Origin of the sequence: Alienimonas chondri (assembly GCF_013036045.1) — a bacterium.
GTDB classification, from domain to species: Bacteria; Planctomycetota; Planctomycetia; order Planctomycetales; family Planctomycetaceae; genus Alienimonas; species Alienimonas chondri.
Map to the genome: position 1 here is coordinate 1 of NZ_WTPX01000005.1, position 57,671 is coordinate 57,671.

Consider the following 57,671-nt stretch of genomic DNA (forward strand, 5'->3'; position numbering starts at 1 on the left):
AGCGCGTCGTACCCCACAGAACCCAATCGAACCCCCGCCCCCGCCCTCCAGCACGCGCACGGCGGGGCGCGGCGTCTTGACGGGCGTTCCTCCGCGTCGAAGATCAGGTGTCGGCAGTTTGCGTTCGTCCCCGCCCCCGTCCTGGTCTCCCGCACCCGTCCCCATGGCAGTACAAGGCAAATCCACAGGCCTGACCGTCGGGTTGATTATCGCGGTGGTGATCGCGTTGATCGCCACGGTCGCGGCGTTCCTGTTCTATCGGAACTACACCCAGAACGAGACCCGCTACCAGACGATTCAGACCGAGAAGGACAACGTCCAACGGGTGAACGAAACCCTGCGGGCCGAGCGCGACGCGATCAAGACGTCTCTCGGTATCACCGCGTCGGACACCGGTTTGCAGGACGAAGGCGCCGGCACCGTGCTGGGCGAGGCGAAAGCCAAGATCGCGGCCCTGAACACCGGGCAGGGGGAAACGAACATCGTCTCGGTCGCCGAGAATCTCTCCGCTCTGTTGGAGCAGGAACGCATCAAGACCGGCTCGCAAGCCCTCGATATCGCGGAGCTTCGCCGGCAGATCAATGCGTTGGAGAGCAAGTACAGCCAAGAAGCCCAGCAGTACAACGCCGCCCGCATGAATGCGTTGGCGGACAAAAACGACGTGCAGACCAGCGCCGACGAACGTGTTCAAGCCGAGCAGGCCCGCCGTCAGGAGATCGAGGATCAGCTCGCCGCCACCAAAGCGGAGCTGGAGGAGACGAAGGAGCAGATGGCGAACCAGACCGACGCTCTGAACGAGCAGATCACGGAATATCGTCTCACCAACACCCGCTTGATCCGCAAACTGGCGGAGATCGAGACTCGCTCCTTCACCAGCCCGGACGGCAAGATCGTCAACCTGCAACGCAGCACCGACACGGTCTATCTGAACATCGGCAGCGCCCAGAACCTGCGGCCCGGCGTGACCTTCAGCGTTTACGATAAGGATCTCGTCGGCCCGACCGGCGGCGACGCCAGCGCTTTGAAGGGTTCGATCGAAGTTCTGAGCGTGGATGAGCAGATCTCCGAGGCTCGCATCACCGAAGTCACGACGTTGGAACCGCTCTCCGTCGGCGACCTGATCTTCAGCCCCGCCTGGTCGCCGGGCCGCAAGAGCACGTTTGCCTTCGTGGGGATGATCGATCTCGACGGCGACGGCAACACCGCCGGCGAACGCGACCGCCTGCGTCGCATCCTAAATGACGCCGGCGCCGAGATCAGCGTGTACGTCGATGACGAAGGCAACTGGGTCGACGGCGACGGCGACCCGGACACCAATCAGCCGTTGGATGTGAACACGGAAATGCTGGTTCTCGGCACGATCCCCGATCCCTCCGAAGTCTCCGACCCGGCTCGCAAAGCCGCCTACACGCGGATGCGTTTGGCTCGTGAAGAGATCCGGTCGCAAGCGGAGCGGAACGGCATCGCGGTCAAGACCCTCAAGACGTTCCTCGACACGATGGGCGTCTCGACCACCCGTCGCCGGTTCGTCCCGGGCGACGACCCGGACTTCAATCTCCGCGGCGATCGCAACCGGCAGATCGATCCGGATCCGGGGTCCGGCACCAGCGGCCTGTTCAGTCCGAACCGCGGCCGACTGGGCAGCGAAATCGATCCGCAGCCCAGCACCCGCTTCAACCCCCAGCGTTAAACGACAAAGCGGCGTTCCGCGTCCGACGCCCCGTCCGCATCAGGCGGCCGGGGCGTTTTCATGGGCGGCGTCGGAAGGTGGTCGCTTGGCGCCCGCTCCGGCGACTGTGGTTCCCGCCAACCGATTGCGGGCGTCGCCGGCTTCCCCCGCGAGGCGATGGAGCCGATCGGCTCCGGCTGCCGCGCGATTGACCGCGGCGTCGAGCTTCGGAAACAGTCCCGCGGCCCCGTAGCCGCGGGCGCTGCGGCCGGCGGAGATGCTGCGGGCCAACTCGTTGACTTCGCGGTCCAAGCCGCGTCGCAGGCGCCGGCTGAACAGCATCACCAGCAGCCCCGCCCAGAGGCTGGCGAAGACGGCGCCCGCGAGCCAGTAATCGCCGCCGTAGAGCGCAGGATCTGCGGCGTCGCTCGCCTCGGCGTCGCCGAAGAGCAGCGGATACAGGAACGTGTCCCAGAAGAAGTTCTTCGCCGCGCGCAGCAGGATTACCGCCGGCAGGCTCATCAGCAGGACCTCGTACCAGATCCGCACGACGGTGCGACTGTTCTTCGCCGCGAGCGACTTGATCAGCCCGTCGACCCGTCCGCGTACCCCTTCGAGGAACCGACCCTCCGCGGCGACCCCCTGATCGCGGATCTGTTCGTCGGTGAGCGTCAGCAATTCGCTCGGCAGACCGGCGTCCGAGGTGAATCCCTGGAGTCGGAAGCGGGCGTCACGTAATAAGCCGTCGTCCTGCCCGAACGCCCCGAGCTGATCGAGGCCGGCGTCCGCGGCGTTGCCGGCGTGGTACTCACGCAGCTTCTGCCCGGCCATCGTGGCGCCGACCAGCGCCACCGCGGCGGCGTTCCTCGCTCGAAATAAGCTGGACGAGGTGATGTACCCGCCGATGCCGTTGTAGAACCGCAGGGCGATGCTGAACGGGCTGACGCCCCAATCGGTCGCCACCGCGTCGGCCAGTCGCCGCTCCCACACGCCGGGGTTGCCGAGCAGTTCCTCCCGCAAGCGACTCGTCATCGCGGTGGTGAGGGCTTCGCGTTCTTCCGTCAGCTTCTCGCCGACGCGATCCAACGCCGGGCGCCGGGCGCGGACGTTGGCGTCGGCCCGCTCCAACGCTCCGTGCAGCAGGTCGAGCAGGTTGGCCCGCCGCACCGCAACCCGGGCGTGCTCGGAGAGTTCGGTCCGCAGCGTTTCCTGGAGACGGGCGAACTCGCCGGTGGGCAGCCGGCCGGCGTCGCGTTCCGCCTTCGCTCGGACGGAATCGACGAAGTAGAGATCCTCCGGCGACAGCTCGAATCGCTCGCCGAGCACCCGTCGCCAGTCCTCGCGGATATCGCCGTCTTCGGCGGCGTGCGTTTGCACGAACAGCAGCCGGCAACCGCGGGCCGCGTGGGCCAATTCATCCGCGACACGGGCGTTGCGGTATTTCTGCTGCGTGCTGACCACCAGCAGCACGTCGCAGTGCGGCAGCAGTTCGCGGAGCCGACCGAGGTTCGTCGCGGCGCCCTCGCCCTCGGCCTGGACCTCAGTGGTATCCGGGTCCGGGCAGTCGATAAGGATGAACTCCCGCAGCGCCCCGGCGTCGGCCCGCTTCACTCGCACGCGGTCCAGCGGGAGACCGAGCGGTTCGAGATCGGTGTCCGGGTGGGCGACGAGCGTCGGGGTGGTGGTGGTCGGACGCTGCTTACCCGGCCGGGCGACCTCCTCGCCGACCAGCGCGTTCACCAAGGTGCTCTTGCCGGTGCCGGTGCCGCCGAAGGTGGCGACGACCAGCGGCGCCTCCAATCGCACCCGGACCGCTTCCGCCCGCGACAACACCCGCCGCAGCAGCCCGCGGGCGTCCGCCAACGGTTCCCAACTCGCTGCGTCTCGTTCGGCGCCGGCCGCGTCCACCGGCTCCTCCGCCCACTCGCGGACACGGCGGAGCAGCCCGTCGATGCGGGCCAACTGATCGAGGCGGTCGAGGTCGGGAGACATGGGGCGATCCAAATGGCGAACGGGCGGGCGTCAGCCCCCGATGCGTGCGGGCGCGGAAGTCGACTCGACGGTCTGCGGCTCGCCGCTGGTCGCCTGCAACTCCTCGAGCGCGTCGCCGACGGCCGCGAACGCTGCGGAGTCGGGCAGCCCCGCCGCGTGCGTGACGTCGGTGACCAGCGGCCCCAGCAGCGCGTCCCGGACCCAGCGTTCGAGCCAGGCCCGGCGGCTCTCCGCGAAACGGCGTTCGATCCGCGCGACCTTTGCATTGACCTTCATGGTCAATGTCCCGGCGCCCGCCCCCGCCGCCTCGCCCGCCGCGACCGCCGCTCCGCCCACGAGCGTGTCGGCCACCACGGTGATCCCCGCGGCGGCCATCTCTGTCCCGATCACCCCGGTTCCGAGCAATCCGACCGTCAACGCCGGGCGGCCCATCACCGCGGCGGCGTCCAGCGTTCGCAACCAGCGGCCCGCCCGAGGGTTGTTAACGAGCATCGCGTCCATCTCTTTCTGCACTAACTCCGCCAGTTCGCCGTGCAGATCGCAGGCGGCGTGATCGGTGCGGAGCCGCTCCAGCAGCTCCGCCCGCGGCGAACCGCCCAAGACCTTGGCGAGGCGGGGGGCGAGAATCGGATCGGTTTCGCGAAGGCTTTCGAGTTGCGTGAATAATCGCTCGACGGCGCGGCGAAACAGCGCGAACTCATCCTTCGCATAGTTCTCCAGCGGGGGCTGAGCCGGGCCGCGGACCTGCCGGTTCAATGCCCGGAACGGTTGGGCGAGCAATCCGCCGACGGCGCCGTAGGCGTCCGCGACGGTTTTCGTCATCCCGGTGCGACGGCCGCGCCACCAGTCGCGAACTTCTTCGACCATCACCGACGCCGGCACCGGCGGCCACTTCGCCTTGCTGTCGGTCAATTCGCCCATCAGGTGCTCGCCGGCGGCGGCGAAGCGACTCGCGGCGTCACGGACCTCCGCCAGCCACGCCGGCACGCCGTCGGAGGGACTCGCCAGGCGATCGACGGCACCCGACAACGTCCGCAGCTTCACCTCGTCGAAGTGCAACTCGGAGAGCGCCGTCCGCAGGCTCTCGCCGCCTCGTTCCTCGCCCAAGCCGGACGCATGCGTCCGGCTTGGATCAGCGTCGTCCGCCGGCGGCCACGGTCGTTCCTGGAAGGAAAGTCGCAGGTCCGCGGCGGCGGCGGCATCGTGCGGAGCGAGAAACAGCAGGTCCGGCTCGATCCCCGTGCGTTCCGCGAACGTACCGACCCACGTCGGCCAGTATTCCTCGTCGCCGGGTAGGTGGACCTGATTGAACACGACGACGACCGCCGCGTCCGCCCCGTGCACGGCCGCGCCGCCGGCCTCTCTGAAGAACCGCACGACGGCGGCGTCGTTATATTTCTGCTCGGTCAGCACGGCCAGCAGCACGTCCGCGGCGGTGCGGATCTTCGCGGCCCGCGCCCAGTTCACGGGGGCGTCGCTGTCCACGTCCGGGGTGTCGAGCAGCAGCAGATTCGTCGGCACCACGTCGCTCTCCGCCCAGAAGAGCAGATCGCGGTCGTCCGCCCGCAGCGCCGCATCCGCGTCGTCGGCGTCGATGCGCACCGGGACGAAGCCGGGAAAGACCTCTTCGAGCCGATGAGTCTCGCTGAACCCCGTGGGGACTAGGCAGGTCGGATGCTTCGTCCCGCTGGCGAACTTGCTGCTCGAACTGGCCGCGTAACCGGCGAGGTGATTGAAAATCAGCGACTTGCCGAGGTTCGTCCCGCCCACGACGGCCACCACCAGAAACGCTCCGCCGCCGCCCGGGCCGGGGAGTTGAGGCAGCAGCTTGCCGTGCAGCGTGTCGTACCACGCCCGCTCCGTGGTCGGCGGGACTTCCAGGACGCGGGCCTGCCGATCGAGTTCCGCGACGGAATCGGCCAAACGACGGGCTGCGGCGGCGAACTCCGCAAGATCGGCCATGGAGGACAGTGGAAGGGGAGGAAGTCGGCGGGAGCGGGAAGGTACGACGAAGGGCAGCGTCTGTCGAAGCGAGCGCGTTTCAGGTGAAAGGTTGAAGGTGGGGCGAGCGGCGAGTGCGGAGGGCACTTCAGAGTCGCGTCCCTTTCAACCTTCTTTCCTTCCACTTGAAACCATTCTCAAGCCCATTGGCGCTTCAACTCCTCCAGCTCCTCGGTCCGGCCGGTCTCCTCCAGCAACGGCATGACCCGCTGATACGCCGGGGCGTAGTTCGAACAGTCGGACAGGCTGGCAAGAAAGGCGTCGGCCGCGCGGTTCAGATCGCCCTCGCCGGCCAGCGCCATTCCCAGGTTGTACTTCACCCCGGCGCCGGCCCCGAGTCGTTCGAGGATCGCGCGGTACTTGGCGATCGCTGCATCGAACTTCCCGGCTCGGGCCGCTTTGTTGCCGGCATCCAACCCCGCGTACGGGCCGCCCGTGAGGCCGCTGCCGTAGGTGCGAGCGAGTTGGGTGAGGGCGACCGGCACGCCCAGCACAAAGGGCGTATTGAGGACCAGCATTTTCCAGGCGTCCCCCCGCATACAAGCCGGGCAGCGCCAGGTGGTCCGGGTTCGCCAACCGTAAACCACCAGCAGGAAGTAGAAGTAGAAGACGGTGAATTTCCGCGGCGCCGCATAGTAGCCGCAGTCGTCGCAGACCTTGTGGGCTTTCTCCCAGCCGGGCGGGTCGGCGGCGGTCCGTTCGTTCCACAGCGTGTCGCAGAACGAACAGAAGACCTGCGGCGACTTCGGCATATCGGACAGCACCACCGTTGCATCGCAGTGGGGACACCGAGCGGTACGAAACGCGGCCCCGCGTCCCTCTTTCTCCAACTCTTTCCGGTGCCCCTCCGCCCAGACGCCGCTGCGGGCGATATCCACGGCGGCCTTCAACGACTTCGCCGTCGCTCCGCCGGAGACCGTCAGGCCGAGCGTCGCCAGCTGGATACCCCCGTCGGCCGCCGGTTCGTCGAACTCGTCGTCCTGCTCATCCCCGCTCGGCCCCGTCGCCTCCGGGATCGCGAGGAAGAGCAATTTTTCACGCGCCTGCACGTCGAGCAACGCCGGCGCCGGCAGAACGAGATCGTCCAGCGTGAGCGTCTCCCCGTCCCACGAACCTTTCTTTCGGAAGATCCCGGTGGGCTGCCCCTGCTCGTTCAGAAACTGAAATTTGAACCGGAGCGGTTCGGCGGGGGAGGGCGGCACGGCACAATCCAGCGACGAGCGAAATGGAACGTTCTGCAAAGTATCGCCCCTGCCGCAGACGTTCGAGGCGGCCCGGAGCGTCGGTGGGGGCGCCGCCCGGGGCGAGGCCGGCGAGGCGGGGCTTAAAGCAGATCGCTGGCGAGTTCAGCCAGTTCGCTGCGTTCGCCTTTCTCCAGCGTGACGTGGGCGTACAGGGGTTGGCCCGTCATCCGGTGAATCAGGTGCGACAGGCCGTTGGAGAGACCGTCGAGGTAGGGGTGGTCGATCTGCTTCACGTCGCCGGTGAGGACGATTTTCGTGCCTTCGCCGGCCCGGGTGACGATCGTTTTCACCTCGTGCGGCGTGAGGTTCTGCGCTTCGTCGATGATGAAATAAATCCGCGGCAGGCTGCGTCCGCGGATATAAGCCAGCGGGCTGATCTCCAGCTTGCCGGACTCCAGCATCAACGGAATACGCTTGGCCTCCTCGCTCTCGTCGCCCAGGGCATGGCGGATGACGGAGAGGTTGTCGTGCAGCGGCTGCATATACGGGTCGAGCTTCGCCCCGATATCGCCCGGTAGAAAACCCAGGTCGCGGTTCGACAGCGGTACGACCGGCCGGGCTAAGAGAATTTGCCGATATTTCGTCCGCTGGGCGAGCGCCGCGGCCAACGCCAGCAACGTTTTGCCGCTGCCGGCCTTGCCGGTGAGAGTCACCAGCCGCACGTCGTCATCCAATAGGGCCCGGATTGCGAAGCTCTGCTCCGCGTTGCGGGGGGTGATGCCGGAGGCCGACGCCTTCTCCACCCGATGAAACTCGCGCGGGCCGGGGAGATAGGTCGCGAGAGCGGACTTCGACCCATTGCGGAGGATGAAGTTTTCGTTGGGAATCGGATCGACGACCTCCGGCAGTTCGTCGATCGGCACGCTGCCGGCGCCGGTATAGAAGCGATCCACCGTCGCCGTCGGCATGTGCTGGACGATTCGCTTCCCCGTATAGAGCGCCTCGTGGCTCTCCACCTTGTCGGCCTCCCAATCCTGAGCGATCAGGCCCAGCGCCTTGGCCTTCATGCGGAGGTTCGTGTCTTTGGTGACGAGCACGACGATCCGACGGCTGCCCTCGGCCCGATGCACGGCCATCGCCGCCGCGAGGATGCGGTGATCCGGCGTGTCTTCGGAGAACACGCCCTTGATCGCGGGGTCGTCCCGCCGCCCCATCACCACCCGCACCCGTCCCAACGGCGAGCCGTCGCCGGCGGTTCCCAGCCTGATGCCGGCCGTCGACAGCAGTTCGCCGGTCAATCCATCGAGTTCACGCAGGAACCGACGGGCGTGGAAGTGCTTTTCCTCGGCCCCCTTTTTGAACCGATCGAGCTCCTCCAGCACCGTCATGGGCACGGCGACGTCATGCTCCGCGAAGCTCCGCAGGCACTGCGAATCGTGCAGGACGACATTGGTATCGAGCACGAACGTTTTCGGCACCGGCCCGGTGTCCGGCTGACGGACGTCGTCCTGATCGCCGGTCCGTGGCTGAACCGGAGCATGGGCGCCCGGTGGCTGGGGGGAAGAGGAACCGGAGTCGCCGTCGCCGCTCTCCAAGCCCTCTCCGAAGTCCAAAGACGGTAACGGCCGGTCCTCGGCGACGAGGCGATCCGATGGGATCGCGGCATCCGGGGCGACCGGCGAGGGAGGGGCGGCCAGAACGGACATGGACGGCATCCGGGAATCGGGCGTCGGGGGAGACGAACGTCGGCGAGGCGAACCCTAGCTTTTCGCGAGACGACCACCGACCCCGTTTCGCGATCACGCGTTGTCAGGAAGCGATGAAGAAGGGACGGATCGCCGTGGCAAAATCCGCACGAACGGTCCGCTCGCACGTTGCCCAACTGCAACGTCCCCATCCTCTCCGGCGCCGTCCGCTCGACCGATCGGCGTGACCTAGGTTCTCAAACCGGCCCCTCCCCTTTCGCCGGTGTCGCCGCTTCCCCGATCTCCCGCGCTGCTATGTCCGCCGCCCGCACCGCCGCCCGCCCCGGCCGCACCCCGACCGGCCGCCCCGGCGAGCAGATGGATTTCGAGGATCTGAAACGTCTAATCCATGGCAAGCTGGTCGATAAACTCGACCTGTCCCGCCTGGGCGATCTCGAAGGGGACACGCTTCGCCGCGAGATTCGTCTCGTCGTTGAGCACCTCTGCGACACCGAGAACCCGCTGCTGAACCGCGGAGAGCGGGAACGCCTGGTCGAAGAGGTTCTCGACGAGACCTTCGGGTTTGGTCCGCTCGAGATCCTCCTCAAGGAAGAGGGGATCGCGGACATCATGATCAACGGCCCGAAGTGTATTTATATTGAGAAGGACGGGCGCATCCTCAAAAGCCCGGTCACCTTCCGGGACAACGACCATTTGTTGCAGATCCTCGATCGGATCGTCTCCAAGGTCGGCCGTCGGATCGACGAAACCAGCCCGATGTGCGACGCCCGCCTGCCGGACGGCTCTCGCGTCAACGCGATTATCGCGCCGCTCGCGCTCGACGGGGCGGCCATCACGATTCGGCGGTTCGGTTCCAACCCGCTGACGCTGGAAGACTTGCTGCGATTCGGCGCCTTTACGCCGGAGATGGTCATGTTGCTCGAAGGAGCGATGAAGGCCCGGCTCAACGTGCTCGTCTCGGGAGGAACCGGCTCCGGTAAAACGACGCTGCTCAATACGTTGTCCAGCTTTATTCAGCCGGACCAACGAATTATCACGATCGAAGACGCCGCGGAACTTCAGCTTCAGCAACCGCATACCCTGCGGTTGGAAACGCGTCCGCCGAACATCGAGGGGAAGGGGGCCGTCACGGCGACCGACCTCGTGAAGAACGCCCTGCGAATGCGACCGGACCGAATCATTATCGGCGAGTGTCGCGGCCCGGAAGCCCTCGACATGCTGCAAGCGATGAACACCGGTCACGAAGGCTCGCTGACCACCATTCACGCCAACACCCCCCGGGACGCCGTCAGCCGACTCGAGACGATGATCTCCATGGGCGGGATCGAACTGCCCATCCGGGCGCTGCGCAATCAATTCGCCAGTGCCGTCGACCTGATTATTCAAGCAAACCGCCTCCAAGGCGGACCGCGTAAGGTGACGGACATCACTGAGGTGGTCGGTATGGAGGGCGACACGATCGTGATGCAGAAGATTTTTGAATTCGTGCAGGACGGAATCGGCGAGGACGGCAAAGCGTTCGGGCACTTCGAGAGTACCGGAGTCCGCCCCGCGTTTATGGATCGACTCGAATCGGCGGGCGTGAAGCTGCCGCACAACCTGTTCGCCGCACGGCGCCTCGGGTGATTCAGAAATAGAGGGCGTGGCGTCGAGGGCTGAAGCCCGCACGTCGCTCCCATCGCTCCGCGTTTCTTGCACGCCATACGCCTTTCGCCCCCCGTTCCTATGTTCGCCTCCCCGCTGGTCATCTCGCTGTTCGCCTTCGGGTTCGTCGCGCTGCTGGCGCTGGGGGCCTTGGCGACATGGCGGAACAGCGCCGCCACCGACGTTGAAGATCGTCTGGCGACGCTGGTAGGAGGGAAGAAGGCGGCTCCCAAGCTGAAGACCAGCGAATTGCTCGCCGAGGCGTCCGGCGGCATGACCGGCATCGCGGGGCGAATCGGCGGGTCTTTGACGAAGCTCGGCTTGATGCTGGAGCAGGCCGACAATCCGATGACGCCGCATACCTTCTTTATGGCCACGCTCGGCTGCGGCGGCGCAGGCTTCGCCGCGGCCGTGCTGGGCGGGGCGCCGGCGCCCCTGTACCCGGTGTCCGCGTTATTGGCCGCGTTCGGTCCGCTGCTGTACGTCATGTTCATCCGTCGGCAGCGCCATAAACGGTTCGCCGCACAGATGCCGGACGCCCTGGAACTAATCGCCCGGGCGCTCCGCAGCGGGCACAGTCTCGCCAGCGGCCTGCACGTCGTGGTCGAAGAGATGCCGCAACCGGTCAGCAAAGAGTTCAGCCTCGCCTACGAGGAACAGAACCTGGGGCTGCCGCTGGAGATCGCTCTGAAAAACATGTTGAAGCGCGTCCCCAACATGGACCTGAAATTCTTCGTCACCGCGGTCGCGATCCAACGAGCGGCGGGCGGCGATATGGCGGAAATCCTCGACAAGCTGAGCCATTTGATTCGGGAACGCTTCCAAATTATGGGACAGGTGCAGGCGCTGACCGGCGAAGGCCGCATCTCCGGGTTGGTGTTGATGGCGTTGCCCGTCGCCACCTTCCTCGCGATCTACTACATCAACCCGGGATATATCGAACCGCTGTTTGAGGATCCCCGCGGCCGCATGATGATCGGCGTGGCGACGGTGCTGCAGGTGGTGGGCGCCCTGGTCATCAAGAAGATCGTCAACATTAAAATTTAGTCGCGTTCCGTACCGCTCGGTTCACAATCCATATTCGCCCCGCTCACTGCTGATCACCATGTCTCTCGTCGAATTGCTGCCCTACGCCGTCGGCGGGGCGATCCTGCTGGGAGCGCTCGGAGTGGCGGGATTGTTCTCCGGCACGTCCAATGCCGCGGAGGGGCGACTCGATCGGCTCAAGGATCCCCGTAAGCGGGGGGATCGCGACGAACGTTCGCGCGGGTCGGGATTGAAGGACGCCGCTCGCAAGGCGGCGCCGGCGCTCTCCAAGGCGCTGACGCCCAAGACGGAGAAAGAGGTCTCCGCGTTACGCCTCCGAATGGTTAACGCGGGGTTCCATAGCCCCGCGGCGCCTCAACTGTATCTCGCGTTGAAGACGGCGGTCTCGCTCGGCGGACTGGCGGCGGGGTTCGTCTACGGGATGGCCAACTACGGGATGACGCTGAATACGGCGTTCTCCACGATCATTCTCGGCGGACTCGGCTTCTATCTTCCCGAGGGCGTCCTGTTCCTGATGGTGAAGAGCCGTAAGGAGCAGATCTTCCTCGGCCTGCCGGACGTCTTGGACCTGATGGTCGTCTGCGTGGAAGCCGGCCTGGGGCTGGACGCCGGCATGCGGCGTGTCGCGGAGGAGTTAGAGGATACACATGCGGCGGTCTGCGAAGAGATTAATATCTGCAACAAACAGTTGAACCTCGGTTCGCCGCGGCGGCAGGTGCTGCACGACCTCGGCGTGAGAACGGGCGTCGACGATATGCGGGCGCTCGCCGCGGTGCTGATTCAAGCGGATAAGTTCGGCAGCAGCATCGGCGAGGCCTTGCGGACGCAAAGCGACTCCATGCGGACCAAGCGTCGCCAGCTTGCCGAGGAGCGTGCCCAGCAGACGGCGGTCAAATTAATCTTCCCGCTGGTTCTGTTTATTTTCCCCGGCATCTTTGCGGTGCTGGTCGGCCCCGCGGCCCTGATGATTATCGACGGCGTCCTCGTTTGAATCCGCTGAGGCGCGTCGCCCTGCCACGGGAGAACCTCGGGGTCGGGATCGGGTAGACTCCGGCCCCGATCCCTGGAGCGCCCCGTGGCCCGCTATTTCAAGTACAAGACCGCCGAAGATCTCACCGCGGACGCCGCGGAGCGGGGCGTGCCGCTTGAACTGACGGACGATCTCGCGCCGTTGTTTGAGCCGCTCCAGGTTCCCGTTCCCGGCGGTCCGGTTCGCACCTTGGGCAATCGTCTGGCCGTTCAGCCGATGGAGGGCTGCGACGGCACGCCGGACGGGCGACCGGACGAATTGACCTACCGCCGATATCGCCGCTTCGGCGCCGGCGGGGCGAAATTGATCTGGGGGGAAGCGACCGCGGTCGCGGACGACGGTCGGATGAACCCCCGGCAACTCTGGATCGCGGACCACTCCGCCTCTGAAATCGCCGACATGCTGGCCGGCTGTCGCCGCGAGCACCGAAACGCTTGCGGCGGAGACGACGACCTCCTCGTCGGGCTGCAGCTGACCCATTCGGGGCGATATAGTTTTCGCGGGCCGCTGATCCCGGTTCGCGATCCGCTGCTCGATCCGCGGACGATGGATAAATCGACCGGCGCCCCGATCGGCGAGGACGTCCAGCCGCTCTCCGACGGCGACTTGCGCAGGATTCAGGACGAGTTCGTCGTCGCGGCGAAGCTCGCTCGGGAGGTCGGGTGCGACTTCGTCGATATTAAACAGTGTCACAAATATCTCCTCTGCGAACTCCTCGCCGCAACGAACCGGCCGGGAGACTATGGCGGCAGCTATGAGAATCGCACTCGTTTTATTCGCAAGCTGATCGGTCGGATTCGCGCTGAAGTTCCCGATCTGTTGATCGCCAGTCGGTTCAACGCTTACGACGGCATCCCGTTTCACAAAGGGGACGACGGATTGGGCGTACCGGACGCCCATGCCCTGCCGTTGACCAACAGTTTCGGCACCGATCCGCAGGATCACGCGAAACCGGATCTCGCCGAGCCGCAACGCCTGGCCGCCGATCTGGCGGAATGGGGCGTCAGCCTGTTGAACGTTTCCAGCGGGAACCCCTATGCCTGCCCGCATCTCGTGCGACCCGCGGAGAACCCGCCCACCGACGGCTATCACCAGCCGGAACACCCGCTCGTCGGGATTCATCGCCACTTCACTTTAACCGCGGCGGTGCAGGAGGCGGCCGTCACGCCGGATGGCGCTCGCATTCCGGTCGTCGGCAGCGGGTACAGTTGGTTACAGGATTATGCCTTCGCCGCGGCGGCCGCGAACGTGCTCGCCGGCCGGTGCGATCTGGTCGGCTACGGTCGAGGATCGCTTTCCCATCCGGACTTCGCTAACAGCCTGAAGGAGTCCGGCACGTTAAATCGCAAGCAGGTGTGCCGGACGTTCAGTTACTGCACGAATATTATGCGAACGAAAGACCACCCGCTCGGCCAGTACCCGACCGGCTGCCCGCCGTTCGACCGCGAGGCGTACGACGCGATTTATAAAGAGGTCAAAGCGAAGATGGCCGCCCCGAATTAGATCGCGGGGCGTGGACGTGGTTGGATGCACCGGGCGATTCCGTCGCCAGTGTCCCCGTCGCTTCGCCTCGAACACTTCGACTTTTTCTCACGGTCTTGACCTCAGCGGGCGGTTGCGACTTGCACAAATATGTGAGCCGAAGCCGCCCTCACTCCGCCGTCGGCTTCCAGCGAAGAATGCGGAGTCCGCCGGCGGGATCGTGGGACTCGTAGGCCCCGAGATCGTGACGACCGAAGCTCGGGCGGATGGCCCCGATGAGGTCCACGTTCACCGTTCCGGTGAGGTCCGCGCCGGCGTTGATGGCCGGGGAGCCTTTGGCGAGGCGGTAGTCTCCGCTTAGGGCGTCGAAGAATATCGGGTCGTCGAGCAGATCGTTCGGCCCGGGCACGACGCCGGCGGCGGGAACGGTCCCATACATGAGGACGGAGTCTGTATTCAACGTCCCCGCCCCTCGCCGGACGCCGTAGGCGCCGCCGACGAGCACGCTGTTGATTACTTTCGCCTCGCCCCCGTCCAAGTGCAGGCCGGTCTGAACGGCGTCGAGCGTGGCGTGCCGAAGCGTCAGCCGGCCGCCCTCTCCGACGTGCACGCCGCGCCCCACATGACGGGCGAGGAAGTTGTCGGCAAGCACTTCGATCGAACCGCTCGGAACCGGGCCGGCGCCGCCGTCGCTTACGTGCAGGCCGTCATACGGGCCGGACGAGGCGACGCACCGGTCGAGCGTGACGTCCGCGCAACGGATGCATGTAAAGCCTTCGCCCACCGTGGCCGCCCCGAACTGCTGCACCATGCAGCGGTCCAGCAAGACGGCATTGCAGTCCGACAATTGCATGCCGCTCCGGCCGACGTCGGAGGCGAGACAACCGGCGAACACGGCGTCTCCCGCGATCATCCCGAAGCCGTCCCGGCCGCACCCCAAGACCTGACAGTCGATCAGGGTCGACATCGTCCCGTTCGCGATTAGGAAGCCGTCGTTCCCCACATCCGAGACGGCGCACCGGGTGAACGTCACGGCCCCGCCCGTCGCGGCGTCCGCGGAGACGTGGAATCCGTCGAGGCCGGCGGCGCCGACGACGCAATCCGTGAGGGAACCGTCGACGGCCTCGCCCGGGGGGCCGGCCAACAGCATCGCGTCGCCGGTTTGGGAGGCGAACGTGCAGTTCGTCGCGGCGAACGGGCCGGAGGTCAGCACGCTGGCGGCAGAGTCGCGAGAGGTGAATTGACACCCCGTCAACGACACGGCGCCGGGGCCGGAGGCGATCTCGACGGCCTGATGATTCCCCGCATTCACCCAGTCGGAGATCGTCGCCCCGCCGTCCGTCACGAACAACGCGACTCCGCATTGATTGGTCTGCACGTTCATCGGGGCGGTGATGACCGCGTCCTCGCCCGCCACGAAGATCCCCTGGGAACAGCCGGAGACGGCGAGGTTCGTATGAAGGGCCGGATCTAAGGGGCATTGATCCAGCAACACGCCGATCCCGGCGCCGCCGACGAGGTAACCGTCCCCGTCCAGCGCGGCCGTCCGCAAGACCGTGACGTCGTTCAGGACGACCTCGCCGAAGCCGGGCGCCGCGTCGGCGCCACGATGATATCCCACCCCGGTGAGGCAGTCGGTCGCGGTGAACCCGTTCAATACGACCGGCCGGGGGACTGTCTGGCCCGAATCTCGCTCAATATATAGACCGTATTGCGAGCAGCCGACCGCTTCGCAGTTCTCGATCACGACGTCGACGGGCGTGCGGCTTTCCAATCCCACGCCCGCGTCGTTCACCGTCACGTTCCGCCAGGTGACGACGCCGGCCACGTCCGTCAGCCCCCGACTGTCCGGGGCGCCGGCCGGGCCGAGGATCGCCACCCCGGCGACCCCGCCGTCGACCGTCCAGTTCGAATCGACGGCGGACACCGCGATCTGATTTCGCGCGAACGTGAGAGCGTCCGAGGCGCCCCAGTTCCACACGCAGTTTTGAAGCCCCAAAGCAGCGCGGCCGCAGTCGCGAAAGGTGCAGTTGCGGATGTCCGAGGTCGTGACGTCCACGAGCCTCAACCCGTCGTCGCCGCGGTCGAACGAGCAGCCGGTGACCGACACGTTCGGCGCTTGCATCACAGCGCCGACGCCGTCGTTCGCCGCGGCGTCGTGATCGAGAAAGGCGCTGTCTCGCAGGGTGACGGTTGCGGCGTTCGTGACTCTCAGACCCGCGTCGCCGTTCGTCAATCCGACGTCGCGGACGTCGACCGTCTCGATGTTGTCCGTTTCAATATGGAAGCGATTGTCGTTCCAGGTTTGCAGGCTCACCGTCAGGGTCTGCGAGACGTTCGCGTCTCCGTCCCAGGCGATTCCGAAGGCGTTGTCGGAGGCGGACACCGTGTCCAAGGCGTCAAGCTGGAAGGCCGGCGTGGATGTCGCCACCCGGAGGGCGGCGTCGGCGTGCCCGGTGATCGAAACCGACCGCATCGTCAAGCTGGGGCGCCCCGTCCAAATCCCGACGGTCCCGTCGGCGATCGTGCTTTCCCGCACCTCCGGCGGCGGACCGGCGCCGGAGGGCAGGTACAGACCGATCGCACAAAGGAGCAGGTCGCAGCGGAGGAGGACCGCATTCTCGCCGGACAGCACGCAGCCGAAGACGGCGTCCATCACGGTGCAGTCGGTGAGGCTTGCGCCGGGGCCGCTTTCATAACGAACGCCTTGCTGCCCGCCGACCACGCCGCAGTCGGCGAGCGTTAATTGCGAATCACTGGCGAAGAACCCGGAGTGAACTTCATCGCCGATCGCGATCTTGCATCTGGATGCCTCGAGGGCCGAGAACTCGAAACAGTACACGCCGTCGCCGGCCCCGCTGTATCGACAGTCGGTCAGGACGGCGGCCGTTCGATGAAGGACGAATCCCCATCGTCCGCCGTCGCAGGCGCAGTCCTCCAGGTAGACGCCGTTGCTGTTCGACAGGATCACCGCGGAATCCGTGGCGACGCCGGCGGCGTGCGGTTTGAACGCGAATCCGCGGAATGTGTGCCCCGAGGAACCGCTGACGTAGAGCGCCGGCGACCCGGCGACTTTCGCCTCGACCGTCACCGAGCCGGCCGTTTCGGCGGTCCAGAGCGCGGGCTGCCCCCAGCAATTCGAGCCGGACACCGTCACGTTCTCGACGTACACGCCGGGTCCGACGAACACGCGATCGCCCGGAAGCAGGGCCGAGCCTGCTCGTCCGAGCGTGAGAAAAGGCAGGATACTCGTCCCCAGCCCCAGCAGGTCGTTCCCGGACTTCCGTACGTAGATATCTCTCGACTCCGCCGTGCCGGCAAAGAGCAGCGAAGCGACGGCGGTCAGGATGACCGGGAAGCCTGCGGCTCGACGGCGATCGGCGATCGTCTCGGACACTTCGAGGGGCGGGGGGACGCAGGTCGGTGGGCGGAGGCCTGTCAGTTACCGCTGCAGGGGCAGAGGCAGCGGTGGAGGCGGAAGGGGCAACGGCGGCAGCGTTCGCGGCGACGGCGGTGCGGAGTCGAGTCGACTTGGGGGCGGGGCGCCGGCCGGCTCCCGACCGGTGCGCCTCGGGTCGGGACGCCGCGTTCCCGCGCGTGGCGAAGCCGCGTAGCGATACCGCCGAGGGCGGACGTCGCTGGGGAAAGGCTGCGGGGGCACGATCAATTGCGGCGTGGACTCCTCGACCGGCTTCGACAGTCGCACCACGCTGCGCTCGTCGTCGTCGCCGAGCGCAAGCACGACGAAGTCCGCGCCGGCTTCGAGCGCCGTCACGCCGCCGCGACTCTCGCCGAGGGGGACCAACAGCATCTCGCCCGCCTGATCGGCTTGACGGACCCACAACTGGGCGACTCGCTCCCCGTCGATCTCCCAGAACCCTCGGAGGAAGATCTCCCTCGATTCGCCGTCGGGTTTCTCCTCTTCTTCAACGGGCTTGGGCAGGCTGAAGAAGTCCCAATCAACGACCTTCGGGAGGGGCGCGACGGCGTCTGAAGCAGCCGTCTCCGTCGGGGGAGCCTGTGGACCGATCGACGAACCGTCCTCGGCGATCGCTCCGAGCCGCGATGGGGAATCGACGACGCCGGGAGCCACAGGCCCAATTCCGTCGCACCCTCCTAAGCAGGTACTACTTAAGACGCACATCATCGAGATCATCTGCGTCGGGATCAGTCGGCCCACAGGGCAGTCAGGCTTGGGGGGAGGTCGACAGTGCCGATCCTTCTCGTCACTTACTCCGGAGGCCGTTCATGGGAACGGGGCGGCATGGCGGGAATCCGTCGCCCAAAACCCTTAGAAATGTAGGTTCGCGAGTGACTCCACAGTGGAGTTCGTTCGTTTCCCAAGTTTCGCTCTCCAGTTTCGCTTCAAGAAAACGGACTGATCAGTCCTGGGGCGGCTGAGAGCGACTCCGCATGGAACTGCCTCTGGCTCACGGAGAACTTGGATCAGTGAGAACCATGGCCGCTGGACGCGGCGCTAGGGGCTTGCCGTACTCCGGTCTCGGCGGTCCGCCGCGCGATCGTCGACGCTGATTCGGGACGGCTTCGTTCGGGAGGGCGGCGAGATGCCCCGCGATTTTGACGTGTTCGGATGGACACACATTCTGCAGCGGGTACGCTCACGAGCGTACACCATATGTTGTCCCTCTTCGCCCCCGCCGACCTCTCCCCCGTTCCCCCTGAGGAGCCGCGCAACCGGCTTCGTCGGGAGCGGGCAGCGAGTGTGGCGAAATCGTTACGGGGCGTGACGTTCTGCGGGACCGCCGACCGTGCGCAGTCGACGACCAACGAGAGCGCCGGGGCGTTGCCGCCCTCGATCGGCGGGACGGCGAGCCTCGTGGAGCTGGTCGCCGCGGACGGGGCGCCGCCCCCGTGGGGGTTCGCCGCCGCCTGTGTCGCGGGGGCGTTGAGAAACGCGGCGCCGGAAAGGAATCGATGCGCGATCGTCGTGATCGGCGACGGCGGGCTGCCGGCGGCGTGGGCAGCGCTGGGGGCGGGCCGGCGGGCGCTGGTTCGTCCGTCGTCTCTACGCGATCGGCTGTGGGCGCTCGAACGCTGTCTGAGGTGCCCCGGGCTGGCGGCGACGGTCGCGTTTCTGCCGGCGGGGAACGATCCGGTCGCGGGCCGGCGCCTGGCGTTGGCGGCGGAGACCGGCGCCGACGCCGGAGCGGGGATCGGCGTGCTACTCCGGCCGGCGGCGGCGCTCTCCGAAGCCTGCTGGGCGGATGTGCGACTGGAAGTCGCTCCCGCACCCGGTCCGGGCGTGCGGGAGCAGGACACCCTCTACCCACGCTGGCGCGTCCGCGTGCTGCGGCGGCGAGGAGCGTTTCGTCCCGAGGATTCTGAACGCAGCGTAATCCTGGAACTGAACGATGACGCGCATCTTGTGCCTGTGGATGCCGGACTGGCCGGTGCAGCGAGTCCGCCGCGATCAGACGACCGAGGCGCCGACCGACGCACCGACGAACGAACCGACGAACGAACCGACCGACGAACGCACCGCCCCCTCCGAGGCCGACGCCGGGAGTTCGCCCGTGCCGGCTGACGCCGCCTCATTCTTGCCGCTCGTGCTGCATCGCCCCGGTCGGCGGGGGCGGGAGGTCGCGGCGTGCTGTCGGGAGTCTCGTCGGGCGGGGGTGCGAATCGGTATGCCGCTGGCCGAGGTGCCGCTGCACCTCCCGAACGCGACCGAGGCCGAGCACGCTCCCGCGGATGACCGGGCGGCGTTGGAGGATCTTGCCGTGCGTTTTGCCCAGCGGCTCTCGCCCCGGGTGGGGCTCGCCCAGACCGGCGACGACGCGGAACCCTGCGGCTTGGCGGCGGACGTGACCGGCTGTGCTCACTTGTTCGGCGGGGAACCGTCGTTGGTGCGGTTCGCCGTGCGGCTGGCCCGGTCCGAACGGCTCGCGGCCCGGGCGGCGATCGCCGGATGCGTGGGAGCCGCGTGGGGCCTGGCCCGGTTCGGGTCGGAGCCGGCGGCGGTTCTGTCGAGCGACGAGAAGGACGACCGGCTCGAACGCCTGCCCGCCGCGGCCCTGCGGCTGCCGGCGAAGCTGCTCCGGACGCTGCGGGAGTTGGGGGTCTGGGACGTCGGCGGCGTTCGCCGGCTGCCGCGGGCGTCGCTGCCGAGCCGGTTCGGACCGATCGTCGCCGAGCGGCTGGATCAGTTCTTCGGCGTGATGCCCGAGGCGATCGAACCGGTCCGTCCGCCGGCGCCGGTGGTCGCGGTGTGGGAAGGCGCCCCGTTCGAGGAGCAAGGCCCCCCGGCGAGTCGAGAGGCGATCGCCCAAGTCTGCGACGAACTCATCGCGGGGGCGCTGGCGCGCCTGCTGGTCGGTCGCGGCGTGCGGGAGGCGACGTTCTCGTTTCTCCCGGAGGAGCGTAGCGAGCCTCGCACCCTCCTGCTGGCGACGGCCCGGCCGACGGACGATCCCGCCCGGCTTTCCTCGCTGCTCGCCCTGAGGTTGGATCGAACCGAACTCCCCCCGCCGCGGCGGGTCACGCTGACGGTCACCGCCCATGAACGGCTGCGGGTCGCTCGCGGCACGCTGTTCGACGCCGGCGACGATGGGGAACGGGAGCTGGCCGACCTGCTCGAAACCCTTTCCGGGCGACTGGGGGCGGACCGCGTCTGCCGCGCCGAACCGACCGGCGACCCGCTGCCGGAGCGATCTTTTCGACTGACGCCGGCCTTGGGCGGGGGAGCGGGCGGCGGCGGGATCGCGGAGTACCCGGCGCCGGCCGATTGGTTGCCGGGCACGCGGCCGGCGACGCTGCTGGCTCCCCCGGAGCCGGTGCGGGTGCTCTCGCTGGTGCCCGACGGCCCGCCGTTCCGACTCACCCGCCGAGGCCATGGGACGGTCGAGATTCCGTCGGCGTGGGGACCGGAGCGGGTGCAGTCCGGATGGCGCTCCGGCCCACGGGTCGAGCGGGACTACTGGCGGGCGGAGACGGCGACCGGCGAGCGAACTTGGCTGTTCCGCGATCTGCGAACCGGCCGCTGGTTCCTCCACGGCCTGTTCACTTAAGCACTGGAGGATCGAGTGCCTGACGAACGGCGTCCGCCGTCGCGCCCGCCCATGCCGTCCGCCCAGCCTGACGGAAAGGGGACCGTCGCGTTCACCAAAGCGGGGCTGACGCCGCCGTCGGGCACGCTCTACCCAGCAGTCGCGGGCCGAGCGCCGAGAACCGACCCGCCCCCGGAATCGCCGGGCGCCGGAGCGAACTACGCGGAACTTCGTTGCCGGTCGAACTTCACTTTCCTCGAAGGCGCCAGCCATCCGGACGAACTGGTCCAGACCGCGGCGGCGCTGGGCTACGCGGCCCTCGCGGTGACGGACGTGAACACCCTCGCCGGCGTGGTGCGGGCCCACGTCGCCGCGAAGAAGGTCGGGCTGAAGTTGCTGGTCGGGGCGGAGGTCGTCTGCCGCGACGCTCCTCCCTGCGTGCTGTTGGCGGAGGACCGAGCCGGGTACGCGAACCTGTCGAAGCTGCTGACCGTCGGCCGCCGAAGGGCGGAGAAGGGGGCGTGCGACTTGCGGTTCGCCGACGTGGCCGACCACGCCGCCGGACTCACCTGCGGCGTCACCCTGACTCCCGGCCGGGAGACAAGCGGAAGGATCTTGTCTCCCTCTGACCTCCGAGGCATCTTCCCTGAGCGTTGCTGGGGGCTAGTGCAATTGAGTCGCGGGCCGGAGGATCGGCGGTCTCTGTCGCTTCAACTCGCCGCGGCGAAGGCGGCTCGGCTCCCGCCGGTCGCGGCGGGGGGCGTGCTGTATCACGAACCCGGCCGGCAGTTTCTGCATGACGTGCTGACGGCGACGCGGCTGGGGCGGCCGGTCTCGGAGCTGCTCGCCGAACTCGCTCCGAACGCGGAACGTCACCTCAAGGCTCGCGGCGATCTGCTCCGCACCTTTCACGGCCGGGCGGATTTGCTGGACGGCACGCTCGCAATCGCCGACCGCTGCCGCTTCAGCCTCGATGAACTGCGATACGAGTACCCGGAGGAGATCGTCCCGAAAGGCGAAACGCCCGTCGGCTACCTGACCCGCCTGACGTGGGCCGGAGCCGACAAACGGTATCCCGAAGGCGTGCCCGACGCGGTCAAGACGGCGCTCGGCCATGAGCTTTGGTTGATCGAGAAGCTGCGGTACGCGGCGTACTTCCTCACGGTCTACGACCTCGTGCGGTTCGCTCGATCGCGGGGGATTCTCTGTCAGGGACGCGGATCGGCGGCGAACAGCGCGGTCTGTTTCTGCCTCGGAATCACGGCGGTCGACCCGGCGGAGCATCACCTGTTCTTCGAGCGATTCCTCTCCGCTGAGAGGAACGAACCGCCGGACATCGACGTCGACTTCGAACACGAACGCCGCGAGGAGGTCATTCAGTACCTCTATCAGAAGTACGGCCGCGACCGAGCCGGCATCGCCGCGACCGTCATCACCTACCGCCCGCGCTCGGCGATTCGCGACGTGGGCAAGGCGCTGGGGCTGAGCCTCGATCGGGTGGACGCCCTCGCCAAAAGCATCGGCCGCTACGGCGAGGAGGGCACCGGCGACAAGCTGCGGGAGCGATTCCGCGAAGCCGCCTTCGACCCGGATAGCCGGCTCGCCAAGCAGCTGATCGTGCTCGTCCGGCAACTCCTCGGTTTCCCGCGGCATCTCTCGCAGCACAGCGGGGGCATGGTGATGACCCGCGGCCGGCTGGACGAACTGGTTCCCGTCGAGAACGCCTCGATGACGAACCGCACCGTCGTGCAGTGGGACAAGGACGACCTCGAAGCGTTGGGGCTGTTGAAGGTCGATGTGCTGGCTCTCGGCATGCTGACGGCGATCCAGAAGTGCTTTCGGCTGCTGGACGTTCATCGGCTCGCCCCGGAGTTGCGGCGGTCGGCCAGGGCGGCGGACGGCCGCAGCCAAGTCTTGGACCTCGCCGACATCCCCGCCGACGACCCGGCGACCTTCCGGATGATCCGGCGGGCGGAGACGGTCGGCGTCTTTCAGATCGAGAGCCGCGCCCAGCGGGCCACGCTGCCGCGGACTCGGCCCGACAAGTACTACGACCTCGTCATCGAGGTCGCGTTGATTCGCCCGGGGCCGATCCAAGGCGGGATGGTGCACCCGTTCATCCGTCGACGGCGGGGCGAGGAGGAGGTCACCTACCCGGACGAGCGGGTCAAGGAGGTGTTGGAACGCACGCTGGGGGTGCCGATCTTCCAGGAGCAGTGCATGAAGCTGGCGGAGGTGGCCGCCGGGTTCACGCCGGGCGAAGCCGATCAACTTCGCCGAGCGCTCGCGGGGTGGCGAAAGAGCGGCCGGGACATTGGCGACTTCGAACGCAAGCTGAAAGACGGTCTGCGGGCCAACGGCTACGAGCAGGAGTTCGCCGACCGGCTGTTCGCACAGATCCAAGGCTTCGGTGAGTACGGCTTCCCGGAGAGCCACGCGGCGTCCTTCGCCTGTCTCGTGATGGTCAGCTGCTATCTAAAGTGCCGGCACCCCGCGGCGTTCTTCGCGTCGATCCTGAACAGCCAGCCGATGGGGTTCTATCAGCCGGCCCAACTCGTGAAGGAGGCGAAGCGGCAGGGGGTGATCGTGCGGCCCGTGTGCGTGAACGCCTCCGACTGGGACTGCACCCTCGAAGCCCGCGACCGGGAAGGGCACGTCGCGGATTCCTCTCTCCCCGAGCGCCCCGCAATGCGGCTGGGCCTACGACAGATCGCCGGTCTGCGAGAGACCCACGCGGAGGCGATCTCGCAGGCAAGAGCCGCAGGCGGGCCGTTCACGTCGGTGGCGGACTGCGCCCGCCGGGCGGGGCTGCCGCGGACGGCGTGCGATCTGCTGGCCGGGGCGGGGGCGTTCGCGGCGCTGAACCTCACCCGCCGACAGGCCCGTTGGCACGCTCTGCCGAACCGGGGGGAAGCGCCGCTGCCGGACGCCGCCGCCGGGACCGCGGAGCCGCACGATCCGACGCCCGCTCTCCCGGACTTCACCCCGCCGCAAACCGTCGCCGACGACTACGCCCGCACGGGTCTGAGCCTCAACGGCCACCCCCTCGCCGCGGTCCGCGAGCGCTTGAACGAACAGGGCGTGCTTCCCTGTCGTCGGTTGTCGGGGTTGAAGGACGGCACGACCGCGACCGTGGCCGGGCTGGTCCTCATGCGGCAACGGCCGGGGTCGGCGAAGGGCGTCACCTTCATCACGATCGAGGACGAGTCGGCGGAGGCGAACCTCGTGCTCTGGCCGACGATCTGGGAGAAATACCACCGCCCCGCCCGCACCGCGGCGGCGTTGTTCGTCACGGGTACGGTGCAGCGGGACGACAGCCGCAAAACGTTGCACCTCGTCGTGGCCCGCCTCGCTGACCTCCGCGACGTTCTACGCACGGCCCCCGCCGGCGGCCGGCTACGAAGCCGGGATTTCCATTGAACGTTCGGGCCGACCGGAACCCGGCGCGAATCGACCGAGACGACACAGATTCGCAGCGATCGGCGGGGAGAAGCGGCCAGTAAGTGGCTGACGTTCGCTTCGGTCGCCGCGACAACCGCATCTCGACCAATGGGCAGTGAGGGACTCGAACCCTCGACCTTCTGAATGTAAATCAGACGCTCTAACCAACTGAGCTAACCGCCCGGCCTGCGGAGTTTAGCGATTTACGCGGCCGTCACACGCGTGTCGCTCGCCTCGAACGACACGCGTGCGGTCGGAACCGCTTCGACGGGCTCCGGAGCGACTCGGGCGAACCGCAGCCGCAGGGCGGTGGCCCCGCAGCGCTCCTGGAACTGCGCTCCGGTGTCGCCGGCGCCGGCTTCGACCACCTCCTCCCAGCGATCCGGGTGCTCCGCGAGGATGCGTCGCGCGAGGTGAAAGCGGCCGTCTTCGTCCAGCGGGGGGAGTTCGACGACGCGATCGATCCGTCCCGGCCGTGTGGCGGCGCGGTCGGGCGTGCCCAAAGCGGGGTCGAGGCGCTCGGGGTGGTTCGTGGTGACCGCGATCAGCAGTCCGTCGGCTCGCTGCACGCCGTCGAGGCAATTCAGCAGGCAATCGAAGGTCAATCCGCCCTCCTTCACGGCGACGTTCTCGCGGCCGTGGAAAACTGCGTCGACATCTTCGAGAAGCGCGAGGCAGGGGGCTTCGGTCAGCATCTCCGCCCATCGCTCCCGCAGTTCGTCGTTCTTCAAACTGGCAAGGTCGTAGGCGTAGACCGGCAGATCGAGATCCTCCGCGACCGCCCGAATCAGCGCTGTCTTGCCGGTGCCCGGAGGACCGTGCAGCAACCAGCCGCGACGCCAGGGCAAACCGCGATCGCGATACCACTGCTCGCCCGCTTTCCAGTCGCGGGCCTCGGCGATCAGGCCGCGGGCCTCGGCGTTCAGGGCCAACGGGGCGTACGGGTTGGCGCCCCCATTCTCGGCGCCCAATTCATCGAACCCTCGGCCCAGGGGACGGTGGGCAAGGCAGGGGCGGAGATCCGTGTGGCCCGTTCCGCCGCGGTTCCGTCGCACCTCCTTCATCACGCTGCCGCGATCGCCGGCGGTGCCGTACACGAATCGCACCGTGTGACGCCGGCCTTCGGACGCCTGATGACGTGTCTCGAAGGCGTTGAAACGCTCCGCGGCCCGCTCCATCAAAGCGTCGGGGTCGAGCGTGCCGCGAAGGAACAGCAGCGTCAGCGGCTTCTCCTCCCAGTCGCGACAGGTCAGCCCGTCGTGCATCTCCTCATCCTTCGATTCGCCCCGCCGGACCCAGACCGCGGCCCGCTTCAAGCCGCGGCCCGTCCACCAAAGCCGGCCGGCGGAGGGCGTGACCTCCATCGGCACCAGCTGCACCCGCCGGGTGGGCCGCACATGCAGCATCCAGCCGAGGTAGCTCCGCGGTCCCCACTTCGAGGTGTGGAACGAACTACGAAGTTCCAACAACAGCGCCTCGGCCTGATAGCCGCGGACCGTCACGCTGACGATCGCGATCCGGGTGAGATGGGTGAGGAACTCCCGCACCTTCCCGAACGTGGCGGCCACCAGCGTGAGGGCGGCGGCGCCCCCGGCGAACTGCCAGCCGTCGACCGCCGCAAGCGGCGGCAGGGGCAACGTGGCGAGGAGGTGCGTGGCGGGGATCACGGGGACGCCGACCCACGCCCCCCGGGAAGGGTTCGCGCGACACTGCAAAGATCGATCCAAGATCGTCGACTGACGCGCGGGGAGACTCCCCGGGGAGATCTCCCGCCTCTATGCAGAAAGATCTCCCCGTCGATCGACTGAGCAGGATGTGCAAGCTCGGTAATTCAGTCGTCAGCGGCGATCGCCGCGGCGGCGGACTCGTTCATTGATCTTCCAATAAAGGACGCCATGAGAACGCATTCACCCATTCGCACCCTCGCCGCGGGGTTCGCCCTCGCCGCAGTTGGCCTCTTCGCAGCGCCCGCCGCGGGGCAATCAGCGCAGTCTTCGGCGGAGAGCCAGGCCAACGCGGGATCGAACGCGGACCGGTCTTCAGCGACCCTGATGTTACAGGGACCGACCGGCGACGACGTATTGTCCGTCACCCGCAACCCGCCCGGCCAGGCACGCGCCGGGCAGGACGTCTCCTACACCATTGACGTGGAAAACGTCAGTGGGTTCCCGGTGCAGGGCGTGTCCATCATGGAGAGCTTCAAGGGCGGCTTTGAAGTCGTTTCCGCGAAGCAGAAGTCTTCTAAAAAGGAGGGTTCGAAGAAAAACAGCTCAAAGAAGTCCAAGCAACGGTCCGGCGATCAATCCGCCGCCCAGTCCGGGCAAATGAAGTCCGGCTCCAAAGCGAAGGGGGGGAATGCTCAATTCCGCGTCGACCTCGGCTCCCTCGACGCCGGTCAGACGAAGACCGTCGCCGTGACCGGCACGGCCCCGAAGGAAGGTCAGATCCGGGCCTGTCTGTCCGCTGATTACCGGCCGACGCTGTGCACGAGCTTCGACGTGGTCGCCCCGAATCTCAAGCTGACCCGCAAGGTTCTGATCGACGCCCGCGGCGAGCTGTCCGAGATGGGCATGAAGAACGCCGCGTACCTGTGCGACACGGTCGCTGTACGTTACACCGTGAAGAACGTCGGCTCCGGCGAGAGCCGCGGCGTGACGCTCAACGACGACCTGCCCCAAGGGCTGGTGACCGCGGATGGGTCAAAGTCCGAGATCTCGGAAGACCTCGGCGATCTCTCCGCCGGCGAAACCGTGACGAAGGAGTATCAGCTGACGCTCGCCGAGGGCCGCGAGAAGGGCGGCAAGTTCACGATGGCCGCCGCTACGGCCAAGAGCCAAACGGACACCGCCCGCAGCGGCGAGGACACGGCTCCGCTCCGTCTCCTCCAGCCGAACCTGACGCTGAACATCGACGGCCCGCAGGAGCAGTACCTCGACCGCCCGGCCGAATACACCGTCACCGTTAAGAACGACTCGAAGGACCCCGCGCTGGACACGAAGGTGCAGCTGTCGACGCCGTCGGCCGCCTCGGAGTTCAACGTGCAGAGTCAGGACGCCGTGGGTCAACTGATCAACGTCGGCACGCTGAAGGCCGGTGAAAGCCGTGACTACACCGTCACGTTGACCGCGACGGACCCGTCGACGATCAGCCTGTCCGGCGAAGCGAACGCCTACTGCACCGATGCCGCGGAAGCCTCCGCGAAGACCAAGTTCAAGGGCGTCGCCGCGATCTTGCTGGAAGTGGTCGACCAGGTCGATCCCGTGCCCGTCGATGAGACGACGACGTATGAGATCTACGTGAAGAACCAGGGCTCCGCCGCGGACTCTGAGGTCGAACTGACCGCGAGTCTGCCGGACAACCTCGAATTCGTCGAGGGGTCCGGGGACTCCAAGATCACCGCGGACGGCAACAAGCTGCGGTTCAAGAAGATCCCGACCGTCGCTCCGGGCGACATCCTCTCCTGGGAAGTGAAGACGAAGGCAACCAGCGCCGACAAGGTGCGCTTCCGCGTCGAACTGACCAGCGAGGCGAACCCCCGCGCGGTGTTCGAACTCGAACCCACCACGCTCTACTGAGAGAATGATTTGACGACGGAACGGTCGATCACCCGATCGGCCGGATTGACTGGAAACCTTCGACCCGATCGCACCCCGCGATCGGGTCGTTTTTCGTTTCGGGGTCCGGAAACGCAGACCGATCGGTCGCCGCTGCGCCTACTGCACGCCGGGCAGCCCCCAGTATCGGGCGGCCCAGTAAGCGTGCAGGTAGTCGATCCCGGCGGCCCATTTGTCGAGCACCGGGCCGGTCTGGCGGTAGGTCAAGTTGGGATTCGCCTTCCAGACGTAGCAGTCCCAAGGCCGTTGCTCCACCACCCAAACGTCCGGCCGTTCGCCGTTCTTCTCCACGATGGCCGACCGCCGGGAGAGCGGGAACCGCCGCAGGTGTTCGACGCCCTCTTCGATCTCGTGACGGGCGATCGCGAATTCCGCTTGCTGCTCGCGGGGATCGGGCAGGATGGCCGCGGCCCGCCGTCCGTCCATCAACAGCCCGCCCCAGAGGAAGGAGAGCAGACTGTTTCGTTCCCCCCGCACGCCGCGCATTGCATACAGCGGCGTGCGCCCCATTTCGTAGAGGAACTGACCGTCCGCGGCGGTATTCGCGGAGCGAGCCAACTCCCACTCCAGCAGCAGGGCCGTATACCCGGCCGTGAAGACATGGTGGCGGTCGTTCATCCCTTTCACCACGGCGCTGGCGCCGATCCGTTGCGGGCGAACGAGCTGCGTCGGCACCTCGTAGTACACATGGTGCTTCGCTCTGAGATCCTCGAACGCCTCCTTCACCCGGCGGACGGCGTTCGGGTCGATATTTGGGGCGTTGGCGCCCAAGCCCGCTCCGCCGGCGACGACGAGGTAGGCCACCTGCGCGTTGAACGGGATCGACTGCGGCCCCAGCCGCGGCGTGATGTCGCCGTATTCCGTGCGTTTGCCGTTCGCTTCGGTCAGGTGGTAATCGTGCCGGACGAGGTGGTCCGCCAGGATGAGTGAGAGCCGCTGTGCGCGGCCGAGGTCGACCGGGTCGAGCGCCGACCCGCACAACAACTGGCAGACGATCAGCCCGCCGGCGATCTGATTGACCGTGCCTTTGGCGGCGTCGGAATGGACGTAGATCACCGGTCCGTTCGCCGGCCGATACCGCATCGTCAAGCTCCCCACAGGCTTGTCGGACTGCGTGAAGCAGCGGGCCGGCAGTCCCTTCTGCCCGGTCACCTCCATGCCCAGTTCAAGACCATAGATCAGCGTGCGCACCCACTCCAACGCCGCGGGGTCGCGGGTGACCGCGTACCGGTAGCTCATCGCGGCGAGCAATGCGCCGTTCCACGTGAGCGTGTCCGGACCGGGGTTGAAGGTTCCCTCACCGCCGGGAGTCTTGGGGAGGAACGCCGTTTGGTGGACGATTCCGACTTGCGCGCCGGTCGATTTCGGGGCGAACAATTCGAGGTGATGACGCCGAATCACCCAGTCGTAGTACGCCGCCTTCTCCGCGAGCGGGATCTGTCGCGTGCCACCGAAGTACGCGGTGAGAGCCTCTTCAAACGCCGCCAGAGCCGCCGCGGAACGGTCGTCGGTGGGGGCCGCCGGGCGGGCGACCGCCAAACGGCCCGTCTCGGCGAACGGGCCGGGGTCTCCGGGCAACTGGGGGCCGGGGGGTTGAGCCGGCAAGACGGCGAGCAACAGGCAACTGATCGGACCGGTCATGCCCTTTTCTAGTCCGTCGGCCCCCCCGCGGGAAAGTCGGCGAGTTTCCCGCCCGCCGGTTTCCCTCCCGCCGGAGGGGACGGTCACCGATCGTCGCCAGCGGCCGATCCGGCCATCAGACGGCGATTGACGTTTCCGCGAGCCGTCCGCATATGCTTGGCCAGGGCGCGGTCCGTTTCGAGCTTCGATTGGGCGAGGAGGCGGTCGGCGGACTTCTCCGTCCCAATCTCTCCCAACAGCGTCGCGACGTCGGCACGAACCTTAGGATCAGGATCGGTCAACCGGTCGATCACGGCGTCTTCCGCCGCGGCGCCCAGGTCACGCAGCACGTCGACCGCGGCCTCGCCCATCCAACGCTCGTCCGCGACGGCGACCGCGGCTTCGGCCGCGGCCTTCTTCGCAGCGGGGTCGTCGACGTCGGCCAGCTTCCGCAGCAGTTTTTCCTTGTCATTGTGCCAGAGATCCGAACCTTCGATCTGCTTGCGGATCATGTCCGCATAGCCATCCGGACGCCAGGTGATCAACAGGCTTGAGAGATCGTCCCGTTCCATGCGTTCGGGCGCTCGCATGGAGAACAGCAACGCTTCCCCGACGACGGCGCGTTCCTGCTCCGTCGCCTCCTCCGGCAACGTGCGGGCGAGGTGCTTGATCGCCTCCTTCCTCGCCCAATAGTCGTCGCTGTTCCGGAGCACCCGCGCCGCCCAGATGGTCTCCGCTTCGCCGGGCGCCGGCTCCCGGTCGGACGCGACGCCGCTGGAGGATCGCATCCCCGACCCGCCGCGCGCCAGTTCCTTCACGTCCGCGGGGATCTTGGCGACCACCTGAATCACCCGGGCATTGGCGTCGAAGTCCGTCACGTCGCCGAATTCGATCCGCTCCTTGTAGGCCTCCACGTCCTCGACCGGAGCCACGGACAACGTGATCTGATCGCTGGTGGAGAGCCACCGGTGCTTGGCGACGCTCAGCAGGCGGTCGCCCTCCGGCGACATGTCCGGCGCCCCGGCCTCTTTTTTGATCCACGCCTGCCGGTCGGAGTCGCTGCCGAAACTCGTGTCGTACTTCACGACCACGCGGACCTGCTTCTCGGGCGGGTAGAGGTCGGCCAGCTTGTCCGGCTCGCCGTCGGGAAGCACCCCCGGCAACACGGACCGCAGCGTCACCGAGCGGGAGGACGAATCGACCGAGACCTGCTCCACGCCGTGGGCCGCCGCTTCGACACGGCCGAGATCGGAGACGGGAAAGAGGTAGTACACCCGCTCCTTGTCGCCGGTCGGGCCGGCGACGACGCGTGAACGACCGATCTCCGCTTCGACGATCTCATAGTTGTACCAGACCGGCCCGAAGCCGGCGCTGCCCTTCACGGCCTCCTGCTCGGCTCGTTTGCGGTTCGCTTCGGTGGCCGCGCGCGAGCCGGACGTCTGTTCGGAGTAGAATTGGCTCGCGGCTTTGCGAAGTTGCTCGTAGAGGAAAGCCGGCTCGCCCTCCGCGTAGCCGATGTCGGTTACGATCACCGTCGCGGCAAGGCGTTTTTCATTCGCGTCGAGGCTGTTTTCGAAGGCCCGTCGGCCGTTCTCAATCTCTTTCGCATACGACGATGCGCTCCGGGGAGCGTCGTCGCGGACGCGAGTCGGATTGGAAGAAAAACCGACGCCGGGATTTGCGTTCCGCGTTGCAGGCGTCGATTGGCTGTACGACGAGTTGCTGGAAGCGACCGGCGCCCCCTGCGGGGTCTCGCCGACGAGCGTGCCGGCGCCGTCGCACCCCGCCGAAGCGGCCAGCGCCGCCGCGACCATTGCGGGCAGAGCCCCACGGGTCAAAACCGAGCAGGGGACGACGACAAGCGAGCGCGGCACGACGGCCTCCGGGATCGGGGATTCGGTCACCAATGTACGAGCGTTGATTCGTCGAACAACTGGCGGTTCTCCGAACGTGCCGCGACCGTCGCGGCCTCCTCCGGTTAGACTGATTTCGCCCACTCTTCGTTCCCGCCGCGCCGCTCCGATGCACATCCTTCTCGCCAACCCTCGCGGATTTTGCGCCGGGGTGAATATGGCGGTCGACGCGCTGGATCTGGCGGTCGAGCGCTTCGGAGACGGCGGGCCGAACGCCGGCGCCGGGATCTACGTTTACCACGAGATCGTTCACAACAAGGCGGTCGTCGAACGCTTCACAGACGTCGGCGTGACCTTCGTGGAGGAGGTGGAGGACGTGCCGGAGGGCAGCGTGCTGATGTACTCCGCCCACGGCGTCAGCCCCGCGATCCGCGACGCCGCCAAGGCCCGCCGCTTGTTCACCATCGACGCCACCTGCCCGTTGGTCACGAAGGTGCACATCGAAGCGATTCGCTACGCTAAAGAGGGCTATCACATCGTGCTGATCGGCCACGAGGGCCACGACGAAGTGATCGGCACGATGGGCGAAGCGCCGGAGAGCATCACCCTGGTGGACAGTCCGGGGGAGGTGGACAAACTCGACTTCGCGCTTCGCCCCGACGGCACGCCGGCTCCGTTGGCCGTGCTGACGCAAACGACCCTGTCCGTCGATGAAGCCGGCCGGGTGATGGACCGGCTCCGCGAGCGTTTCCCGCACCTCGAAACGCCCCGCAAGGAAGACATCTGCTACGCGACGACGAATCGTCAGGAAGCCGTCCGCTTGCTGGCGGAGCGCAGCGACCTGTTGCTGGTCCTCGGCAGTCGTAACTCCTCGAACAGCCTGCGGCTGGTGGAGATCGGCAAGGAGTGCGGAATCCCCGGGTACCTCCTGGACGGCCCGGAGGAACTGCGGGACGAATGGTTTCTCGCGGAGGACGGCACGCCGGTCGGCACGGTGCTCGTCACCGCCGGCGCCAGCGCCCCCGAGCGGGTCGTCTCCGGCGTGATCGAACGATTGCGGGAGCAATACGGAGCGACCGTCAGCGAAGAAACCCTGCGAACCGAACACGTGCGGTTCCCCCTCCCGAAGGAACTGCGGCCGGAGGTGCCCGGCAAGACGGTGGTCACGTTGAAAGCATAGGTGGAGCATGCCGGCGCCAGTCCGACAGGGAGTTCGGGCGTCGCGAACTTGCGGCGACGGCGCGTGTCCGTAGGATGCCGCCCCGCCGTCGCGTTTTTCGCGGCGTGCGGCAGACCGGAGAGTTGCCGGAGTGGTCGATCGGGCAGGATTGCTAATCCTGTGTACCTTTCGGGGTACCGCGGGTTCGAATCCCGCACTCTCCGCTTGAGGTTGTCGGAGGTTGGAATAAAGGTCGGCGCGGTCGCCGGGGAGAGGTGCCCCGGGCCGTAAAATGCCGGCGGCGGTCGCGCGATGGTCGCGGCGACAGCCCGGCCTGCTCCTGGGGAATCCCCCCGTCGCGGGATACTCGAGGCGAGCTACAACGGGCTGCCCTGGAACTTCTTGTTCGAGACAGCCGATGCCGCCCCCCGCTCGCTCATCCGCTCCGGCGGGTCGACATCCGGATCTTCCCCCATGCTGCGAGGGAGACGGGTCTCTGAAAACGGAACCGGTCTCGGGGGTCTCTCGGCGAACGTTCCTCGGCTCCGCCCCGGCGGGGGCCGCTCTCGCCGGCGTCGCCGCCGGAGCCGGTGCTGCCGCATCGGATTCGCCCGAGACCTCGGAGAAGGACGCCGCCGCCGTCGAATTGACCCTCAACGGGGAGGCCCGCTCTGAATCATTCGATCCACGGGTCACGCTGGTCGACCTGCTCCGTGAACGGATCGGCCTGACGGGCACGAAGAAAGGCTGCGATCACGGCGCCTGCGGTTCCTGCACCGTGCACATCGAACGGCCGGGCGATGAGGGGCCGTCGCGACAACTCGCCTGTTTGACGTTCGCCGCAACGCTGGACGGCGCGAAGGTCACTACCATCGAAGGCCTGCCTGCGAGCGTGGGGAAGGGCGGCGAGGAACTGCACCCGTTGCAAGAGGCCTTCCTCCGTTGCGACGCCTACCAGTGCGGCTATTGCACGCCGGGGCAGATCATGAGCGGCGCCGCGCTGCTCCGCGAAGACTCCGCCGGCGGCGGGCACGCGAACAGTCGGGAGCAGGTTCGCGAATGGATGAGCGGCAACCTCTGTCGCTGCGGCGCCTACCCGAACATCGTCTCCGCGGTCCGCCAAACCGCGGGGGAGGAACCGGAAGCCGATCCCTCCGCCGACGTCAAAATCCTCTCCGCCGCCGACGCGGCCTCCGACCGCGACGAACAGGGGAGGAACTGACCGATGGTCCCTTTCACGCTCACGACCCCGCCCGACGCGGTCCCGAACGCCGACGGTCCCACGTACCTCGCCGGCGGCACGACGCTGGCGGACCTGATGAAGCTGAACGTCCTCCAGCCGGATCGGGTTGCGCACCTCCGCGGGTTTCAGTCGACGGCGATCGAAGAGATCGACGGCGAATTATGGGTCGGCGCCGGCTGCACGATGGCCGCGCTCGCGGATCACCCAATTGTGCGGGCCAGGCTGCCGGCGGTTCGGCATGCGTTGATCCTCGCGGCGTCGCCGCAGATCCGAAATATGGCGACGGTCGGAGGGAACCTGCTCCAGCGAACCCGATGCCCGTACTACCGGCACACGGAATTCCGCTGCAACAAACGTGAACCGGGCAGCGGTTGCGACGCGCAGGAAGAGGGGGCCGATCGCTCGTTGATGGCCGTGCTGGGCACGTCGGAGCGCTGTATCGCGAACTACCCAGGGGACTTCGCCGTCGCGTTCGCTGCGCTCGGCGGCACGATCGAAACCGCTCACCCCGACGGGAACCGCTCCATTTCCGCAACCGACCTGCACCGGCTCCCCGAAGACACGCCGCACATCGAGACCGTGTTGAGGCCGGGCGAGCTGATCAGCCAGCTCGTGCTGCCGCTCTCGCCTGCGGCGGCAAACGGGTGGTACTGCAAGGTCCGCGAACGCAGCAGCTACGCCTTTGCCCTCGCCAGCGCCGCGGTGGGGTTGGAGTTGGACGGCGATCGCGTAACGAGTTGCCATATCGCGCTCGGCGGCGTCGGAACGAAACCGTGGCGTTCGCCGGAGGCGGAAGCGGTTCTCACCGGTCAGCAGGCGACCGACGAGCGCATCGAAGCAGCGTCCGAAGCCGCCCTCGCCGACGCGAATCCGCCGAAGGGCACGGAATACAAGGTGACGTTGGCAAAACGCACGCTCGCCTTCGCCCTGAAGCGACTCCGCGATGAGGGGCCGCCGGACGATGCGACGTTGCTCGCCCTCCAGCACGGCCGCGAGTTCGGCTGATTCGTTTCCGTTTCGCGACGCCCCGGCCTCCTCCCGCCCCACGATCGATGTTCTTCGACACCCCCGCCTCCGGCTTCGCCCCGCTTCCCCGGCTCGCGGACGACGCCGGGGCGATCGGCCGTCCCAAGGTGCGTCGATCCGGTCGGGAAAAGGTGACCGGGACCGCCGCCTACACCGCGGAGCGCGACGGTCGGCACAGCCCCGATTCGTTCCCCGGCCTGCTGCATGCCGTCGCGGTGCCGGCGACGATCGCCAAAGGGCGCGTGACCGGAATCGACGCCTCCGCGGCGGAGGCGATGCCGGGCGTTCGACACGTGCTCACGCCGGCTAACAGTCCGAAGCTCAAGGTGCCCGAGGGACCGCCGGGGCTGGGTTTTCAAAGCATCGAGCCGGCCGGCCCCGCCGGCGTCGAGTCCCAGGAGATCGTTCACGGCGGGCAATACGTCGCCGCGGTGATCGCGGACACGTTCGAGGCCGCCCGGGACGGGGCCCTCGCCGTGAAGGTGACGTACGAGGAAGAGCCGAACCCCGTCATCGCCATCGAAGCGGTCAACGGCAGCGAGGAACGGCCGAACTCTCTGATGGGCGATCCGCCGGTGATGGAGGAGGGCGACGCGGAGACCGCCGTGAAAGAGGCCGCCCTCTCCGTCGATCTGCAGTTCAAGACGGACACGAATCACCACAATCCGATCGAGCCGCACGCCACGATCGCGGCGTTCGGGAAGGACGCGAACGGGTCAGAGACGCTGAGCGTTCGCGAAACCACCCAGAACCTCTACGGCACCCGCGGCTCCCTCGCCGAGGCGTTCGGATTGAAGCCGGAGCAGGTGGAGGTCGTGTGCGACTTCGTGGGCGGGGCGTTCGGATCGAAGGGCGTGATGTGGCCGCAGGCGTTGCTGGCCTGCAAGTGCGCCAAGCTGGCCGGCGCCCCGGTGAAGCTGGTGGTGACGCGGCGGCAGATGTACGGCGGGACCGGCCATCGTTCGCCCACGCTTCACCGGGTCGCGCTGGGAGCGAAGGAGGACGGAACCCTGACCGGCATCGTGCACGAGGGCTTCACGACCAGCAGCATCCGCGACGACTACACCGACGCCGTCGTCCTGGCGACCAAGATCCTCTACGCGGCGCCGGCCCGGCGCTTGTCCCAGCGAATGGGGCGATTGAACACGCAGTTGCCCACCTTCATGCGGGCGCCGGCGGAGACGCCGGGGATGTACCCGCTGGAGTGCGCGATGGACGAACTCGCCGCGGCGGCGGGGATGGACCCGATCGAGCTTCGACTGAGGAACGAGCCGCCGAAAGATCCCATGACCGGCAAACCGTTCTCGGGGCGTCATTTCGTCCAATGTCTGAAGGCCGGCGCCGACCGCTTCGGCTGGGCCGACCGACCGTTGCAGCCGCGGAAGCGGAAGAAGGGACGCTGGTTGATCGGAACCGGCGTCGCCGCGGCGACGTACCCGGCGTTCGGGTTTCCCACGGAGGTCGAACTGACGCTGCGTGCCAACGGCACCGTCCGAGCGGTGTGCGCGACGCACGAACTTGGCACCGGCACCGCGACGGTGCAGGCTCAGGTCGCGGCCGATTTGCTGGGCGTGTCGGCGGGGCGGGTCGACTTTGACCTCGGGTCCACGGCGTATCCGAAGGGCGGCGTCTCCGGCGGCAGCGCGACGACGCTGTCCGTCGGCTCCGCCCTCCGCGACGCCGCCGAGAAACTCAAGGCGGCGCTCCTCAAACATGCCCCCCAAGACTCCCCGCTCTCCGGAGCGAAACCGGGCGACGTGACGTTCGATTCCGGCAAGTTGGTCCTGACCGAGTCCGGGAAAGGGGCGTCCCTCGAAGACCTGCTCGAAGCCGCGGCGAAGGCGGAGCTCTCCGCGAAAGGCAGCTACGCCCCCGGCAAAAGCGAGTTTTCCAAGCACAGTTTCGGGGCGACGTTCGTCGAAGTCGGCGTCGACGAGGAGTTCGGTCTCGTCCGCGTGCGTCGCATGCTCGGGTGCTACGCCTGCGGCACGATCCTCAACCGCAAGCTCGGCCGCAGCCAGTTCCTCGGCGGGATGGTGATGGGAATCGGCTCCGGTCTGTTGGAGGTCACCCATCACGACACGCGGCTGGCCCGTTGGACAAACGACAACCTCGCCGAGTATCACGTGCCGGTGAATGCGGACGTACCCGACCTCGACGTCATGTGGATCGACGACCCGGACTTCAACGCCTCCCCGATCGGGGCCAAGGGCATCGGCGAGATCGGCATTACCGGCGTGAACGCTGCGTTGGCGAACGCCGTCTGGCATGCGACCGGCAAGCGGCATCGCACCATCCCGATCACCCCCGAAGCGGTGATGGCTTGAGTTCCCTCCTCAGTCCGGGGCGAACTCAGACGTCCGGTCCTTCGCTGCCAGTCATCGACGCCACGTCGCTGACCGATCGGCACGCGCGCACCTTCCGTAGTCTGCGAGTTTCGCTCACGCCGGCGTGTAACTTCGCCTGCGTTTATTGCCGGCCGGCGGACCACCGCACGTTTCAGCACGGCTCCGACCTGTTGAGTTTGGGCGAGATCGCCCGAACGGTCGGTGTCGCCGCGCAGCTCGGATTTCGCAAGGTCCGACTGACCGGCGGCGAACCGCTCGTCCGTCCGCACGTCCCGGATCTCGTCGCTGATCTCAAGTCGATCCCCGGCATCGAGCAGGTCGCCCTGACGACGAACGGGTCGCTGCTTCCGAAGCACGCCGCTCGTTTGAAATCGGCGGGGCTGGATCGGGTGAACGTGTCGCTCGACTCCCTCGACCGTGAAGCGACCGCGAAGCTCGCCGGTCGCGACGTGCTGGACGAAGTGCTCGCCGGACTCGACGCCGCCGCCGCGGCCGAATTGCCGGTGAAGCTGAACGTCGTCCCGGTGCGGGGCGTGAACGACCACGAGACGCTCGATCTGGCGTCGTACGGGGCGGAGCGGGGTTGGGAGGTGCGTTTCATCGAGTACATGCCGATGGGCCGCGTCGCCTCCTCTCTACCTGACGCCACCGTGCCGTCGGCGGAGCTGCGGGAACGACTTGCCGAACGGTTCGATCTGCACCTCGATCCCGCCGTGCCCGCCAGTGATCCGGCCCGCGGGTGGGTCTGCCGCCGCACCGGCGCCCGCGTCGGCTTCATCTCCAGCCTGACGGAGCACTTCTGCGCGGCCTGCGATCGCATGCGGCTGACCGCGGAGGGGCAATTACGTCCCTGTCTGCATCAGGACGCCGGGGTAAACCTCCGCGATCCGCTGCGTGACGGCGCGGACGACGCCGCCTTAGCCGCTCTCTTCAAGAACGCGGCGAACCAGAAGTGGGCGGGGCACGAGATGACCGCCGCGACGCCCCGGTTTTCGGATCGCGACATGATTTCGCTGGGGGGCTGACGCGGTGCGGTCGCTCCGGGAGGTGTTGGCGTTCGCCGATCGACTCGAACCCGGCGAGACCGCCGCGGTCTGCACCGTCGTCCGGGTCACCGGCAGCGCCTACGGTCGGCCGGGCGCCCGATTAATTCTCACGCCGGACGGAAGCCGCGCGGGGTACGTGTCCGGCGGGTGCTTGGAGAAAGAACTCGCCCGCCGCGTTTGGGAGGCGACCGCGGAGGGACCGCGGACGCTTGCGTTCGACACCCGCGGCAATCCCCGCGTCCCCGGCGGCGCCTACAACGCCGGCTGCGACGGCGTGATCGAGATCCTCTGCGAGCGCCTCGACCCGCCCGTAGATCCCGATCCTGGCGACCCCGTCGGCCGCGACCCCGGCGGCTTGAACGCGGTGCGGCGGTCGATCGAGACCGGCGAACCGATCGAGCGCACCGTCGACGGCTTCCGGGAAACGATCGAACCGCCGCGCCCCCTCACGATCTTCGGCGCCGGTGATGACGCCCGCCCGCTTTGCGAATTGGCCGGGGTGATGGGCTGGGCCGTGACGGTCGTCGCCAAGCAGCCGGAACTCGCCCTGCCGACGCGTTTTCCGGCGGCGGATCAGGTGATTTGCGCCGACCCGGCCGCGGTCCTCGATCGGCTCTCGTTGCGACCGCACAGCGCCGCGGTCGGGCTGACCCACGACTACGCCGGCGACGTGCGATTGCTGGCCGGACTGCTGGACAGCGAGATCGGGTACGTCGGCATGCTCGGACCGAAACGCCGAGCCGGGCGTCTGATGACGGACCTGCATGCCGCGGGAAGCCTGCCGTCCCCGGACCGATTGGCGAAGCTGCAGGCTCCGGTGGGATTGGACATCGGAGCGAAAACGCCCGAGGAGATCGCCGCCGCGGTGATCGCGGAGATCGTCGCCCATTTCCGGGGGCGGGGGGGCGGATTCCTCTCGCAGCGCAACGCCCCGATCCATGACGCGGCTTGACGCATTCGTCAGACAGGGCCGGGCGCGACTGTGAAAACGCCGCGTTCCACCCACAATGCCCGCATGCCACGCCCCGGTCCGCCGCAGAAGCTCGCTCCGGTCGACGATTGCGCGGCGCTGATCCTCGCCGCGGGGGCGTCGAGCCGGTTCGGTTCGCCAAAGCCTTTGGCCGAATGGAACGGGAAGACGCTGGTCGCTCATGCCGTCGACACCGCGGAGGCGGCCGGATGCTGGCCGATTACCGTGGTGGTCGGGGGCGAAGCGACGCGAGTGGCGCGGGCCGTCCCGGCGTCCGCCGGGGTGACGATCAATCCCCGTTGGGCGGACGGGCAGGGGACCAGTCTGGCCGCGGGCATTGCGGCGCTCACCGGCGGGATGGAGCCGAGCCGCACGCTGATTTTGCCGGTCGATCTGCCGCAGCTGACCGCCGACGACCTGCGGCAGGTGATCGAGGCGAGCAAGACAGCGACCGCCGCCGCAGCGAGCTTCGACGACGGCGCCGGCGGGCAGGCCTTCGGTCCGCCGGTCTGCGTGACGCCGTCGCTGTACCCGGCGCTCCGCGACTGCACGGCGGAGGGTGGGGCGAAGCCGATCCTCACAGTGCTCGGCGACGACCTTGCCCGCGTCCCGCTCGCGGCCGCCGCCCACGACGTCGACACCCCCGCTGACCTCGCCGCCTTGACGCCCCGATGAGCGCGACCGATTCGCCCGCAGCGACCCGCAGGTTGACCGTGCGGTTGTTCGGTCCGCAGGCCCGGCTCGCCGGCGCGGACGCGGTGACGATCACCCTCCCGGAGAACGCCACGGTCGCCGAGATCCGATCCGGATTGAGCGAGGCCTGCGAACCCCTGCGGCCCTCGTTGAGCGGCAGCCGCATCGCGGTCAATCACGAGTACGTCTCCGAGAGCGAGCCGGTCGCCTTCGATGCGGAGGTGGCGTTGATCGGTTTGGTGAGCGGCGGATGAACGGCGCCTCGCCCCCGATCTCGCTGTCCCCCGGTCCGCTGGCGCCGATCGGCTCGGCGTCGCCGTCGACCTACGGGGCCGTGCTGACGTTCGAGGGGGTGGTCCGTCCCTCCGAACCGGACGGGGCGGCATCGCGACCGCTCGCCGCGCTACTGTACGAGGCGTACGAGCCGATGACGACGCAGGAACTCGCCCGTCTGGCGAAAACCTGCGAAGCGGAATTCGAGGCGATTCTGTCCGTCGAACACAGCGTGGGCGAGGTGCCGGTGGGCGCTTGCAGCTTTCGGCTGCGCGTCGCCACGCCGCACCGCGCCGCGGCGTTGGCCTGCTGCGCGGCGTTCGTCGATCGGATGAAGCGCGACGTGCCGCTGTGGAAGATTCCGGTGTGGGCGTGACGGCGCCGCCGGACGCGGTCCCCGCTGAGGCCGACGGGTTGCGGTTCGGACCGGCGGAGTGGTCGGGCGGCCTGGGCGACCTCGGAACGTTTCTGCCGGTGACGGTCTCGCTCTGTCTGGTGTGCGAGTTGAACTTGGCCGTCGTGCTGATCTGGGCCGGCGTATTGAACGCTGTGACCGGCGTTCTGTTCCGTCAGCCGATTCCCGTGCAGCCGATGAAAGCGATCGCCGCCCTGGCGATCGCCGGCGGACTGAGCGCCGGGGCCGTGCGGACCGCGGGAGTGGGCGCCGGGCTGGTCGTGGCACTAATCGGCATGCTGGGCGTCGCGGATCGGCTTGGCCGGTGGGTTCCCGCTGCGATCGTTCGTGGATTGCAGTTGGGCGTCGGCGGGGCGTTGGCGATCCGCGGCGGGAGTTGGCTGATCGAGGAACCGGCGACGTTGTGGTTGGCGGCGCCGGTCGCCGCCGCTGTGCTACTCGCTCCCCGATGGCCGCGGGCGCCGCTGCTGATGGGCGTCGTGTTCGCCGGGCTGACGATCGGGGCGACGTCGACGGCACCGGAAACGCCCGCTCCACCTGCGATTTCCTTCCCGACGAGTGGGGAATGGCGTACCGGACTGCTCGAACTCGCCCCGGCCCAATTACCGCTGACGCTCCTGAACAGCGTGGTCGCGGTGTGCGTGCTGTCCGCCGACTACTTTCCCGGCCGCGGCGTCCGTCCCGGGCGGATGGCGACGTCGGTCGGCGTGATGAACCTTCTCACCGTGCCTCTGGGCGGCATGCCCGTCTGTCACGGCGCCGGCGGGCTAGCGGCCCAATATCACTTCGGCGCCCGCACCGGCGGGGCGGTCGTGCTGCTGGGCGGGGGGAAGATCCTCGCCGGCCTCGCCCTGCTGACGGCGCCCGCCGGGGCGATCACCGCGTTTCCCCGACCGATCCTCGCGGTGCTGTTGATCGCCGCGGGCTGGCGCCTCGCGAGCGCTTCGGAAGCCGCCGCCGGATGGACAGCCGTCGCGGTGACGCTCGTCACCGGCGCCGGGGTCGCGTTCGCCGGCACGCTCTGGGGCGTGGGGGCCGGGTTCCTGCTCTGGTGCGTGCTACGACTCGTCGCTCGCCGCTCTCCTCAAACTTTGGGAGAGAGCGGCGAACGATCGTGAATCACCAACTGGCCTTGGTCATTCCGGGGATCAGGCCGTCGAGGGCCATATCCCGCAGCATGATCCGGGAGATCTGGAACTTGCGGTAGGTGCCCCGCATCCGGCCGGTCAGCTTGCAGTAGCGGCGGTACCGGGTCGGGCTGCTGTTGCGGGGAAGCGCGGCCAGGCCGTCGTAATCGCCGGCCGCTTTCAGCCGCTCGCGCTTGGCGGCGTAACGCTCGATCAACCGAGAGTTGCGCTTCATTTTCTCAATTTTGCCCTTCGAAGCCATTTTGCGGGGTCCCGCGACGCGGGGTTCTTGTCGTGAAGTTTGTACGGGGGAGCGGACGGACCGACCGCGGAGCGGGCATCATAGGGAGGTCGCCGTGGACCGCAACCGCGGTCACTCCGCAGGCGCTGTCCGTTTCGACGCCCTGCGGCAGGCCTCGGAGCAGTAGCGAACCTGTTCCCAGTCTCGCTCCCACTTCTCCCGCCACGAGAACGGACGCTCGCAGACGGGACAGGTCTTTGTCGGCAGATCGCCCTTGGAAGGGCGACGCGGTTCGGCGTTGGACGGTTTGGACACAGAGAGTGTCTGCGGGCGTGATTGACCGGGCGGCGCCGGGATCTTACCGTCCGCGGTTCGCCCCGGCGGCCGGATCGCCGCCTTAGTCTCTGAACAAACCGACGGATGAAGCCCGAAGAGCGGCAGGCCCTCCAGCAGAACGAACTGGAGCAGGAATACGTCGGCCACCTCAAACCCTTCCTCGAGAAGTACGGCCGACTGGTCGCGCTCGCCGCGGTTGCGGTGGTGCTGCTGTTCGTGGCGATCAGCGTGTTCCGCGGCGCCTCGCGAGGCACTCTGGAGGCCGGCTGGGGCGGGCTGTTCGATGCCGGCGACAATGTTGCGGCCGTCGAAGCCGTCGCCGACGAGGAGTTGGGCGAAGGACTGACGAACGCAACCGTCTGGGCGCACCTGCGAGCCGGCAATCTCTTCCTCGGCAGCGCGTCGCGGTCCGCGTTCAGTGATAAAGCCGCGGCCGAAGACGGATTCGAGTCCGCCAGGAAGCATTTCGAGGCGGCTCTCGCCATCGACGACGCCCCGTCCGCGGCCCGCGCCCAGGCGTTGTACGGTTTGGCGAGTGTGGAAGAAGCCGTTTCAGACGGCGACGTCTCCGCGGCGACGAAGACGTACACCCGGCTCGTCGAGGATTACCCGGATTCCCCGCTCGTTCCCGCCGCGGAGTTGCGGTTGGAAGCTCTCGAACGCCCGACCACCGGCCCGTTCCTGGCCTGGCTCGCCAAGCAGGAACCGAAGCAGGAAGACATCGCCCGCCCGCTGGACAATGTTCCGACCGGCGAAGGCGATGACGACGCGCCGATCCCCGGCGTCGATGCGGACGCGGATGCCGGCTCCGAATTGGAGGCTCCGCCCGCGGGCATGACGCCGGACGTTCCCGCCGCCGGCGACGAGACCGCGTCCGCAGAGAACGCTGCTGAGGACGACGGCGAGCCGAAGCCGGCCGAGCCGGTCGCGAGCGAATCGTCCGAGGACGAAGCCGAGGCTCCCGCTGAAGACGACGCGCCGGCTGACGGCGGTGAGTGACGCGGAAAGAAGATCCCTGGTCGTCGGCCCCGATCAGGTCGGGGAACGGGCGGACGTGGCGCTCGCCGGGCTGTTTCCCGAGCACAGCCGGTCCGCGTTGCAAAAGGCGGTGAAGGCGGGCGCCGTCACGTTGAACGATGCGCCGGTCAAGAGCGGCCATCGCCTGAAAGAGGGGGACGTGCTGAGCGGAACCGCCCCCGAGGCGGCCGCCCCCACGGTGCCGCCGGAAGATCTGCCGCTGAACGTCCTTCACGAGGACGAGCGACTGATCGTGGTGAACAAGGCTGCGGGCATGATCGTGCATCCGGGGCGCGGGAACCCGACAGGAACGCTCGCCGCGGCGTTGCAGCATCGGTTCGACACGCTTTCCGACGCCGGCGGCGAGCATCGCCCCGGGATCGTGCATCGGCTCGATCGCGACACCAGCGGCGTGCTGGTCGTGGCGAAGGACAACCGGGCCCACGCGGACCTCAGCGCCCAGTTCGCCGCCCGGACGGTGAAGAAGGAGTACGCGGCGATCGCCCGCGGTATCCCGGGGTTCGACTCCGACTGGATCGAAACGCATGTTCGCACCGATCCCAAGATGCGGGAGCGGATGCAGGTCTGCGAGGCCGGCGGCAACGCCCGCTCGGCGCGAACGTTCTACGAGGTCGTCGAGCGGTTCCCCCCGAAGGACGGTCGCGGCACCGGCTACACGTTGTTTCGGCTCTTCCCGCACACCGGCCGCACGCACCAGTTGCGCGTGCATTTGCGATATCTGGGACACCCGATCGTTGCGGACAACATGTACGCCGGCGGGAAGGTATTGACGGACGCGGAAGCCCGCGGCGCGACGGAACCCGGCGGTCGGGGTCTGATCCGTCGTCAGGCGCTGCATGCGAGGCGGCTGGAATTCGATCATCCGGAGAGCGGCGAGCGCGTGGCGTTCGAAGCGCCGCTGCCCACTGACATGTCGCGAGTGCTCGACGCCCTGCGCGACGCCCGCTAGCCTGCCGGGCATGCTCCTCGCCCGCTTCTCGACCGCCGACGACCCCACACCTCGGATTGGCCGGATCGACGGCGACTCCGTCCAGGAACTCGACGCGGCCGGCGACGGACTCACGCTGTCCGCCTTACTGCACGCTGAGAACCCGGCCGCGTTTGTACAGAGCTTGGGCGCCGGGCCGGTGCATTCGCTGGGAGCGGTCCGGCCCCTCTCGCCGCTGGACGTTCAGGAAGTTTGGGCGGCCGGCGTGACGTACAAGCGATCGCAGGTGGCGCGGATGGAGGAATCCGAGGCCGCCGCCGACCACTATGACCGCGTCTATTCCGCCGATCGGCCAGAACTGTTCTTCAAATCGACGGCCGCCCGGGTCGTCGCCCATGGCGGGCCAATCCGGGTTCGCGCCGATAGCGACTGGACGGTCCCGGAGCCGGAGCTGACGCTGATGATCTCCCCCGCGGGGAAGATCGTCGGTTACACCGTCGGCAACGACGTCTCCTCCCGGGACATCGAGGGCGAGAACCCGCTCTATCTTCCGCAGGCGAAGACCTACGACGGGTCCTGCGCCCTCGGACCGTACGTGCTGTTAGCGGAGGAGCCGCTCAAACCGGCCGAGACGACGATCGAACTGCTAATCGAACGCGGCGGGGCCGAAGCATTCCGCGATTCGACCGATCTGTCGCAGATGAAGCGGTCGTTGGAAGAACTCGTCGGCTGGCTCACCCGGGAGTATTCCATCCCGGACGGCGCCGCGTTGATGACCGGCACCGGCCTCGTGCCGCCCGGCCAGTTCACGCTCGAGAACGGCGATGCGGTCAGCATTACGATCGCCGGAATCGGCACGCTGCGGAATCCCGTCGAACGTTCGTAGGGTCGAACTACTGTTGGTTTTGCGAAGGCTGCTGGGAGTAGCTCACGCCTTCGGTCATGACCACGTCGAGGTCGAAGTCGATCTCGGTCTCCGCCTGACCGCTGTAGCCGCCGGAGATCGGCATGCAAAACTGCGGGTCCGCGGAAGCGGTCACCGTGACGTGCCGGTCGGCGACGGCGAGGCCGCGCGTCGGATCGAACGCCCGCCAACCGCCGCCGGGTAGGAACACCTCGGCCCAGGCGTGCAGCTCCGGTTCGCCGCCCGCTTCCGGCGGACTGGTATAGCCGCTGACGAAGCGACAGGCCAGATCCTGCGTGCGAGCCGCATCGATGAACAAGACGGCGAGATCGCGGCAGGCTCCGCCGCCTTCCAGTACCTCGGCCGGCGTGAACGGCTCGCCGGTCTCCCGATACCGCACCGGACAGCGGCGGTGAATCTCGTTGTTCAACGCGATCAGAAAGTTGCCCGGCTCCGGGTTCGCCTCCGCCAATTGAGCGGCCATCTTCGCCACCGGATCGCCGGCGGGAATCTTGCCGGGCACCCGCGCCATCGAGGGGATCAACAGCGGTCCGAAATCCCCGTAATCGACCGGCATCTCCCGGGATTCGACGAGGAAGTCGAAGGGGTTCTCGCGGACGATTTCCACGGTCAGCAGCGCCGTGATCCGCAGGTGATCGGTCTGCCCTGAGAACCAGACGACCTCCGTCGAGTTCCCCTCGGCGTCGAGCTGTTCGGTCCGGCCGACCGGCTGCGGATCGATCGACAGGGTGTGCGCGATGCAGCGCTGGCCGGCCCCGTCGCGCGGGCGAAACCGCAGCGTTTGCGGACCGAGGGTGACCGGCGAACTGTAGCGATAGCGGGTCGTGTGACGGACGTTGAAGCGCACCAAGAACCTTTAGGATAAAGACGGCCCCGGGGAACTCGATGGTTCGGCCGGGGGGACGGCGGCGTATTGTACCCGGCCCGTCAGCGCCGAATCGGGGCGAACCCTCTCCCCGCCGTCAGGTTCCGTACCGGTCCGGGCTGTGGGCCTCCAGCACGTCGCCCCATTCGGGCGGCACGGCGTCCCGCAGCGGATCCAGCCAACCGCTGGGGATCGAACGAATGCTGTTCCGCAATCGGTCCTGCCACCAGTCGGTGATCTCGCTGAGGTCCGCCTGATGGAACCGGCGCTCCACGGTGCGAAAACCGTCTCTTTTATAGAGCACGATGTCGATCGGCGGGCCGACGTCCGCGGCGCTGATGCGAGTCGAATCGAACGCCAGGCACCCCACCTTGAGGGCGAACCGCATCGGGTCTTCGTACTTCAACGTCCGATCCAGCACCGGCTTGCCGTACCCGCCGGCGCCGATGATCTGATAGGGCGTATCGCGTTCCACGGAGATCCAGTTCCCCTCGGGGTACACGAGAAACAGGCGGTGCTGATCGTCGCCGTGCATCTGCCCGCCCAGCAGCGCATGGATGTTGAGATCCAGCTTCGCCTCGCGGAGCGCCTCGCCGTCCTCCTTCGCGACGCGGCGGATCTGAGCGGCCAGCAGGTTCGCCACCTCGAACAACCGATGTTCCGTGATGCGGCCGGGGGTCGCGAGTTCATTCTCGAAATACGTCAGCGCTTTGTCCCGGGCGCTGCGCAACCCGCTGGTCATCACGAAACAGGAGCCGGCCGGGCGGGTTCCCCCATGCGTTTCGTAGCCGGGGGCGTCCTCGGCGAGCGGCGGGAAGTCGTAGATCGTCACCTTCTTCGAGGAAATGACCTCGCTACCGGTGGTGACTCGGGTATCGGACAGACCGACGATGCCGTCCTCGACCTTCATCGCGAGGCAAAACGTCATGGGCGAGGCGGGCTCCGAAGATCCGACGGGGGCCGTCGGGGAAGGAAGGGGGAAGTCGCCGAGTGTACCGCGACCTCACCCGCCCTGCGGAGCGAAGAACGTCTCGGAAATCGCCGTCCCGGACTCGTTCAGTTGGCGCTGGGTCGAATCGAGGAATTCGTGCATCCCGCCGGCGACGATCTCATCGGGCCGGGTGAACGCCAATCGGGCGTGCAGCTTGCCGAGGCGTTGTTCCGCGACGCTGGCGAACGTGCCCGGCGGGGTACCGGTAATCGCATGCAGCGCCCGATCCGCCCGCGACAGACAGTTCAACACGCTGCGGGGGAAGTGCAGGTCCAGCACGAGGAAATCGACCACGTCCTGCGGCGTAATCCGGCCGTGCTTCTGCCGATACATCTGCAGCGCCCCGGCGCTGCGAAGCAATGCCGCCCACTGGAGCGAATCGAACGGCGTGCCGACGTCTTCCGAGGAGGGCAGCAGCAGGTAGTACTTGACGTCAAGGATGCGGGTCGTTTTGTCCGCCCGTTCGATGCTGCGGCCGAGCCGGCAGAACTGCCAGGCCTCGCCGTGGGTCATCGTCGCATCGGTCACGCCGAGGAACTGCTGCCCGGCCTGTCGAACCTTTTCGAAGAACTCGTGCGGCTCGTCGATCGGCCCCTCGCCGCGGCGGGCGTCGCAGGCTTCGGAAACCATCAGGTGAAAGCGATTCAGGTGCTCCCACATCTCCTCGGAGATGCACTCCCGCACGGTGCGGGCGTTCTCACGGGCCGTCGCCAGACAACTACGGACGCTGTTGGGGTTCTCGCCGTCGATCGCGAGAAAGCGAATCACGTTCCGCCGGGTCGCCTCATCGTAGCGCCGCGAAAAGGCGGCTTCGTCGCCGCTTGTGATGACTAAGGGGTGCCACTGCTCACCTTCGCCGCCGCGGTCCGGCAGGTCTAGCGAGAGGTTCAGGTTCACTCCGATGAAGCGGGCGACGTTCTCCGCCCGCTCCACGAGGCGAGACATCCAATAAACTGATTCTGCGACGCGAGAGAGCATATGTTGAGAGAAGTCGAGATAGGGCGAGCGGGGGGCGTCAGCCCCCTGAGAGATGTAAGCGGTCGTTGGTTGAGCGCCTCAGGGGGCTGACGCCCCCTGCTCGCCTAGCTGAGCACCCAGGTGTCCTTGCTTCCGCCGCCCTTACTGCTGTTCACGATCAGCGAACCGGGGGTCAGCGCGACCCTCGTCAAACCGCCGGGCAGGACGTAGGTCTCCGGTCCGCGGATGATGAACGGTCGCAGATCGACATGGCGACCGGCGAGGTTCAGTTCGCCGTCCGCGGTCGGCTCGCACAGCACCGGCACCCGGGAGAGCGCCAGCGTGGGTTGGGCGATGTAGTCCCGCGGATCGTCCTTGATCTTCGCGGCGAACTCCTCGCGCTCCGCCGCGGTGCTGGCCGGGCCGATCAACATGCCGGCGCCGCCGCTTTCGTTCGCCGGTTTGACCACCATGCGTTCGAGATTCGCCAAGACGTGCTTCAACCCGTCGGCGTCTCCGCAGCGATGGGTGGGCACGTTCGGGAGGATCGGATCCTCGTTCAGGTAGTACCGGATCATGTCCGGGACGTAGGTGTAGATCACCTTGTCGTCCGCGACGCCGGTGCCGGGGGCGTTGGCGAGGGCGACGCGGCCCGCCCGGTAGGCGTCCATCAGGCCGGGGACGCCGAGCATGCTGTCCTTGCGGAACGCCGCCGGGTCGAGGAACTCGTCGTCCACGCGGCGGTACAGCACGTCGACCCGCTGCGGCCCGCGGGTGGTACGCATCTGGACGAACCCGTCTCGCACCATCAGGTCGCGGCCCTCGACCAGCGGGATTCCCATCTGCTGGGCGAGGAAGCTGTGCTCGAAGTAGGCGCTGTTGTAGATGCCCGGGGTGAGCACCGCCGCGACCGGGTTTTCGACCCGTCCGCCGCACAGCCACTGCAGACAGTCCAGTAGCTTCCAGGGGTAATCGTCGACGGGGCGGATGTCGTTGCCGCTGAACAGCCCCGGGAAGGTTTGCTTGAGCAACTGCCTGTTTTGCAGGACGTACGACACGCCGCTGGGTACCCGCAGGTTGTCTTCCAAGACGTACAGCGTGCCGTCGCCGTCGCGGACGAGGTCCGTGCCGGTGATGTGACACCACACATCCCGCGGCGGCTTCAGCCCGATGCAGGGCTTCTTCAATCCTTCGCCGCTCTCCACGGCGGAGCGGGGCACGACGCCGTCGTTCAGGATCCTTTGATCCCCGTACACGTCGCCGATGAAGCGATCCAACGCTTCGATCCGCTGCTTCAAACCGCGTTCGACCGTGCGCCATTCCTCCGCGGTGATCACGCGGGGCAGAATGTCGAACGGGATAATCCGTTCTTTCCCCCGGGCGTCGCCGTAGACGCTGAAGGTGATACCCAGGCGCCGCATCGCGGTTTCCGCGGCGGCCTGTCGTCGGGCCAGATCCCCCGGGGCGAGCTCGGCGACCCGCCGGCAGAGGCGTTCGCTCGCGGGGCGGGGGGAACGATCCTCCGCGACGGTTTCGTCGAAGAAGCCGCCGAGGTCGTAATGTTCGAAGATATTCTGGTCCGCGGTCGAGGACGGTTGCGAGGCGTCCGGGTTGATAGACTGAGTTTGAAACATCGGGAGCATGGCTGTTCCGACGCGGGGTGAGCGGCCCCTGCGTGTCGGTCGTATGTTCTCCCCAGTGTAACGAGCATTCACGTACCTCCCCCAACTGATCTTCCTTCAGCGCGAGTTTCGATCGATGGACGCCGCCGCACCCAGGTTCGACGCCACCCCCGACGTGTCGGCGGAGGCCCGCGATCTCCGCTTTCGCCCCGGCGATCCCGCCTCCGCGACGACCTTGACCTCGGATCAGGTCGTCCACTTCAACGAACGCGGTTTCGTCGCCCCCCTGCCGGCGTTCGAACCGGATGAGGCGGACCGCGTCCGCGCTTACTTCGACGGCTTGCTCGCGGAGGCTTTGGCCGCGGGGAAGGACAGCTACTCGCTCTCGACCGCGCATCTCACGCACGGCGGCGTCTACGACCTGCTGACGCATCCCACCTTCGTCGGGTACGCGGCGGACGTTCTCCGCGAGGCCGGCGCCCCGGAGGCGGGCGTGATCGGCTGGGGATCCCACTTCTTCTGCAAGCTGCCGGGCGAGGAGAAGCAAGTCGGCTGGCACCAGGACGCCAGCTTCTGGCCCCTGTCCCCCAGTCACGCGGTCACGATCTGGCTCGCGATCGACGACGCCGACGAGGACAACGGCTGCATGCGGTTCCTGGCCGGCTCGCATCACAGCGGGCACCTGACCTACCGCGAAAGCACGCCGGAGGATCATTCCGCCTTGAACCAGATCGTCCCCGACGCGGAGCAATACGGCGAGGAGGTCTACGACGAACTCGAAGCCGGAACCTGCAGCGTGCACAGCGACCTGCTGTTGCACGGCAGCGCGTCGAATCCCAGTCCCCGCCGCCGCTGCGGATTGACGCTGCGGTACTGCTCGGCGGGCGTGCGGGCCGGTCAGGGTTGGAACGCGAAGGGCATCGTGGTGCGAGGCGAAGACCCCAGCGGTCACTGGGCGAACCCGTCCCGCCCGGATGGCCCGGGCTGGTGAGCGAATCGCGGTCGTTCGTGCGAATTACCCTCCGACGAACGTTTGTTCAAAGGCGTTGATCGTTGCGCCGTCGGGGCGATCCAGCACCGCCATCGCGACGGTTCGGAAGGTGCCGCGGAAGGGGCCGTCGAGCAGTTCCTTCCACAGATTCGCGACGAACACGGGATCGTTGCGAAACACTCCGCAGCCCCAGGCGCCCAAGACAAGATCGACGTGCCGGCGGTGCGCGGCGACGGCCAGAACCCGGCCCGCGCGTTCGCGGAAGACCGCGGGCAGTTCCGGGAGCCGAGTCGGGTGGTTCTGAGCCACGGCCCCGGCGTTCGGGGCGGGGGCCGTGAAGATCGACGCTCGATACGGCTCCGCGAGTAGTTCGTCCGCGTCGTCCCGAAAGACCGGCACGCCGGGCGAGTACGCCATTCGATGCGAGTAGAACGCCCCGCCGTCTCGGCGGTTGTGCTGGTAGAACCCGTCGAGGTCTTTCACGCAGGCGTACAACCCGGTCGCTCGCCCGAGGCTTTCCTCTTGGGCCTGCGCCCCGCTGAGGAACCCGCCGCCGGGATTCTTTGCGGAGGCGAAGTTCAACGCCAACACGTCGGCGTCTGGATTGTCATGCGTGAGGCGTCGGCACGCGGCGAGCGTCGTTTCGTTACGCACCTCAATCGTCGTGTCGTACGATCCGGGAGAGGAGGGCGGGCCGGGGGGATCGCAGATTAAGGTCGTGCCGGCGACCGCTTCAGCGAGCCATGCTCGGATGGAGACCTCGTTCTCCATCGGGTCGAAGTAGAATCCGTCTTCCAACAGTTGAAGCGTGTCGGCGGCGACGGCTTTGCGGGCGGCGCGATTACTCATGGCGGACGGACAGCCGCGTTGGTTGCCGGGTTCGGGCATCGTACCGTGGCGTCGTGCATCGCTCCGCCTACACTCATGTCCCGTTCTGCCGTCACCGCTGCGGGTATTGCGATTTCACTCTCGTCGCCGGCCGCGACGATCTCGCCGGGCGCTATCTGACGGCGCTCGATCAGGAATTGAATCGTGTCGCTCCGCCCACGCCCGGCGGACGGGTGGAGCTGGATACGTTGTTCCTCGGCGGCGGCACGCCCACGCGGTTGGACGGGCCGCAATTGGATCGTCTGTTCGATGCGCTGTTCCGCCGCTACCGACTGGCCGAGGGGGCGGAGGTCACGGTCGAAGCGAACCCCTCCGATATCACGCCGGACCTCGTCGGTCGGCTCGCCGATGCGGGCGTGAACCGGGTGAGCCTCGGCGTGCAGTCTTTCGACGCCGCGGCGCTGACCACCCTCGAACGCGACCACGCTCCCACGGACATCCCCCGGGTGCTGGAGACCGTTCGGCGCCGCATCGACAACGTCTCGCTGGACCTGATCTACGCCGTCCCCGGTCAGGATCTGCGAAGCTGGGAGGCGACGCTGGACGCGGCTCTTGCCTTGGAACCGTCGCACCTCTCCACCTACGGCTTGACGTTCGAGAAGGGCACCGCCTTCTGGTCCCGCCGCCGTCGTGGGGAACTGATCACCCCACCGGAGGAGTCCGAGCGAGCGATGTACGCCGCGGCGATGGACCGCCCCGCCGCCGCCGGTTTTCATCAATACGAACTGAGCAGCCACGCCCGCCCTGGCCGCGAATGCCGCCACAATCGGGCGTACTGGTGCGGCGACGACTTCGAAGCGTTCGGCCCCGGCGCCGCGAACCTGATCGACGGGGTGAGGCGAACGAACCACCGCGGGGTGCTGGGGTGGCTGAAGCGGGTCGAAGCGGGCGAGTCGTCCTGGGTCGAAGAAGAACGCCTCGCCCCGGAGGATCGCGCCCGCGAGCTCGTGATGCTCAATCTCAGAAGGACGGAGGGCGTGGAGCGGGAGGACTTCCAGCAGCGCACCGGCTTCGCGATCGAGGGTTTGTTGCTGGGCGATCTCGAGGAGCAGGAATCACTCGGTTTTGTGACGCGCGACGACGCCGGCGTTCGGCTGACGCGGGAGGGCCGCTTTGTCGCGGACGGGGTGATGGCGGCGTTTCTGTAACCGCTCAATTGATTGCGATCGGAACGCTGGGCGGCTCACGCCGATTCAGCGGATCAGCGAACGGGAACGGGCGCGAGGGGAGCGAATCGTCCCGCTCCGGACGCACATCCTCAGACCCGGGTTGGGGCAAACGACGCGGGAAGCAATAATCGAAGTTCTCCGCCCGCCGGCCGCACGCCGCCGGGAGTCGCTCACGCCCGCAACCCACGGACGACCCTTGCCGGCCCCCCCCTCGGATGTCGCCGCCGAAGACCGGCCGGGCCGCCGGTCCCCCGGCGTCCCTCGCGCCGCTTGGGCATTGGCGGCGTTCTGCCTCGCCGTGCCGGCGGTCGGCTGGGGACTCACCCAGATTCGACTCGAAAACGACGTCGAAAGCTGGCTCCCGGAAGGCGATCCGGACGCCGCGCGACTCGCCTGGTTCAAAGAACATTTTCCCAGCGAAGACACGCTGGTCGTGAGTTGGAAGGGCGTCCAAGCCGGCGACCCTCGATTGAAAGACTACGCGAACGCCCTCCGGGGAACCCGGGACGAAGACGGCGTGCAGCGCGGCGGGAGTCGGTTGGTCGATCGCGTGGTCACCCCCTCGGAACTGGCCGCTCGGATGGTCGACGCCGGGGTCGAGCCGGACGACGCCGTCGATCGGGTCACCGGCCTGCTGACCGGCGGCGGCCCCTTGCGAGTCGTGCTCTCGGAAACCGGCCAGGCCGATCCGGCGACGGCCGCCGAACGAATCGCCGCCGCGGTGCGGGTCGCCGCGGACGTCGAACCGGAAGTATTGACGGCGGCGGAACCGGAGACGTTCGCGGCGAACGCGATCGCCCTCGAAGCCGAGACGGACGACGAACCGTCGTTCTCCTTCCCGGTCGCGGCCGCCCACGATCTGACGGTCCGCTGGCCGCACATGGATTCCGCCCCCGAGACGGTGGCCACTGCGAAGAGCGCCGCGGAGGGCGCGCGGGATGCCGAGGGGCGGGCCTACGTCGCTGAGGTTTTCCGTATCGCCGGACAGCCGGCGGCGGTCTCCGTTTCGTTGTCGGAAGCCGGCGCCGCGGATCCGAAAGCCGCGGTCGCGGATCTCCGCGAAGCGGCCGAGGCGATCGGGGTTCCCGCCGAAGACCTGCACATCGGCGGGCGGACCGTCACCGCGATCGCGCTCAATCAGGCGCTCAAGCGAACCGCCGTCAATCGAGACGTGCCCGGCTGGAAGCTCTGGGAGCGTAGCCCAGTGCTGATGTCGTTCCTCGTCTCGGCTGGGCTGGCGTTCTGGTTGCTGGGCGGGGTCCGGGTCTCCCTGTGCGTGCTGGGAGCGACGCTGTTCACGGTGCTGGCTTCGCTGAGCGTCGTGCCGTTGACCGGCGGGGGGATGAACATGGTGCTGGTCGTGATGCCCTCGCTGCTGTTGGTGTTGAGCCTGAGCGCGGGGGTACACCTCGTGAACTACTACCGGCACGCCGCGGAGAACGGCGAATCGAACGCCGTCGCCCGGGCGCTCTCGGTCGCTCGCACGCCCACGGTGTTGGCGGCCTGCACGACCGCGGTGGGCCTCATTTCGTTGGCCGTCAGCCCGTTGGTGCCGGTGCGGGAGTTCGGCATCTATTCGTCGATCGGCTGCGGGATCATGCTCGCCGTCGTGCTGTTCGGCCTGCCGGCGCTGCTGGAGCACCTCGCCCCGCCGCCTTCGTCGCGCGGCGGGGGCAAATCGCTGTGGCCGGCGTTCGCCGCGCGATTGGTCCGTCATCGCCGTCTCGTCATCGCGACCTGTCTGCTGGTCGCCGCGGGCTGCTCGCTGGGCCTGACCCGGTTCCGCACGGAGACGAAAGTCATCAAGTACTTTCCGTCCTCGGCCCAGGTCGTTCAGGACTACGCCTACTTCGAGGATCGCATCACCGGCGTGATCCCCGTGGACGTCATCGTGCGGTTCGACAAGGACTCGCTGGACGATCCGCAGCAACCGTTCACGAATCGCATGGAGTTGGTCCGGGCGGTGGCGGATCGAATCGAGCGCCACCCGGAAATCAGCGGGGCGATTTCGCTCGCCAGCTTCCGCCCCCCCGCGGAAGTCTTGCCGGAGAACGCCGGTCGATTCGCCCGCATCGGCTACTTCCGCCGAGCCGCGGAGACGGAACGCCGCGTCCGTGAGGAACCGGCGTCGGCGGGTTTCCTGACCACCGCACACCTCCCGACGCCCGCCGACAAGGACGGCGAATCCATGGCGGTGCCGGGCGACGAACTGTGGCGAATTAGCGCCCAGGCGAACATCCTCACCGACGTCGATTACGCCGTGCTGACGGACGACCTCAATACCGCGGCCGCGGAAGTGTTGAAGGACGAACCGGGCGCCGGGTACGCGGTGACGGGCTTGGTGCCGCTGTTCCTGCGAACCCAAGAGGCGGTACTGGAAGGGCTGATCGACAGCTTCGGCTTGGCCTTCGCCGTGATCGCGGTGGTGATGAGCGTCGTGCTGGGCTCCGTCCGGGCCGGGCTGACCGCGATGCTGCCGAACATCCTGCCGGTCACCGCCGTCTTCGGGTTGGTGAGCTGGTTCGCCGTCCCGGTGGATATCGGCACGATGATCTCCGCCAGCGTGGCGCTGGGCATCGCGGTGGACGGTACGCTGCACCTCGTCGCCGCATTCCGACACGCCCCGGCGGAACTTGAACGGGAGGAGGCCGCCGCCTTTGCCCTCAACGAGTGCGGACCGGCCTTGTGGCAGACGAGCCTGATCGTCGGCATCGGCCTGTTGATGCTCGCCCCGGCCGAACTGCTGCTGGTGAGCCGGTTCGGCTGGCTGATGTCCGCGTTGATCGCCGCGGCGCTGATCGCCGACGTGATCCTGCTGCCGGCGCTGCTGGCCGGTCCGATGGGGTCGCTGATTCGCCGGAAGACCGATGAGGAAGGCGACGATGCAGACGCCGACGAGCCGCCCGTGGCCGGCGAAGCGCCCCTCAAAATCGGCGAGGCGGCGAGGGTCGCCAAGCCGGAACCGCGCCCGCAGTTGGCGGCTTTCACCCGCCCCGCCTGACCGCGGGGTCATTCGCCGCGGTCCCTCAGCGCCGTAAGATGGGATGCCAGCCGCACCCAACCGCCCCGTGGCCGATGCCGAACGAGTACGTCGAACCAGTCGGAAACCGCATCCTCGTCCGCAAGGATGAAAGTCGCGGTCAAACGCGCGGCGGCATCGTGCTCCCCAGCGATGCGGAGATCCCCACGATCACCGGCCGGGTGGTCGAGATCAGCGCGATGGTCGAGCGCGACGCGGACTTTCCGGTTCGCAAGTACGACAAGGTGCTGTACCACCCGAAGCGGTCGATCCCCGTGGATCTGGAAGCCGACAACCGCCTGTTCGTCGTGCCGATCGCGGACGTCTGCGCCGTCTTCCGCCGCAGCACGGAGCCGGTCGGAACGGGAGAGCTGGAGATCGCGGAGGAGTCCGGCGAGGGCGGCGCGGCGGGAACCGCTTAGACGGTCGCCGGCGTCACCGGTTCGCCAGGGCCTTGTAACCCATCAACAGGCCGAACGAGAGAGCCGCGCCGAGCAGCGCCCCGACGAACGGCACCCCAAAGACGATCATCACGGCCGCGGACGAGACGAAGCAGACGAGAACGGCCACGAACGCCCAGACGATGAAGGACTGCCCCTCCATCTCCGCCGCCTTGCCGGTCACGTAGCAGACCAGACCGACAAGGATCAGTTCCAACATCGCAGCGGTCCTGAGGAGTCGCGCCGACGGCCCTGAACGAACCGAAGACGGCCTACGCCTCCGCCTTCTCTTCGAGGCCGGGGACGTTCACGCCGGTCACCTGCACGGTGGTGTACTTTTGGCGGTGACCCGTGTGGCGCCGGCTGTTTTTCCGGCGGCGGATCTTCTGGATCTCCAGCTTCTGGCCTTTGTCCATGGCCCGCACGACCTCCGCGGTGACGGTGGCGCCTTCGATCAGCGGGGCGCCGATCGTGCTGGAGCCGCCGCCGTTGGCGAGCAGGACGCGATCGAACGTGACAGTCCCGCCGTCCTCGACGTCCTTGCGGTAGTCGATCGACAGTTTCTCGCCGGGGGCCACGCGGTACTGACGGCTGCCGTCTTCGATGATCGCAAACATGATATTCGTCCGGGATTCGCCCGGCGGCTCGGTTCCGGCCGGGATGAATCCGGGCGCGGCGTCGGAGAGGGAAAGAAAAACGCCGGAGTCCGACCGGACTCCGGCGTTACAGGGGTCGATAGTCTACGCGGTCACTTGCCGCCCCGCGAGGGCAGGGGGGGCAGGTTTTTCACCGGGCGGCCGTTGTCGTCGGTCGCAGCGAGGGCGAGGAACTCCGGGTGGGTGTCCGCCTTGGCGCTGATCGCGATGTGAATGTCGCGATCCTCCTCCAGGTTCATGATTTCCCGCCGCTTGCGATTGTTCAGATCGTCGGCGACGGCCTCGTGCACGGTGACGGTCAATTCCGCCACGTTCTTCATGCCCGCAGCGGCCAGCAGCACGCGCATCACCTCGATGGACATGCTCTCCGGCGTCTTCACCTGGCCGGTGCCGCTGCAACAGGGGCAGTCGTTGAACAACGCACGGCCCAAGGACGGGCGGATCCGCTGCCGGGTCATCTCGACCAGGCCGAACGCGCTGGGTCGGGAGACTTTAGTGCGGGCGCGGTCCCGTTCGAGGTGCTGCTCGAAGGCCCGCAGCAGCCCTTTGCGGTGCCGTTCGGCCCGCATGTCGATGAAGTCGTTGACGATCACGCCGCCCAAGTCGCGGAGCCGCAGCTGCCGGGCGATCTCCGCCGCGGCGGCGAGGTTCACCTTATAGGCGCTCTCCTCGGCGTCCTTCGTCCCGCGAGCCGAACCGCTATTCACGTCGATCGCCACCAGCGCTTCGGTCTGGTCGATCACGATCGACCCGCCGCCCTTCAGCGGCACCTGCCGCTGCTGGATGTTGGCGATCTCGTCTTCGATGCCGTGCGCCTGAAACAGCGGGCTGCTGCCCTCATGCAGCTTCAGACGGGAGGACATCTTGGGCATCATCGCGTCCATGAAGTCCTTCGCGCGATCGAAGGCGTCTTCGGCGTCGATGTGAACCGCGTCGATGTCCGCGTTGAAGGTGTCCCGAATGGTACGGATCATGATGTCCGTCTCCTCGTACACCGTGCACACGCCGTTGGAGT

At 67.6% G+C, this 57,671-nt stretch carries 44 protein-coding genes and 2 tRNA genes (1 of these 46 running past the window's edge); 26 read left to right on the forward strand and 20 right to left on the reverse strand.

What is annotated here, in order from left to right; translation table 11 throughout:
- The first annotated feature begins 163 nt into the window (after positions 1 to 163).
- The gene (locus tag LzC2_RS01310; RefSeq protein ID WP_171182915.1) at positions 164 to 1,690 is read left to right on the forward strand and encodes an AAA family ATPase; all 1,527 of its coding nucleotides are present in this window, start codon (positions 164 to 166) and stop codon (positions 1,688 to 1,690) included.
- A gap of 39 nt (positions 1,691 to 1,729) precedes the next feature.
- Here LzC2_RS01310 and LzC2_RS01315 read toward each other — a convergent pair whose 3' ends face one another.
- The 4 genes from LzC2_RS01315 to LzC2_RS01330 all read right to left on the reverse strand — a co-directional run bounded on the left by LzC2_RS01315 (position 1,730) and on the right by LzC2_RS01330 (position 8,552).
- Positions 1,730 to 3,661 (reverse strand): GTPase domain-containing protein, encoded by a 1,932-nt coding sequence (locus tag LzC2_RS01315; RefSeq protein ID WP_171182917.1) that lies wholly within the window; start codon positions 3,659 to 3,661, stop codon positions 1,730 to 1,732.
- 30 nt (positions 3,662 to 3,691) lie between these two features.
- The gene (locus LzC2_RS01320) at positions 3,692 to 5,623 is read right to left on the reverse strand and encodes a GTPase (RefSeq protein WP_171182919.1); all 1,932 of its coding nucleotides are present in this window, start codon (positions 5,621 to 5,623) and stop codon (positions 3,692 to 3,694) included.
- Between the two features lie 176 nt (positions 5,624 to 5,799).
- The gene (locus LzC2_RS01325; RefSeq protein WP_171182921.1) at positions 5,800 to 6,864 is read right to left on the reverse strand and encodes a tetratricopeptide repeat protein; all 1,065 of its coding nucleotides are present in this window, start codon (positions 6,862 to 6,864) and stop codon (positions 5,800 to 5,802) included.
- 122 nt (positions 6,865 to 6,986) lie between these two features.
- Positions 6,987 to 8,552: a PhoH family protein gene (locus LzC2_RS01330; RefSeq protein ID WP_171182923.1), complete on the reverse strand. Its 1,566-nt coding sequence runs from the start codon at positions 8,550 to 8,552 to the stop codon at positions 6,987 to 6,989.
- A 294-nt stretch (positions 8,553 to 8,846) separates the two neighbouring features.
- Between LzC2_RS01330 and LzC2_RS01335 the strand changes: the two genes are divergently transcribed.
- The 4 genes from LzC2_RS01335 to LzC2_RS01350 all read left to right on the forward strand — a co-directional run bounded on the left by LzC2_RS01335 (position 8,847) and on the right by LzC2_RS01350 (position 13,776).
- Complete coding sequence (locus LzC2_RS01335; protein ID WP_171182925.1) at positions 8,847 to 10,178, forward strand: TadA family conjugal transfer-associated ATPase; 1,332 nt, start codon at positions 8,847 to 8,849, stop codon at positions 10,176 to 10,178.
- A gap of 99 nt (positions 10,179 to 10,277) precedes the next feature.
- Positions 10,278 to 11,243, forward strand: a complete 966-nt coding sequence (locus tag LzC2_RS01340) for a type II secretion system F family protein (protein WP_171182927.1) — start codon at positions 10,278 to 10,280, stop codon at positions 11,241 to 11,243.
- Between the two features lie 58 nt (positions 11,244 to 11,301).
- Positions 11,302 to 12,234, forward strand: coding sequence for a type II secretion system F family protein (locus tag LzC2_RS01345; RefSeq protein WP_171182929.1), 933 nt, complete (start codon positions 11,302 to 11,304; stop codon positions 12,232 to 12,234).
- Positions 12,235 to 12,318: 84 nt separating this feature from the next.
- A complete protein-coding gene (locus LzC2_RS01350) occupies positions 12,319 to 13,776 on the forward strand; it encodes an oxidoreductase (RefSeq protein ID WP_171182931.1) in 1,458 nt (485 codons plus the stop codon).
- Between the two features lie 148 nt (positions 13,777 to 13,924).
- Here LzC2_RS01350 and LzC2_RS01355 read toward each other — a convergent pair whose 3' ends face one another.
- Both LzC2_RS01355 and LzC2_RS01360 read right to left on the reverse strand, forming a co-directional pair.
- Positions 13,925 to 17,152 carry a right-handed parallel beta-helix repeat-containing protein gene (locus tag LzC2_RS01355; protein WP_171182933.1) on the reverse strand — a complete coding sequence of 1,076 codons (3,228 nt, stop codon included), beginning with the start codon at positions 17,150 to 17,152 and terminating at the stop codon, positions 13,925 to 13,927.
- Positions 17,153 to 17,197: 45 nt separating this feature from the next.
- Positions 17,198 to 17,848, reverse strand: a complete 651-nt coding sequence (locus LzC2_RS01360) for a hypothetical protein (RefSeq protein WP_171182935.1) — start codon at positions 17,846 to 17,848, stop codon at positions 17,198 to 17,200.
- A gap of 1,279 nt (positions 17,849 to 19,127) precedes the next feature.
- Between LzC2_RS01360 and LzC2_RS01365 the strand changes: the two genes are divergently transcribed.
- Together LzC2_RS01365 and LzC2_RS01370 are read left to right on the forward strand one after the other, a co-directional pair.
- On the forward strand, positions 19,128 to 20,783 hold the full coding sequence (locus tag LzC2_RS01365) for a hypothetical protein (protein ID WP_171182937.1): 1,656 nt from the start codon (positions 19,128 to 19,130) through the stop codon (positions 20,781 to 20,783).
- A gap of 51 nt (positions 20,784 to 20,834) precedes the next feature.
- Complete coding sequence (locus tag LzC2_RS01370; protein WP_171182938.1) at positions 20,835 to 24,182, forward strand: error-prone DNA polymerase; 3,348 nt, start codon at positions 20,835 to 20,837, stop codon at positions 24,180 to 24,182.
- A 130-nt stretch (positions 24,183 to 24,312) separates the two neighbouring features.
- Here LzC2_RS01370 and LzC2_RS01375 read toward each other — a convergent pair.
- Both LzC2_RS01375 and LzC2_RS22690 read right to left on the reverse strand, forming a co-directional pair.
- Positions 24,313 to 24,386 (reverse strand) — tRNA-Val (locus LzC2_RS01375).
- Positions 24,387 to 24,406: 20 nt separating this feature from the next.
- A complete protein-coding gene (locus tag LzC2_RS22690; RefSeq protein WP_171182940.1) occupies positions 24,407 to 25,870 on the reverse strand; it encodes an AAA family ATPase in 1,464 nt (487 codons plus the stop codon).
- Between the two features lie 384 nt (positions 25,871 to 26,254).
- On the opposite strand from LzC2_RS22690, the gene LzC2_RS01385 reads away from it, so the two are divergent.
- The gene (locus LzC2_RS01385) at positions 26,255 to 27,778 is read left to right on the forward strand and encodes a COG1361 family protein (protein ID WP_206678522.1); all 1,524 of its coding nucleotides are present in this window, start codon (positions 26,255 to 26,257) and stop codon (positions 27,776 to 27,778) included.
- A 138-nt stretch (positions 27,779 to 27,916) separates the two neighbouring features.
- Here LzC2_RS01385 and LzC2_RS01390 read toward each other — a convergent pair whose 3' ends face one another.
- The gene (locus LzC2_RS01390) at positions 27,917 to 29,458 is read right to left on the reverse strand and encodes a hypothetical protein (RefSeq protein ID WP_171182944.1); all 1,542 of its coding nucleotides are present in this window, start codon (positions 29,456 to 29,458) and stop codon (positions 27,917 to 27,919) included.
- An 83-nt stretch (positions 29,459 to 29,541) separates the two neighbouring features.
- On the reverse strand, positions 29,542 to 31,341 hold the full coding sequence (locus tag LzC2_RS01395) for a HEAT repeat domain-containing protein (RefSeq protein ID WP_171182946.1): 1,800 nt from the start codon (positions 31,339 to 31,341) through the stop codon (positions 29,542 to 29,544).
- A gap of 118 nt (positions 31,342 to 31,459) precedes the next feature.
- Between LzC2_RS01395 and ispH the strand changes: the two genes are divergently transcribed.
- The 11 genes from ispH (at position 31,460) to LzC2_RS01450 (ending at position 41,581) form a co-directional block, all read left to right on the forward strand.
- On the forward strand, positions 31,460 to 32,470 hold the full coding sequence (ispH, locus tag LzC2_RS01400) for a 4-hydroxy-3-methylbut-2-enyl diphosphate reductase (protein WP_171182948.1): 1,011 nt from the start codon (positions 31,460 to 31,462) through the stop codon (positions 32,468 to 32,470).
- Between the two features lie 116 nt (positions 32,471 to 32,586).
- A tRNA-Ser gene (locus LzC2_RS01405) sits at positions 32,587 to 32,673 on the forward strand.
- Between the two features lie 194 nt (positions 32,674 to 32,867).
- On the forward strand, positions 32,868 to 33,671 hold the full coding sequence (locus tag LzC2_RS01410) for a (2Fe-2S)-binding protein (RefSeq protein WP_171182950.1): 804 nt from the start codon (positions 32,868 to 32,870) through the stop codon (positions 33,669 to 33,671).
- A gap of 3 nt (positions 33,672 to 33,674) precedes the next feature.
- On the forward strand, positions 33,675 to 34,697 hold the full coding sequence (locus LzC2_RS01415; RefSeq protein ID WP_171182953.1) for an FAD binding domain-containing protein: 1,023 nt from the start codon (positions 33,675 to 33,677) through the stop codon (positions 34,695 to 34,697).
- 47 nt (positions 34,698 to 34,744) lie between these two features.
- A complete protein-coding gene (locus LzC2_RS01420; RefSeq protein ID WP_171182955.1) occupies positions 34,745 to 37,045 on the forward strand; it encodes a xanthine dehydrogenase family protein molybdopterin-binding subunit in 2,301 nt (766 codons plus the stop codon).
- Positions 37,042 to 38,091 (forward strand): GTP 3',8-cyclase MoaA, encoded by a 1,050-nt coding sequence (gene moaA, locus LzC2_RS01425; protein ID WP_171182957.1) that lies wholly within the window; start codon positions 37,042 to 37,044, stop codon positions 38,089 to 38,091. Before LzC2_RS01420 ends, moaA begins: the two co-directional genes overlap by 4 nt.
- Before the next feature lie 4 nt (positions 38,092 to 38,095).
- Positions 38,096 to 39,064 (forward strand): XdhC family protein, encoded by a 969-nt coding sequence (locus LzC2_RS01430; protein WP_171182959.1) that lies wholly within the window; start codon positions 38,096 to 38,098, stop codon positions 39,062 to 39,064.
- Between the two features lie 63 nt (positions 39,065 to 39,127).
- Complete coding sequence (locus LzC2_RS01435) at positions 39,128 to 39,757, forward strand: nucleotidyltransferase family protein (protein ID WP_171182961.1); 630 nt, start codon at positions 39,128 to 39,130, stop codon at positions 39,755 to 39,757.
- The gene (locus tag LzC2_RS01440) at positions 39,754 to 40,029 is read left to right on the forward strand and encodes a MoaD/ThiS family protein (RefSeq protein WP_171182963.1); all 276 of its coding nucleotides are present in this window, start codon (positions 39,754 to 39,756) and stop codon (positions 40,027 to 40,029) included. Before LzC2_RS01435 ends, LzC2_RS01440 begins: the two co-directional genes overlap by 4 nt.
- Entirely contained in the window at positions 40,026 to 40,424 is a 399-nt protein-coding gene (locus LzC2_RS01445; protein ID WP_171182965.1) for a molybdenum cofactor biosynthesis protein MoaE, read from the forward strand. Before LzC2_RS01440 ends, LzC2_RS01445 begins: the two co-directional genes overlap by 4 nt.
- Positions 40,400 to 41,581 carry a putative sulfate/molybdate transporter gene (locus LzC2_RS01450; protein ID WP_171182967.1) on the forward strand — a complete coding sequence of 394 codons (1,182 nt, stop codon included), beginning with the start codon at positions 40,400 to 40,402 and terminating at the stop codon, positions 41,579 to 41,581. The genes LzC2_RS01445 and LzC2_RS01450 overlap by 25 nt, the downstream gene beginning before the upstream one ends.
- Position 41,582: 1 nt before the next feature.
- On the opposite strand, the gene rpsN is transcribed toward LzC2_RS01450, so the two are convergent.
- Both rpsN and LzC2_RS22940 read right to left on the reverse strand, forming a co-directional pair.
- Positions 41,583 to 41,852: a 30S ribosomal protein S14 gene (rpsN, locus tag LzC2_RS01455; RefSeq protein WP_171182970.1), complete on the reverse strand. Its 270-nt coding sequence runs from the start codon at positions 41,850 to 41,852 to the stop codon at positions 41,583 to 41,585.
- A 111-nt stretch (positions 41,853 to 41,963) separates the two neighbouring features.
- Complete coding sequence (locus tag LzC2_RS22940) at positions 41,964 to 42,146, reverse strand: DUF2256 domain-containing protein (RefSeq protein ID WP_349771119.1); 183 nt, start codon at positions 42,144 to 42,146, stop codon at positions 41,964 to 41,966.
- A 105-nt stretch (positions 42,147 to 42,251) separates the two neighbouring features.
- On the opposite strand from LzC2_RS22940, the gene LzC2_RS21950 reads away from it, so the two are divergent.
- From LzC2_RS21950 to LzC2_RS01475, 3 genes are read left to right on the forward strand one after another with little or no spacing between them, the layout of a single operon-like run.
- Positions 42,252 to 43,166 (forward strand): hypothetical protein, encoded by a 915-nt coding sequence (locus tag LzC2_RS21950; RefSeq protein WP_246254635.1) that lies wholly within the window; start codon positions 42,252 to 42,254, stop codon positions 43,164 to 43,166.
- Positions 43,159 to 44,154 (forward strand): RluA family pseudouridine synthase, encoded by a 996-nt coding sequence (locus tag LzC2_RS01470; protein WP_206678523.1) that lies wholly within the window; start codon positions 43,159 to 43,161, stop codon positions 44,152 to 44,154. Before LzC2_RS21950 ends, LzC2_RS01470 begins: the two co-directional genes overlap by 8 nt.
- Positions 44,155 to 44,164: 10 nt before the next feature.
- Positions 44,165 to 45,019 (forward strand): fumarylacetoacetate hydrolase family protein, encoded by an 855-nt coding sequence (locus LzC2_RS01475; RefSeq protein WP_171182976.1) that lies wholly within the window; start codon positions 44,165 to 44,167, stop codon positions 45,017 to 45,019.
- A 7-nt stretch (positions 45,020 to 45,026) separates the two neighbouring features.
- On the opposite strand, the gene LzC2_RS01480 is transcribed toward LzC2_RS01475, so the two are convergent.
- From LzC2_RS01480 to LzC2_RS01495, 4 genes are all read right to left on the reverse strand, one after another.
- Complete coding sequence (locus tag LzC2_RS01480) at positions 45,027 to 45,905, reverse strand: transglutaminase family protein (RefSeq protein ID WP_315854490.1); 879 nt, start codon at positions 45,903 to 45,905, stop codon at positions 45,027 to 45,029.
- Positions 45,906 to 46,020: 115 nt separating this feature from the next.
- Positions 46,021 to 46,851 carry a proteasome-type protease gene (locus LzC2_RS01485; protein WP_174977601.1) on the reverse strand — a complete coding sequence of 277 codons (831 nt, stop codon included), beginning with the start codon at positions 46,849 to 46,851 and terminating at the stop codon, positions 46,021 to 46,023.
- A 75-nt stretch (positions 46,852 to 46,926) separates the two neighbouring features.
- Entirely contained in the window at positions 46,927 to 47,892 is a 966-nt protein-coding gene (locus LzC2_RS01490) for an alpha-E domain-containing protein (protein ID WP_171182980.1), read from the reverse strand.
- Between the two features lie 104 nt (positions 47,893 to 47,996).
- On the reverse strand, positions 47,997 to 49,505 hold the full coding sequence (locus LzC2_RS01495; protein ID WP_171182982.1) for a circularly permuted type 2 ATP-grasp protein: 1,509 nt from the start codon (positions 49,503 to 49,505) through the stop codon (positions 47,997 to 47,999).
- A 124-nt stretch (positions 49,506 to 49,629) separates the two neighbouring features.
- On the opposite strand from LzC2_RS01495, the gene LzC2_RS01500 reads away from it, so the two are divergent.
- Complete coding sequence (locus LzC2_RS01500; protein ID WP_171182985.1) at positions 49,630 to 50,484, forward strand: phytanoyl-CoA dioxygenase family protein; 855 nt, start codon at positions 49,630 to 49,632, stop codon at positions 50,482 to 50,484.
- 24 nt (positions 50,485 to 50,508) lie between these two features.
- Here the strand turns inward: LzC2_RS01500 and LzC2_RS01505 are convergent, their stop codons facing one another.
- Positions 50,509 to 51,372 (reverse strand): TIGR02452 family protein, encoded by an 864-nt coding sequence (locus LzC2_RS01505; protein WP_246254637.1) that lies wholly within the window; start codon positions 51,370 to 51,372, stop codon positions 50,509 to 50,511.
- A 14-nt stretch (positions 51,373 to 51,386) separates the two neighbouring features.
- Between LzC2_RS01505 and hemW the strand changes: the two genes are divergently transcribed.
- From hemW to LzC2_RS01520, 3 genes are all read left to right on the forward strand, one after another.
- Positions 51,387 to 52,520, forward strand: coding sequence for a radical SAM family heme chaperone HemW (gene hemW, locus LzC2_RS01510; RefSeq protein WP_315854486.1), 1,134 nt, complete (start codon positions 51,387 to 51,389; stop codon positions 52,518 to 52,520).
- Positions 52,521 to 52,737: 217 nt separating this feature from the next.
- Positions 52,738 to 55,542: an efflux RND transporter permease subunit gene (locus LzC2_RS01515; RefSeq protein ID WP_171182991.1), complete on the forward strand. Its 2,805-nt coding sequence runs from the start codon at positions 52,738 to 52,740 to the stop codon at positions 55,540 to 55,542.
- Positions 55,543 to 55,616: 74 nt separating this feature from the next.
- Complete coding sequence (locus tag LzC2_RS01520) at positions 55,617 to 55,982, forward strand: co-chaperone GroES (protein ID WP_171182993.1); 366 nt, start codon at positions 55,617 to 55,619, stop codon at positions 55,980 to 55,982.
- Positions 55,983 to 55,995: 13 nt separating this feature from the next.
- On the opposite strand, the gene LzC2_RS01525 is transcribed toward LzC2_RS01520, so the two are convergent.
- The 3 genes from LzC2_RS01525 to LzC2_RS01535 form a co-directional block, all read right to left on the reverse strand.
- Positions 55,996 to 56,220 carry a hypothetical protein gene (locus LzC2_RS01525; protein WP_171182996.1) on the reverse strand — a complete coding sequence of 75 codons (225 nt, stop codon included), beginning with the start codon at positions 56,218 to 56,220 and terminating at the stop codon, positions 55,996 to 55,998.
- Positions 56,221 to 56,272: 52 nt separating this feature from the next.
- The gene (rplU, locus tag LzC2_RS01530; protein ID WP_171182998.1) at positions 56,273 to 56,617 is read right to left on the reverse strand and encodes a 50S ribosomal protein L21; all 345 of its coding nucleotides are present in this window, start codon (positions 56,615 to 56,617) and stop codon (positions 56,273 to 56,275) included.
- Positions 56,618 to 56,748: 131 nt separating this feature from the next.
- Positions 56,749 to 57,671, reverse strand: partial view of an Rne/Rng family ribonuclease gene (locus LzC2_RS01535; protein WP_315854487.1) — the 3' portion only. Its footprint extends 676 nt past the window's final position; 923 of the gene's 1,599 nt are visible here — the last part of the coding sequence; its start codon lies beyond the right edge, outside the window; its stop codon occupies positions 56,749 to 56,751.

Coding starts and splice junctions, on each gene's coding strand:
- LzC2_RS01505 (WP_246254637.1), bottom strand. CDS start 51,372: ATGCCCGAACCCGGCAACCAACGCGGCTGTCCGTCCGCCATGAGTAAT.
- LzC2_RS01410 (WP_171182950.1), top strand. CDS start 32,868: ATGCCGCCCCCCGCTCGCTCATCCGCTCCGGCGGGTCGACATCCGGAT.
- LzC2_RS01435 (WP_171182961.1), top strand. CDS start 39,128: ATGCCACGCCCCGGTCCGCCGCAGAAGCTCGCTCCGGTCGACGATTGC.
- LzC2_RS01335 (WP_171182925.1), top strand. CDS start 8,847: ATGTCCGCCGCCCGCACCGCCGCCCGCCCCGGCCGCACCCCGACCGGC.
- LzC2_RS01415 (WP_171182953.1), top strand. CDS start 33,675: ATGGTCCCTTTCACGCTCACGACCCCGCCCGACGCGGTCCCGAACGCC.
- LzC2_RS01485 (WP_174977601.1), bottom strand. CDS start 46,851: ATGACGTTTTGCCTCGCGATGAAGGTCGAGGACGGCATCGTCGGTCTG.
- rpsN (WP_171182970.1), bottom strand. CDS start 41,852: ATGGCTTCGAAGGGCAAAATTGAGAAAATGAAGCGCAACTCTCGGTTG.
- LzC2_RS01345 (WP_171182929.1), top strand. CDS start 11,302: ATGTCTCTCGTCGAATTGCTGCCCTACGCCGTCGGCGGGGCGATCCTG.
- LzC2_RS01525 (WP_171182996.1), bottom strand. CDS start 56,220: ATGTTGGAACTGATCCTTGTCGGTCTGGTCTGCTACGTGACCGGCAAG.
- LzC2_RS01310 (WP_171182915.1), top strand. CDS start 164: ATGGCAGTACAAGGCAAATCCACAGGCCTGACCGTCGGGTTGATTATC.
- LzC2_RS01490 (WP_171182980.1), bottom strand. CDS start 47,892: ATGCTCTCTCGCGTCGCAGAATCAGTTTATTGGATGTCTCGCCTCGTG.
- LzC2_RS01500 (WP_171182985.1), top strand. CDS start 49,630: ATGGACGCCGCCGCACCCAGGTTCGACGCCACCCCCGACGTGTCGGCG.
- rplU (WP_171182998.1), bottom strand. CDS start 56,617: ATGTTTGCGATCATCGAAGACGGCAGCCGTCAGTACCGCGTGGCCCCC.
- ispH (WP_171182948.1), top strand. CDS start 31,460: ATGCACATCCTTCTCGCCAACCCTCGCGGATTTTGCGCCGGGGTGAAT.
- LzC2_RS01440 (WP_171182963.1), top strand. CDS start 39,754: ATGAGCGCGACCGATTCGCCCGCAGCGACCCGCAGGTTGACCGTGCGG.
- LzC2_RS01445 (WP_171182965.1), top strand. CDS start 40,026: ATGAACGGCGCCTCGCCCCCGATCTCGCTGTCCCCCGGTCCGCTGGCG.
- LzC2_RS01475 (WP_171182976.1), top strand. CDS start 44,165: ATGCTCCTCGCCCGCTTCTCGACCGCCGACGACCCCACACCTCGGATT.
- LzC2_RS01320 (WP_171182919.1), bottom strand. CDS start 5,623: ATGGCCGATCTTGCGGAGTTCGCCGCCGCAGCCCGTCGTTTGGCCGAT.
- LzC2_RS01495 (WP_171182982.1), bottom strand. CDS start 49,505: ATGTTTCAAACTCAGTCTATCAACCCGGACGCCTCGCAACCGTCCTCG.
- LzC2_RS01370 (WP_171182938.1), top strand. CDS start 20,835: ATGCCGTCCGCCCAGCCTGACGGAAAGGGGACCGTCGCGTTCACCAAA.
- LzC2_RS01365 (WP_171182937.1), top strand. CDS start 19,128: ATGACGCGCATCTTGTGCCTGTGGATGCCGGACTGGCCGGTGCAGCGA.
- LzC2_RS01385 (WP_206678522.1), top strand. CDS start 26,255: ATGTTACAGGGACCGACCGGCGACGACGTATTGTCCGTCACCCGCAAC.
- LzC2_RS01340 (WP_171182927.1), top strand. CDS start 10,278: ATGTTCGCCTCCCCGCTGGTCATCTCGCTGTTCGCCTTCGGGTTCGTC.
- LzC2_RS01520 (WP_171182993.1), top strand. CDS start 55,617: ATGCCGAACGAGTACGTCGAACCAGTCGGAAACCGCATCCTCGTCCGC.
- LzC2_RS01315 (WP_171182917.1), bottom strand. CDS start 3,661: ATGTCTCCCGACCTCGACCGCCTCGATCAGTTGGCCCGCATCGACGGG.
- LzC2_RS01420 (WP_171182955.1), top strand. CDS start 34,745: ATGTTCTTCGACACCCCCGCCTCCGGCTTCGCCCCGCTTCCCCGGCTC.
- LzC2_RS21950 (WP_246254635.1), top strand. CDS start 42,252: ATGAAGCCCGAAGAGCGGCAGGCCCTCCAGCAGAACGAACTGGAGCAG.
- LzC2_RS01390 (WP_171182944.1), bottom strand. CDS start 29,458: ATGACCGGTCCGATCAGTTGCCTGTTGCTCGCCGTCTTGCCGGCTCAA.
- LzC2_RS01330 (WP_171182923.1), bottom strand. CDS start 8,552: ATGTCCGTTCTGGCCGCCCCTCCCTCGCCGGTCGCCCCGGATGCCGCG.